Below are 57,671 nucleotides of genomic sequence, written 5' to 3'. Positions count from 1 at the left end.
GCCGACCTCCGGTTGATTGCCGGCGTGCGTCTGGTGCAACTAGAAGGGCTCCTCGGGAAGCCTGGACATGCTTTCAAATCGCGTGTACTCACTTATGAACGTGAGGCCTACGGTGCCTATCGGGCCGTTCCTCTGCTTGCCGATGATGAGCTCCGCTCTACCCCTGTTTTCGTCCGTACGCTCGTAGACCTCCGGTCTGTAGATAAAGATCACAACGTCCGCATCCTGTTCGATCGCACCCGATTCTCTCAAGTCGGAGAGCACGGGTCTTCTGTCTCCGCCTCTCGACTCGACTGCTCTCGAAAGCTGCGAAAGAGCAATCACCGGCACCTCCAACTCCTTGGCAAGAGCTTTCAGCGCCCTCGAAATCTGCGAGATCTCCTGTTGTCTATTCTCGGCGCCGCCGAAACCTCTGACGAGCTGGAGATAGTCGATGATTATGAGTCCCACGTCCGCTTCCGTCTTCAATCTGCGGGATTTAGAGCGCATCTCGAGCACGCTCATGGCGGGTGTATCGTCAATGTAAATGGGGGCTTTTGCAAGTTGGCCCGCGGCGGTAGTCAGAAGAGGCCACTCTGCTTCCTTGAGATATCCGGTTCTCAGTCTGTGCGCATCCACGCGCGCCTCGGAGCAGAGCATCCTCAAGACCACCTGCTCTCTGGACATTTCCAGACTGAATATTCCCACCGGCACCTTGGACCTGATCGCGGCGTGCTCGGCTATGTTCATGCAAAGGCTGGTCTTGCCCATTGAAGGCCGCCCCGCGACGACCACGAAATCACAGGACTGAAAGCCGGCCGTCATCGAATCGAGCTCGATGTAGCCTGACTCCACTCCTGTGACATGTTTCTTCTTGTCGTAAAGTTCCTGGATCACTTCGAAACTGTGTCCCAGGATGTCGCGAAGGGCCACGAAGCCGCGCCTCATCTTGGTATCGGATATCCCGAATATCAATTGCTCGGCTCTGTCGAGAATCGAAACCGACTCTTCTTTCGAGCTGTAAGCGTCGGTCGCGATTGTCGTTCCGGCGTCAATGAGTTTTCTGAGAGTGGCCTTTTCCAAGACTATGCGGCAGTAGTACTCGACGTTTGCGGCGGTGCCCACCTCTTCAAAGAGTGAGGCCAGATACGAAGCGCCGCCCACTTGCTCAAGCTCTCCCTTCTTCTTGAGCTCTTCCCCGAGCGTGATTAGGTCTACCGGTTCTCCCCTGTCATGGATGGTGGTGATGGCGCGGAAGATCCTTCTGTGGCTTTCGCGGTAGAAACAACCGTCTTCCTTGATGAGCTCGAGACACTTGCCCACGGCATTTGCATCGATGAGCATCGCACCGAGTACACTCTGCTCGGCCTCTATGGATTGCGGCGGCACCCTACCCAGCGTTGTGTCGAGTTCCTGAGCTTTCATCGTGCTTTCTCCGCTTGCGAATTCGTTTCGTGATCAGTGTTCAGAGCATGTTCCCTGTAACGCACGTTGCCCGAGGGTCACGGACCGTTCTCACGCGTTCTTACACACTTCCATGAGCTTCTGGACGTCCTCCCAAACAGGCCGTTTGAGAGAGGGGTTTCGCAGGCAGGCAGCCGGGTGATACGTTGCAATGACTCTAGTCCCCCCGTAAAAAAGACTCTCGTTCCTGTAATCTGCCATTGAGAGTTTGAGTCCGCTCATGGCCTGGGCGGCGAAGCGTCCCAGTGCGCAGATGGCCTTTGGCTTCAGGATTTCAAGCTGCTCCGCGAGGTAGACGGAGCAGAGTTCTATTTCCTGAGGCAAGGGGTCCCTGTTACCCTCCGGCCGGCACTTGATGACGTTCGTTATGTAGACGTCTTCGCGATCAAGCTTGACGGCTTCTATTATCCGCGTGAGAAGCTGCCCCGCTCTGCCGACGAAGGGTTTTCCTTGAAGATCTTCGTCCCTGCCGGGCGCCTCGCCCACAAATACGAGGCCCGTCTTCCCACTTCCCGTTCCAAAAACCACGTTTGTTCTTGTTCTGTGAAGCGGGCATTTCTTGCACGCCGCGACTTTTTTCTGAAGTTTAACCAACGCCTCTTCGGGCGATCTGACTGCGTTCCGCAGGCGTCCCTTCGCCAAGCTCAACACGATGGAGTCTTCTCCCGCGGCGAGACGCGTTTGGAAGTAGCTTCTTGCTGCAGAAACAACGTTTGTGAACCCATCAAGCTCCTTCACGCGACCGCCCCTTCTTCTCTCAGTGCAACCTCATCTCTTCTTTCTGAGCGCCAGCGCCTTCTTGAGAATCTCTCTCGCCACCTCGTACTTGGGGAGAAGAGGGAGTCTCTCTACGCTTCCCCTTCGATCGATCATCGTGACGATGTTTGTGTCTTCTTCGAAGCCCGCTCCCTTCAGGAGAGGATTATTGACGACTATGAGATCCAGATTCTTCTTCCTGAGTTTTGCTTTGCCCCTCTCGAGCTCATCCTTCACTTCGACCGCAAAACCTACTAGAACTTCCTTCCCCCTCTTCTGTCCCAACTCGCCGAGGATGTCTCTGGTCCCTCGAAGCTTGAGAGTGAAACCTTCGGCGCTTCGCGGTATCTTGCCTCTCTCCACACTCGCAGGAGCAAAATCACTCACCGCCGCCGCCATAATCACAAGGTCGGCATTGCGAACGCTCGACAGCACCGCCTTTCTCATTTCGGCGGAGGTTCTGACATTCACGAGCCTGACTCCGCGGGGAGATTCCACCGAGACACGGCCGCTTATCAAAGTTACCCTCGCTCCCATGTCTCTCGCTGCGGAGGCAATCGCGTGACCCATCTTTCCGCTCGATCTGTTTGAGATATACCTCACGTCGTCGATCGGCTCCTCGGTTCTTCCCGTCGTAACCAGCACGTTGACGTTGGAAAGAGGCTTCGTTCCTCCAAGGACAAGCTCGACCTCTCTAAGAATGGTCTCGACTGAAGCCAGCCTACCCTTCGCCTTCTCGCCGCACGCCAGAGCTCCGCTCTCGGGTTCCACAAACTTGTAACCGAGCGAGCGGAGCCTCGCTACGTTCTGCCGAACCACCTCGTTTTCCCACATGCGCACGTTCATCGCCGGGGCAAGAAGGACTTTGCCCCCGGCCGCCATGACAATAGAACTGAGAAGATCGTCCGCGATTCCGGCGGCAACCTTTCCGATGATGTTGGCCGTCGCGGGAGCCACGAGAATCAGGTCGGAGCCTGCGGCCGCTTCGATGTGCTGAACCGCCGAAGGCGCTCCCTCCGGGCCGAGGCCCGCGGTATTCTCCACGGAACCTCCGAAGAGGTCGGTAAGAACCCTCCCCCCGGAAAGAACCTCGAACGTGAGAGGGGTGACAAACTCCCTCGCCGCCCTGGTCATACACACGGTGACCGTCGCCCCGCGCTTGGTAAGCTCTCTCAGGAGCTCGACTCCCTTGTAAGCCGCAATGCTGCCGGTTATTCCGAGTAATACTCGTTTCCCCTTCAACACCGACTGGTCGGCCGGGCTCATTAGCGCCTTCCCTCCGGTTCTCCGTACGCGAACTTGACTTTTCCTTTCGCCACTCTGTCGATGGCCGTAAGTGTGACCTTTACCTTCGGGTCTTCTCCGGAGATCTTCATGATCTCATTTATGCGCTTGGCCTCTTTTGCCGCGATTATTGCCGCCTCGTACTTGTTCGGAAAGGAACTGACCGTGTTCCCGCCGGAAGCTTCCATCCGATCTTCCTCCTTCTTGCGTGCCTTATCCTTGCTTCTCTTGTCCTTCATAACGTCTCACTCCGAGAAACCATCCCGCCCTTCGACCAAACGTCTCTCACGCCACGCCTTCCCCGTCGCAAGGGAAAAGCCTCTGCATCGAGCACTTCTCTGCTGCGATGATGCTCTTCAGTCGGCTGAGCGCGTCATCGAGATCGTCATTCACTACCATGTAGTCATAATGCTTTCTGAACTTCATTTCCTCGCGCGCGTTTCGTAGCCTGGTTTCAAGCGCGTCCTCTGATTCCGTCCTCCTCGTCCTCAGCCTCTCCTCCAAAATTTCGAATGAGGGAGGCACAACGAACACGAACACACCGCCAGGGAACACTTTCCTCATACTGAGTCCTCCCTGAACGTCCAGGTCCATTATCACAAGTTTGCCCTGGGCAAGAAAGGGCAGCACGGAATGGCGAGGAGTTCCGTAAAGGTCGCCGTGCACTTCCGCCCATTCAAGGAGTTCGCCTGCCTGAGCCATTGCCCTGAAGCGATCGGGTTCGACGAAGTGATAGTCCCTGCCGTTCACTTCGTTGTCCCTTCTGTTCCTGGTCGTGGCAGAAACCGAGTACGCCACGTCGTCGCAATCCGCAAGGACCCCACGGCAAAGGCAGGTCTTGCCGACTCCCGAGGGACCGGAGACGACCACGGGAAACGCAACGTTCTTACTTTTCCCTTCAGGAAGGATAATACTTCTACCCACTTGACTCAAGCGTCCGGGAGGCCCGGGCTCCCGTTCCAACGGCCCTTGTTATGCCTGGGCTCTCACTCTACGTTCTGCACCTGTTCTCTGAGTTTCTCTATCTCGTCCTTGATGCTTACAATTTCGTTGACGATTTCGACGTCCGCCGCCTTGGCGCCGATGGTGTTGGCCTCACGGTTCATTTCCTGAAGCAGGAAATGTAGCTTGCGCCCCGCGAACTCGGGTCCATCGATCAGTGCGACGAACTGCTTCGCGTGCGCCCTGAGTCTGACGCATTCTTCGGTGCAATCCAGCTTGTCGGTGAAGATAACCACCTCGAGGGCCAACCGATCTTCCGGTATCTCTCCCCGACCTAGCAATTCGGAAAGCCTGGTTCGAAGTTTCTCCTTGGCCTCTCCGACGCGAACGGGTGCTCTCTTTTCTACCCTGGCCACGTACTCCAAAAGAACGTTCACCCGAGCCCTCAGGTCTTCGGACAGACTCTTCCCTTCCGCCTCTTTCATGGAGACGACGTCATCGATGGCTTTCGTCACTCCTTCTTCCACAAGCTTCCAGCCCATTTCGTCTGCGGCCGGTCCCTTTTCGGGGGACAAGAGGTCCGGAAAACTCATGAGCATCTGGAGGGTTATCTCTCCGGAAAGGTTATATCGTTCCTTGAGTGCTTTTAGCAGGCCAAAGTACCTGTCAGCCGCGTTAGCGTCGAGGCCGAGAGTAAGATCGCCGTCGTCTCCGTTCCAAGTGACGAAGACGGCAAGCTTTCCTCTCAGTATCCTCTGTTGAACGAGGGCGCGCACCTTGGGCTCAAAGTGCGCGAGCCACTTCGGCAACCTCAAGGAAACGTCGCAGAACTTGTTGTTCACGCTACGGATTTCGGTCACGAGAAGAACGCCTTGGCGTTGAATCTCGCTCCTGCCAAAACCAGTCATGCTTCTAATCACAGAAGCTTTCCTCCCCGGGCTCGTCGTGCTCCCTCAGACTGGAAGACTTGAGCCGAAGACTCCTGTACCGTCGCACCCGCAATCGGAGGTTAACTCCAAGGAGAGGCCTATGATAGCAGAAAACGTGGGCCTCACGAGGAGAGCCGGGAACGCACCCACTTCGCACGCGGCGGCAACTTCTCGCAAAGCGTCGACCTACTTACTGTAAGAGACGTGGAGCCACGTGTCAATCCGAAAGTTGGCCGTGGAGTTCCCGCGTGGTTTCGGAGTCCGTGTCAGACTGCCACGTGAACGGCTCGGCTCGCGCGCAATCTTGAGACAGGGACTAGTCACCGAACCGCGGCTTTGATAGACTGCTTTGGTAAACCAAGCGGCGGCGTACCCGGGTCGCTTGATTCCACGGCCTGAAGATTTGCGACATTGCTTCGCCGAGAAGAGAGACCGAATGGAAAACCTGATCCTGGCCTTGCTCGTGAAGGAACTCTCGAACGAATTGTTGGGCTCGACCGTGAAGGCCGTCACCGGTCTGGCGCCCATGAGTTTCGCCGTCGAGCTAGAAAAGAAGGGGCACGACACCTCTTCGTTGCTGGTGATTTGTCTCGCCTCGCGCTTTCCCGCACTGTTTTCCCTCGAGGCGCCGGCACTCGGACTCGTATTGAGTACGCCCGCCGAGACTCTGCCCGAGGGCTTCGTCCAGTCGGCGTCGGAGAGACTGCGCGGAACCGTTCTCCACGCCCTGGAGCAACACGACGCAGACAGAGTGGTGAAGATAGAGTTTGCCGCGGCTTCAAACAAGGACCGGCCCCTCTTCTCGCTCTGGCTTGAACTTTTCGGCCGAAGGCCCAGCGCAGTTCTTGTAAGGAGTGATGGAAATGCGATAGAAGCCTGTAGCCGCGAGGGGACAACGTCTTCGGCCGGCATTCTTCTACGGCCCGGAGAGAAGTACGCGCCTCCTTCGCAAGAACACAAACTTAGCATTGGAGAACTCTCACTCAACGCCCTGCACACACTGATGGAAGGAGCTGATTCGGAGGCGGGCCGCAGAGAGTTGTGTCTCGCCCTTTCGCGGCGACTCAAGGGGCTTAGTCCGCACGCTGCCGAGGGTGTCATCGAATATCTTCATTCATGCGGACGCCTCACGCCGGAAGACTTACGTAAAGGGCTCGGGGAAGCTCTTGCCGAACCAGACAGGCATTTCTGCCCCGCGGTCATGGAAACCGCTGCTCGGCCGGACGAACATTCTCGGCGCTCAGGCAAGATTGCCGCGTCAGGCCTGATTGAACCCCCTTCGTTGCTGCCCGTGTATGTCAAGACAAGACCCTCGCTCACAGAGACAGAACCGGGGAGCACTGACACAACGCCGGCAGCCACAAGTGTTCTCAAGTGCTTTCCGGCGGCGTCGGAGGCCGTGCGTTTCTCGTTCTTCGGGCTGTGCCGCTGGTACAGGGGCCTTTCTGCCGCGCGACTCAAGGAGCATGCAGCAGCTCTCTCAGACAAACTGGGCAGGCTGAGGGCCTCACTTCTGGAAGATCTCTCGTCAGCCGAGCAAGCTCACGAGTTCAGAAGGACGGGAGAACTGATCCTTGCCAATCTTGGAACCTTGAGACGAGGGAGCACTCTTGTCGAACTCAAGGACATTCACGTGGACGGACAGTCTCTGGTCAAGGTCAAGCTCGACCCCGCGCTTTCTCTCACGGATAACGCCGAGCGGTACTTCAAGAAGGCCAGAAAGGCAGAGAGGGCGCTCGCTCTCTTGAAGAAGAGAGCTGCCTCCGTGGAGCGCTCGCTCCAGGTAATTGAGGAATTCAGCGAAGACATTCCCGAACAGGTTGACGCAGAGGAGTCCGAAAGAGTCTCTCGCGAATTGGACCGACTCTCCGGGCGAGTGCGCGGTTCAACGGCTGCGCGAAAACCCGGAGCCGAGGTGAAATCCGGGGCCACGTTCAACCCTCGCACCTTCGAGACTTCAGACGGCATGACCATAATTGTTGGAAGGAACAACAAGGAAAACGACTACGTCACCCACCATCTGGCAAAGCCCGAAGACCTCTGGTTTCACGCATCGGCCATGCCGGGTTCGCACGTGGTGCTGAAGAAGAAGGGAAAGTCCGCGCCGTCGCGCAGGGCAATAGAAGAGGCCGCCTCCGTTGCGGCCTATTTCAGCAAGGGAAGGACCTCCTCGGGTGTGCCGGTCATCTACACCGAGAAGAAATATGTGCACAAGCCAAGAGGCGCGCGCCCGGGCCTCGCCACTTGTGCTCGCGAGAGGTTTCTGATGGTCACGCCGCGAAAACCGAAATCGACCCCACCCTGATGGCTCAACACTCCCGGACCTTTCCCGACAAGCCTTGCTCACCTGCCCACGCACTATTTCGTGCCGACCATTGTTATACCGAGCAAGGCCCTCAGAGGCAGCGTACTGGCTATCGTTCTTCGCAGTGAAGGCGGCAACCTCCGAAGAATCCTCTCGCACCGCAGAATCACGGATGGCGGGATCCTGACGTACGTGCCCTGCCCTCCGGCATAGGCGTCTATCCTGGAGAATCCAACCTTCCGGAAGAGCTCGTCGAGTTCGGTGAAAGTATATTCCTTGAGGTGAAATCCTGTCGCCACTTCATCGAAATACCTTGAAATATCGTACGGGCCCGAGAGCGAATTGGGCGTTATACAGATGTACTTCCCTCCCTCAGCCAGCGCCACGTAAACGTTCTTGAGTTGATCGACGGCGTCATCCGGATGCAAGTGCTCCATCAGCCTGCGACTGTAAGCGAGAGTCGCGCTACCCCGGGGGACAGGAATCGAGGAACCGTCGGATATGATCAGCTCGAAGTTCTGGGGAAAGCTCTCGCCCTTGGTGATTTCTTCTGAGACGTCAACTGCATAGGCTTTGCGCACACGCCTGGACACTTCGCGCGACAAACTGCAGTCGCCGGCTCCGATTTCAAGGAATATGGAATCGGGGTGCAGGTAACGTCCAAGCAGCCTCATCTGTGTCGATACTGCCTGGAGCCGAGACTGGGCGTCAGCTTTCTGAGTCAACTGAGGATGCAGCGGCACGCGCCGATAGAGCTCATCGTAGAGCGCGGTATATAGATGCTTCCTCTCCTCTTTCGCGGCGCTGCGCAGCCTACGTGCCAACTCCTTCTCTATTACATAATGCTCTCGGAGTTGCTCGGGTGTTCTTTTCTCGTCTCGCGGCACCTTCACAGGCATGGTTTATTCATTGGAACCGACCCGCAGTCGGGATCGACGCAGAAACCTTTACTTCACCAGCACGAGCTTCTTGGTCACCGCCCGTCCGCTCTGACTCAGTTCAACGAGATAAACGCCCGACGAGACCGACAGCCCTTCGGAGTTCTTCCCATCCCAGTAGTGACCGGACGCACCGGCAGAAAGGCCGTCCAGAGGCAGCGTGCGTACTAGTCTGCCCGAGCAGTTGAAAATTCTCAAGGTTGCTTTACCCGCGACGGGAACTTGGGCTTTCAAGAATACACTCGGTCCGGATGGGTTACAGAAACTGACAGCGAGTGGAACCGGGCTTGCATTCTGTCCGCCTTCAACACCTTCCGGCTGTTCGATCATGAATGCCACGTTGCCATCGCGGGCCAGACTCCACCGCGAGTAGTGTCCTTCGGAATCAATCGCCATCACTCTCCAATAGTAAGACCCAGGGGAGAGACTCTGCCACTCGGCCCCGCGATGATAGGTGCCGGTCGACTCGGACTGGCCCACTGCAAAGCCGAAGGTCCCTTGCGGGTCGAGTCCGCTCACGTAATCCACAACCATGCCAGTGTCGTAGTCATAGTCGGGAGCCTGCGATATCTGGATTCGATACTTCACCAACTCGAGAGAGTCAGGTTCGTAAATCCGAAAAGTGAACGACTCGCCGATCTGCTGGATGAGTTCGCCCGAGACAAGATCCGGCGGCCCCAGGAAATCTGGCGGCTCGAGAGGCAAAACCGAAAGCGCCTCCCTCACGTCGGCTAGTGTGACATATACTACGGCGCCCTTGTCGGCGGCGTAGAGGAAGCTATCAACATGAGCGAAGTACTGCTCGATCATCGCCCCCTCGGCCCCGGTGGCTGACGTGGCGTGACTGAGGAGCACTCCGACGCGCACGGAGGCAAGAGGGGCGCCGGAATAATTCGCGTTAAAGTACGGTCTTCGGTCCACTGTGCCGCTAGTTACGCCGAGATTGTTCGGTGTCTCCAAGAGCACAAGATTAGCGTCTTCCGGCTGGCAGCTTGACGTGTTCTTGTCTTCCGGGCAGGGATGGTACGGCTGGGACGTGACGCCAAGGCTCCATAAATTGGGAAGGCTGCCCGTCGTACTGGAAATACACCCGGAGGCATCTATGAGGAACTCCCGCTCGCAGAGCGCCTGCAGATTCTCTTCGTCGGCAAACCAGCCGCCGGCTCTGAAAGACGAAGGCGTACCAAGACCCTTTGCCTGAAACAGCGACACAGCCAAGTCAAGAAGAGCAAGGCTTTGCTCGTAATCGTAGGCGGCGAAAGGAACGTCGTACCCGTCAGAATGATTAGCCCAGTGAGGAGACATGATCGGTGTGATGCCCACGGCTTCCACGTAGTCGGCGTACATGTGCAGGTGGAGGCCGATCTCGTCTCCCCTGGTCTGCGCCCTCTGCAAGACCCACTGCGTCATCTGAGCCCTCTGCCACTCAGCCAGATATGGATACACATAGATGCGCGGATTGAAAAACTGACACACAGGCATCTCGTGCTCGTCCGCCAGCGCAGCCAGGCTGTCCAGATAGGGAAACGTGGGCACGTATCCCCCTTCCCAGTCAATCGTCCAGACGTGGTAGAAGGGATAGGAGATACGAAAAACGGCCGGGTCCGAGCTGGATTGTTGGGTCGCGTCGCCTATTGTGACCACCAGATGAAAAGTCCCCGTCTCCAGACCCGAAATGTCTGCCTGGCCTTCCCAGCTCGTTGGACCGGTGCGTGAGAGTGCGCCGCTCAGGTCTGCTTCGAGAATTTCGTAGCTTCCCTGCGCCTCTGTCATTCCTTCACCTTCGGGGAAGCTGACACTGAAACTGACGTATTGATCGGTGGGTGTGTGAAGATCGCCCTTCAGGCGCCATTTCTTGTTCAAGGAGACTATCGGTCTTGCCAAGCCCTCCTCTTCCGCGGCGGCCAAAACGCTTGGCTCGTCGGTCACGTATTTCCTCACCTTGAAGTCGTCGAAGTGCATCTTCCGGCTGGCAGACCCCACGGCAAAGATGGTGCCCGAAGTTAAAGTCGCGTCCTCCACATAACAGCCGTAGCTGACGCCATCGAAGTACAGATTGAGTTTTGTCCCGTCCAGCGTGAATCTAAGAGTGTGCCAATTGTTGCTCATACCCGACCGTGTCGTACCCGTAACCAAAGCGGTGGGTGACGACCAACTTGAGTACCGGAACATCTTGCTGTAAGTGGCATAGCTCCAAGCGGTGTAGTTGGCTCCAGTCAACGTATCAAGACGGGCGCCGAAGGGCCAATACCCGCCATTCTCCCCACTCTTAGTTCTCATCTTCACTTCGACCAGGACGTTGTCGTAGTTTTTGTTCAGCACGTAAGCGTAGTCGTAAAGCCCGGAGACACAATCGCTACTGAGGACTTTGCCCGTTGTCCCGTCAGCTTGCGCATCGTTCTCGATGTTCCAGGTCCCTGACTGAACCTTCCAAGCCTGTTCGTCTCCGTTTCCTATCACGTCGGTGGTTCCGGGCACCGAGGTGTCGTATTGTCTTGTGTCATAGTCTGAGAAATTGTCAAAGAACTCGTAGACGTTTTTCCTGTCCGCTGGCGGCGCACCTGCATCTCTGTTCCCGTAGTAGAGAAAATAGCCGTCATCCGTGCCACTTCCCACAATGTCGGCCTGGATCCTGAACCAGATTTGAGCATTGGTTCCTGCCGTGTTCCAGCCTAGCTCATTGACTCGGTCCAGCTCCGTATGAGTTGAGCCATTCCAATAGACTATTCTGACATCGTTACCATTGGCCAAGGACTTGCCTGCTTCGACCAGCGAGAAATGATCCAAAGACAAAGAAACCGAATAGCCGGCCGGCAGGACAGAGGTACTATTGTTGGAAATAGTCAGCTGCTGTCGGTACCCATACGAGTAGTTCCACCAGGTCGCGCTATCTGCCCTGACCTCCCTTGGCTGAGAGGCGACAAGGATGAGCAGGAGGAGGGAAATCCAGGACAAGACAAGAGGGGAAACGAGAGGAGAGAGAAGTCTCGCCAGCCGCGAGAACACAGGCGTACGCCTGCCACGCGCGCTTGAAAGACGCATCATGAACCTCCGGAGACCTGCCACCGTCAACGTCGCCTTACGCTGTTGTTACCCAGGCAGAGTAACAAAAATCGTCTTCGCATCAGAATGCGGTCAAGAAAAGTATACAGAATCACCCGTCGTGGGCGACCTTCTGGTTTTTCCGCCGGCGTCGTGAGTGAACTAATTAATAATACTATCCGCCGTCAACACGTACCGACCCCAAACCAACATAATGATATCACGTCTTTGGCCAAGAAGCAACACCAAATCAGGATGGAATTGTGTACGGTATTGTGGGGAAATCGGGGGCTTGAGCAGAAACAAGCTGGGTGTATCCTCATCTAACTATCATTCACTGTGAGAGGACGAGCCGTGTCTGGGCAGCAGGAGATGTCTTCTGATTTCAGTCCTCTCCCGTTCCTCGGTCCGACCAAGTCTCACAAGACTCCGGACTCCTTCCCAGATCGGCACAAGCAAGATCTTGGGCACTATCGCGGGGTTCTCGCCGCTGCCTGATATTGCGAACGCTGCTCGGGGTAGGGACATCGGATTGCTCTTCTTGCCAAAGAATTCCGTGTTGTACGCGAAGGTAAGCTTGATATCATTGCGTCCGAGAATAGCAATTTCTCTCTCTCCATAGTCCAGCTTCGAACCATTGGGGTAAGAGAAGTACCTGGTGCGCGAGGAGGTCATTCGAGAGAGTCCTTCGAGGGATTCGCGTATCTCCTTCTCCGCGGTTTCCTCGCTTTCGTTGCTCAATATGGCGTGGTTCATCGTGTGGCCGCCGACTGCAAACACGCCCGAATCAATCATCTCATGCAGTTCGGCCACGCTGATGTTGAACCGTTCCTTAATCCTAATGTCATGCCTTGCCTTGAGAGAGTCGATCGTGCTCGCTATATCAGCGAGCTTCATGCACTTCAGTATCGAAAGAACACGGTACTTCTGAATATCCGCGAGACTGCACCCTATCGAGTCACATATCGCCTCCTTGACTTCCGCATCTCCTATGATGGATCTGATTATCCTTAGTTCCTGAAACCAGTAGTTTCGACCCTCGGTAACGACCCTCGGTGAGACAAACACTGTCGCAGGGATGTTCATGTCCTTGAGTACTGGCAACGCATTCTCGTAGACAGTGCGCTTGCCGTCGTCAAAGGTGACGTGACACGAGTTGCCAAGGATCCCTCCACCGTAGTAATACAACTCGATGTCCTCAGCAGATACGAAGTTGTAGAACTGCCTGACGCGGCGAAGAGTGTCGGCAAACCAGTCCTTTGAAGGCACTGCGTGGAAGAGAAGTATCAGGTTGGTTGAGGCAAATAGACTCAGTGGATGCAAGTTCAGAACTCCTCGAAGTCACCTTCTATGAGCTCTAGATGCCATTGCGACTTCCTCAGCTTCTCCGCGAGACTTCGGTCAGGAGAGTGAAATACAAAATCGCTACGCTTCACTATGCCCCACAGTGACCGGCGCAAGTACTCCGTGACGCTTCTGCTGTTGGTATAATAGCGAAGGTACGAGTAGCCTTCTTTCATGCCCCAGATTGCGAGTGTTGAAATGAGAAGTCTTGTGTCGCGCCCGCTGCAGCCGGAGGGCACACACAGGAGGTCGATGTACTTGTGGCCACGCTTCTCGCACAGTTTCACCGCCATAGCAAGGTCACCGACGTTGAAGATCTTGTACCTGGAGGCCTCTGGCGATTCTATCAACCGCCATCTCAGATATTCTTCATCGTGAACCGACTGCAGAAGCCCGTTCGGGACGGGGGAATTCGTCACCAAGCGTGCCACGGAAGCGAGTGTTGGGTTCACAGGGCTTAAGCCCTTGACGGAGGAAGCGTACGGGCGATAGAGCAATCTTAAGAACTGTTTGCTCGGAGCATTAAGCATTCCGCGCAGCGCAGGGGAAATGGAACCGATGAATCTCGGATGGTCGAACGGCCTCAAGAGATAGAAATGCAGATATGAATCTCGCGATTCACTCCATTGTGTTTTCCAATATATGCCTATTGCTTTCTTGTTCGGCCACCCTACGTGCAAGGTCGGGATCTCCATCCGTTTCCTAAGGAGGCGAATCGCGAGGCCCTGTCCTCGCATTTCCGGTAACACAGCTAAATCACCGCCCCGGATCACAACGCGAAGCTGTCCATCAAAGGAAAGACGGAAAGGCACAAGCGCGAGGTGCGCCACTATCCGACCGTTCTGCAAGGCGACTATAGGCCCAGCCCAATCGCGAAATCCGGGCCGACTGAGCCACTTCCAGACGCGCGCAAGAGCACGACCTCGTTCGCCGTACATCCTGTCGTAGAAGTCGAGCAACAGCTTCTCGTCTAGGGAATGCGCTGAGACTAACGAAAGACCTGAGACATCGAAGTTTGTGTCCTGCAAAAAGCACCCCCGCAAAGAATACCATACGATCGTCTATAAATCCAGACTCGCCGGTTCGTAGTACTCCCTGGAATACCTGCAGCAGGAGCACTTCGTCGGTGTCCACGCCTGCGGTCGTGTGCGCACGCACAAGTCGGCTTGCCACAGCGCCCTGATCTTCACCAAACTACCCTGAATCATCAGACCCAACTCTCTTCCCAGGGTACCCATGAGCTGCTTCCTATTTCTACTTTGCTGTTCCACAATCCAGATGATAACAGAAACCAAGAGATGCAACGCCTAAAATGATGAGTTCGGCAACAGGCTGACTATTGACGCTAGTGTCATTGATTCCAACCCCTTGTCCCGCCAGGCGTTTCCTCCTCTACAAAAAGCCTCACGAGCGCAATGAGGGCCTCGACGACCCCCTTCTCTTTGACCTTGCCCACGATCACTCCCCTCCTGAAAAGAAGCCCCTCACCCTTTCCCCCTGCCACACCCACGTCGGCGTCCCTCGCTTCGCCGGGTCCGTTGACGGCACACCCCATCACGGCAATCCTGACCGGATGCTTGAGACCCTTCACTTTTCTCTCAACCGCCGCCGCGATTTTCTGTATGTCTATCTCGCATCTACCGCAAGTTGGACAGCATATCACCGTTGGGCCCGCCGCCCGCAACCCAAGGCCTTTCAACACGTGAAAGGCGACTTCGACCTCCCTACCGGGATTCGCCGCGAGTGACACTCTCACGGCATCGCCGATACCTTCCGAAAGAAGAATCGCGATCCCCGCCGCGGAGACGACGGAACCTCTAAGCATTGTGCCGGATTCCGTGATACCGATGTGAAGAGGGTAATCGACACGAGATGCCAGTTCCCTGTTAGCCAGTATCGTGGTGGCAACGTCGGCCGATTTGACCGACACAATGATGCTTCTGAAACCAACGTCCTCCAAGATGCCGATGTGCTCCACGGCGCTCTCTACCATGGCCTCGTGGACGGCGTCACCACCGGGGCGGGCGATGAGCCTCCTCGGAAGTGAGCCGGCATTCACGCCAATCCTGATGGAGACTCTCTTGGAAGCGGCGGAACGGACCACTTCTTCGATTCGTTTTCGATTCGTGATATTGCCCGGATTCAATCTTATTCCCGCCACGCCTTCCTCAAGCGAAATGAGCGCCAGCCTGTGATCAAAATGAATATCTGCGACTATTGGTATTCTCGAGCGCGACACTATCTTCCCCAGACTGCTCGCGGCTCTCCGGTCGGGCACCGCCACCCTCACGAGCTCGCAACCTGCCCGCTCAAGCGCGCGAATCTGTCTTACCGTTGCGGCAACGTCGCGCGTGTCCGTCTTTGTCATTGATTCAACAACAATGGGGGCGCCCCCACCAACGATGACGTTGCCGACTCTCACGGGCAACGATTTTCTGCGCTCCAGGAGTGGTTTCCCGCCGCGGAGCGGCCTCCCACCACGGTGCGTTGACCCTTCTTTCTTCACGACCATCTACCCTCGACCCGTCGCTCTAGCATCCGCGGCGACCCTCACGTCTCCCTGTCTCCTCGTTATGCCCTTCCTGTCAAAATGTTCGAGAATCGGGACCGCGAACTTCCTCGTCACGCCTATCAAATCCTTGAAGTCGGCGACCTGGAGTTTTTCGTTCTTCGAGAGGAATTCTCTGACGCGCTTTTCCGCTTCCGTCAGCGCCGCCGAATGGAAAAACAGCTCCGCCGTCACCTTGACGACCTTCCCCTCCTCGACGAGAATCTGCAGGAGATCGCCGGCCTCACGCTGCCTCTCGGGAGGCGCGAGTTCCTTCACGGAAGGTACGTTGAAGCCGGCTTGCGCGAGCCTCTGTTCGATCTGGTTCTTGAGCCGAGTCTCTTCCTCGGAAAGACTGAAGCCGGGGGAGTCCATTCTGAATTTGTCTTCCTTGACGAAGAGCTTCCTCTCTGCCACCAGGCCATCAAGAACGCTCGAAAAAACGTCGCCGGAGATTCTTCCGAATCTGTTCCTGAGCTCTCCCTTCGTCATTCCCCACCTGGACCTATGTTGTTCTTGATATTCCCTGAGGCAGCCGGCGACCTCATCCATGAGCGCGTGGAGAGAATCACGATGCAGAAAGACGTTTCCGGCCGCGTGCAGTCTCCCTTCTTCGCTCAGCATCCGCAGGGCTTCGTCCACTCGCGAAGCCTCGACGCCGGCCAGGCGTGGAAGTGCAGAAATGTCCACTCCCTTCTCTGCCGAAACCCTGACCGCGTGCTCCACTCTTTCCAGAGGAGAACCGCGCTCGATGAGCGTGAGGGTATCGACCGCGCCCGTGTCGCCACTCTTGTGCTTCGAACTGTGAGAGACAAGGACATTGCCTCCGCCGATGGTGATCTGTGGAGAGTAGGAACGAATCACAAATCGGTCGCTTTCCGCCGTCAGAACTGGAGATTCGAGTCTCAACTGCGCAAACGAACTCTCTCCGGATCTCAGCTCTTCCCTATCGAGAAAATAGATTCTGCCGATGACTTCGCTCGCCCCCAGATGAAACCTGAGTCTGCTCTTGGTCCTGAGGGGCCTGGGAGCATCTTTGAGAAACTCGAATCTCACGTCAACCATAGACGTGGGACTCGCGGCCCCCGGTGTCACAAGCCAGTCTCCGCGTACCAGCTCTTCACGAGAGATCGGATGCAGGGCGAGCGCCACTCTCTGACCCGCGAGCACGTCTGGTACGTCTCTTCCAAAAACCTGAACGTTTCTGACTCTGACCTTCTTGTCCCGGGGAATTACTTCCAGATTGTCTCCGACCTTGATTCGACCGCTCCAGAGCGTGCCGGTGACCACCGTCCCGAACCCCTCGACGGTGAAGACCCTATCAATCGGCAGCCGAACAAAGTCGGCAGTCGAAACTTCCGGGACCTTGCCGGCAGCCGCATCGAGAGCCTTCACAATCTGCTCTTTTCCCTCTCCCGAGGTGGAAGAGACGGAAACAATGGGTGCATTTTCGAGCACCGTGCCTGCGACAAGCGACGCCACGTCCGCACGAACCATCTCCACCCAGGCGGCGTCGACGAGGTCAATCTTGGTGAGGGCAACTACGCCGCCGTGGACGCGAAGTATATTGACTATGTTGAGATGCTCTAGAGTCTGCGGCATCACGCCTTCGTCCGCAGCCACGATGAATAGAACGATGTCGATGCCGCCGGCTCCGGCCAGCATGTTTCGCACGAAACGTTCATGCCCCGGCACGTCCACTATCCCGGCCTCTATGCCGGAGGGAAGGGAAAGATGCGCAAAACCGAGGTCGATTGAAATGCCTCTTTCTTTCTCTTCTTTCAATCGGTCCGTATCAATACCGGTGAGCAGCCTCACGAGGGCCGTTTTCCCGTGATCGATGTGACCTGCAGTCCCTATGACTACGCTTTTTCTGGACATCAAGTGTTACCAGGCGGAGGCGCACGATCGGCCGTCGGCCCCCGTCATTCCTCCTCGCGCCAGATCTTGGCACCCAGGCTGGAAAGCTTCTTTTCGACTGCCTCGTAGCCTCTGTCGATATGGTAGATCCTGGAGATTTCCGTTCTTCCTTCCGCCACGAGCCCCGTAAGCACGAGCGCGGCGCTGGCCCTCAGGTCAGTGGCCATGACCTGTGCGGCGCTCAATTTGCGCATTCCCTTCACGGTGGCCACGTTTCCTTCGACCTCTATAACGGCGCTCATTCTCCTCAACTCGGGCACGTGAGTGAAGCGATCCTTGTAGATGCTGTCGACAAAGACGCTGGTCCCCCGAGCCACGCACATGAGCGCCATCATCTGAGCCTGCATGTCGGTAGGGAATCCAGGGTAAGGCGCCGTCGTTACCGACAGGCACTCGGGCCTTCTGCTTGCGGACACGACTAGCTCCGAATCCTCGTGCATGACAGCGGCGCCGCATTCGGTCAACTTGGAAATCACAGACGCACAGTGAGCGGGATTGCAGTTTTCGATGCGCACGGTACCTTTCGTGATCGCCGCCGCAACCATGTAGGTCCCCGCCTCAATCCTGTCGGGAATAATCGCCGCCTGGGCGGGCCTCAGGGATTTGACTCCCTCGATTTCGACTATCTTGGTCCCCGCCCCCGAAATCTCCGCACCCATCTTGCTGAGAAAAAGACCCAGGGCCTCTATCTCGGGCTCACACGCCGCGTTGTGAAGGACCGTTTTGCCCTTGGCGAGGCACGCCGCCATCATGGCGTTGCCGGTCGCGCCCACGCTGGAAATCTCGAAGTGAATCTCTTTTCCTTTCAATTGCTTCGCTTCAGCCACGATGTAGCCGTGCTCTATGCTTATGCGCGCGCCAAGCTCTTGCATCGCCTTTATGTGAAGATCCACGGGTCTCGGGCCCCACGCGCATCCGCCCGGCAACGAGACTCGGGCTCTCTTGAAACGCGCAAGCAACGGGCCGAGAACGTAGATGGAGGCGCGCATCGTCTTCACGAGTTCGTACGGCGCGTCGTACGAATCGCATCCGCTGGAGTCGATCGCGAGCCTCTTGTCCTTGAGAGACACCTTACTCCCGAGTGTTTCCAGCATTTCTTTCATCGTCGTCACGTCTTTGAGCGAGGGAACGTTAGTGAGGACGCTTGTTCCAGAAGCCAGAAGGGTGGCGGCCATGATGGGCAGAGTGGCGTTCTTCGATCCTGCTATTTCGACCTTTCCTCTGAGTCTGTTGCCTCCCTCGACGACTATTTTCTGCATTTCAATTTCTCCGCGGATTGAGAACGAAATCCTAACGGGGCATTCAGGCTGTCATAGGCTCACGATGTTAGCACAACGCTTGTGGGGCCGCAATTGCGGGCTTCGACCTACACCCTTCGTGCGACAAGCACCCTATCGATTCCCGCCAGATCCCTGACTGTTCGCACGTTTGCGAGACCCACTGAAGTGGCGATTTCTCTTGCAGCTTCCGCTTGGCCCGCCCCCATCTCGAGTAATACCCAACGTCCCGGCTTCAGCAAAGTCGCGGCCCACCCGAGGATTGCGCGGACAAACAAGAGCCCGTCCGGTCCCCCGTCGAGTGCCTCGATCGGTTCGTGCTTACTGATCTCCGGGGCGAGGGAGGGAATCTGAGAACTCGGTACGTAGGGAGGGTTTGACACTATGAGGTCCGCGGTACCCGGAGTAAATTCCGGCCCGATTACGGAAGAGAAATCCCCGAGGCGAAGAGAGACCCTGTCGGCCACACCGTGCTTGACGGCGTTGGTCCCGGCAACCTCGATTGCCCTGGCCGAAACGTCGAGGGCATGAACTTGCGCCGTCGGACTGCCGACCGCAAGAGCGATCGCGATCACTCCGCTCCCAGTGCCCACGTCCAAAACGACGGGTGAAACAAGTCCGGACAGGAGCGCCCCGGCCTCGACTACGAGAAGCTCCGTCTCGGGCCGCGGAATAAAGACACCGGGCCTCACCGAAAACTCAAGGCCGAGGAACTCGATTTTCCCGGTTATGTATTGCAGAGGAAAACGCGCGGCTCTGAGCTCGACGAGTTCGTTCGCTTTTGTGACCTCGGCGTTTGTGAGCAGAGCGTTCGCCTCAAGAAAAAGTCTCTTCCTCTCGATACCAAGCGCCGTCGCAAGGAGAAGCTCTGCTTCCAATCGGGGGCTGTCGACGCCGGCTTGCCGAAGGATCTGCGCTGCGGTGGATAGGAATTCGGATATTCGCAAGCTTCGTTGGCCTCGAAGGTGATCTTAGAGACGCGCAGTCGCGGAAGATGGATTCCAGCGCTTGCTCTGCGAGACTACCTTGGGTCTTGCGCTACGCCGCCGGCTGGAGTTTGTCCCTCGCCGCCCTGAGGGCTTCCATGAGCTCATCCAGGTGGCCTTCCAACATGTCGGCCAACCTGTAGAGAGTCAGACCTATCCTGTGGTCGGTCACCCGTCCCTGAGGGAAATTGTAAGTCCGTATCTTGGCACTTCGATCTCCGGAAGAGACCTGAGCTCGCCTGGATTTCGCGATTTCCAGTTCCTGTTCCTGCTGTTTCATCGCAAGGAGTCTTGCTCTCAAGACTTTCAGCGCTTTGGCTTTGTTCTTGAGTTGAGATCTCTCGTCCTGGCACTGAACGACAAGGCCTGTCGGTAGGTGTCGTATCCTCACGGCCGAATCGGCCGTATTCACGCTCTGTCCGCCGGGCCCGGAGGAACGAAAGACGTCGGTCTCGAGATCCTTCGGGTCTATTTCCACTTCTACCTCCTTGGCTTCAGGCAATATGGCCACGGTAACCGCAGAGGTATGGATACGCCCGCTCGCCTCGGTGGCGGGCACGCGCTGGACCCTGTGAACGCCGCTCTCGTATTTTAGGTGGCTGAAGGCTCCCTTGCCTTCCACGAGGAATATGATCTCCTTGAGACCGCCCACGCCGGTAGGGCTCGTGTCCATTATCTCAATCTTCCAACCCTTTGACTCGGCGTATTTCATGTACATTCTGGAGAGGTCTGCGGCAAAAAGGGCCGCTTCTTCTCCTCCCGTACCGGCTCTTATCTCAACAATCACGTTGCGTTCGTCGTTGGGATCCTTCGGCACAAGAAGTTCTCTGAGCTCCCTGTCGAGAGCTTCGAGCCTCGCCCGAAGCTCTTCCACTTCTCCCCTTGCTATCGCGACCAGCTCTTGGTCCTTCGAGCTCTCTATGATTTGCTTGTCGTCCGCGATGCTCTGCGCCAGCGCGCTGTACTCGTTCCATTTTTGCACAATCGGCTCCAGTCCACCCCGTTCCTTCGCCACCTCTCTGAGCCGATTGGAATCGGAAAGCACGGCAGGGTCGGCAAGCTTATGCGTGAGCTCATCGAACCTGGCTTTTATGTTTTGAATGTCTTCAAAGATGGCCATCAGAGAACCTCTCGAAGCGCCCTGAGAGCTACTTCGATTTGCTCTGGTGCAGGCTCTCTGGTAGTCATTTTCTGCAGCCACAATCCCGGCTTGATCAGCACGGAAGCCACTGGATTATCTGCGTACTTCCCGGAAAGCTTGGTGAACTCAAAGGCCACGCCCGCTATGACGGGCACGAAAAGAAAGCGCACGGCTCGCTCGCCCCAGCTCTCCGGCTTGCCAAGCGCGATGAACACGACAAGACTTACGACCACAACGACGAGAAGAAAGCTGGTCCCACACCTGGGGTGGAGAGTACTGTGCTTCATCGCGTTCTCCACGGTCAGTTCCTCTCCGGCCTCGAAGGTGTATATGGACTTGTGCTCTGCTCCATGATATTGATAGAGCTTTCTCATTTCCCCCCAGAGCCCGACGAGCGCGATGTAAAGGACGAACACCACCAGCCTCACTGCACCGTCGACGAGATTGAACCAAAAACCGCTCTTCACACCCAATCTTTCGGCGATGAAAAGGGGCAGGTAGAAAAAGAGGAGAAAGCCTAGCCCGAGGGAGATGATGACCGTCACGACTATACCGGCGTTCGTCATCACGCTTGCCCTTTTTTCGTTCGCCGGCTTCTTTTCTGCGGCCCCCCCCTTGCCGTCGCTCCCTTCCTTGTCCACGACGCCCTCATCTCTACCGGCCGCCTTCCTGCCACCCGTCCCCTCTTCTCGCATGGCCTCCTCGGCCGAGTACGTGAGCGCACTTATCCCGAGGGACAAGGTTTCGATCAGGACGACGGCTCCCCTGATCACAGGAAATCCCAGTAGCTTTCTTCTCTTGGAAATGGAAACAAAGCCTGTCTTTCTGACTGCTATTTCCCCGTCGGGTCGGCGCACCGCCGTTGCCACGACAGTCGGCGAGCGCATCATCACGCCCTCTATGACTGCCTGGCCACCAACGGCTGTTTTCTCACGAGCTAAAGCTGGCAGGAAAGGGCACGGCAGGGATAACGGAATGGACTTTTTTTCAGGCCGGCGAGCTCTCGGACTAACTAGCCTTGCTGCTCTCCCCTGACTTGGCACCTCGGGCATATTTCTTCCTGAATCTCTCAACCCTGCCGGCAGTGTCAACAAGCTTCTGCTTGCCCGTAAAGAATGGGTGGCAGTTTGAGCAGATTTCTATGCGGATGTCCTTTACCGTTGAGCGGGTTTCTATGACGTTCCCGCAAACGCAGACGATCTTCGTGTCATGATACGGTGGGTGAATTCCCTTTTTCATTCAGCGTCTCCCTAGTGAAACTCTCTCTTCCGCGGTCTCAATAGGCCGCGCGCAAGAACCATCTATCTTGAAGCTAAGTGTTCATGGATTCAAGGAATTTCTTGTTGGTTTTTGTCTGGCCCATCTTGTCCACGAGGAATTCCATCGCTTCAACGGAGTTAAGCTCGTTGAGGAACTTCCTCAATATCCAGATCTTGTTCAGTTCCTCCGGTGACAGCAGCAACTCTTCGTGCCTCGTCCCGGACTTGTTGATATCCAGGGCGGGGAATATTCTCTTGTCGCTCAGACGCCTGTCGAGCACGAGTTCCATGTTGCCCGTGCCCTTGAATTCTTCGAAGATGACCTCGTCCATGCGGCTTCCCGTTTCGACCAGGGCCGTGGCGACAATTGTGAGGCTCCCTCCGTCTTCTATGTTGCGCGCGGCGCCGAAAAATCTCTTGGGTTTTTGCAGAGCGTTTGCATCGACTCCACCGGACAAGATCTTTCCGCTGTGAGGAACCACGGTGTTGTGCGCCCTGGCCAGTCTGGTTATGCTGTCCAGAAGAACGACGACGTCTCTCTTGTGTTCGACGAGACGCTTCGCCTTCTCGAGAACCATCTCCGCAACTTGAACGTGACGTTCCGCCGGTTCGTCAAACGTCGAACTGACGACCTCTCCGTTCACCGAACGTTCCATGTCGGTGACTTCCTCGGGCCGCTCGTCTATCAACAGGACGATGAGAATAATCTCGGGATGATTCTCGGTAACGCTGTTGGCGATTTTTTGAAGAAGGATGGTCTTCCCGGCTCTGGGCGGGGAAACGATTAGACCTCTCTGCCCTTTGCCTATCGGCGCCAAGAGGTCCATTATCCTGGTTGAAATGTCCCGGCTCTTGTTCTCAAGCCGGATTTTCTCCTGAGGATAAAGAGGGGTCAGGTTGTCAAAGAGAATCTTCTCCTTTGCAACTTCGGGGCTCTCGAAATTCACCGCCTCTACGCGCAGCAACGCAAAGTACCTCTCCCCATCCTTGGGAGGTCTGACCTGACCGGAGACGGTGTCACCCGTCCTCAAGTCAAACCTCTTTATCTGTGAGGGTGAGACATAAATGTCATCCGGTCCAGGCAGGTAGTTGTAGTCTGGCGACCTAAGGAAGCCGTATCCTTCTGACAGAATCTCAAGCACGCCTTCGGCAAAAATCAAGCCGTTCTTCTGGGTCTGAGCCTCCAGAATCTTGAACATGAGTTCCTGCTTGCGCATTCCGCTGGCGCCAGCGATGTTTAGCTCCTGTGCTGCTTGGACCAGCTCAGGAACCGTTTTGCCCTTCATTTCCGCGATGCCCATACGTCATACTCCTCACTTTCGGACCGCACAAGACAAGATGGAAAAAGTAATTGGTGTCACATACTGATGGGTCTAAGAAACCTTCTGGTGAAGAAAATAATGAGTTATCTCGAAGGGGTTCATTGCACTAAGAGTAAGCCATGAGGATCTTGGAACTGGGACACAGCCCCCACCACAAATTAAGCACAAATGATGCCACTCACGAGAGACAGTAACGAGGCCGACAGGCAAGAAAAACTCCGGACAGGTTTATTGCCAGATCGTCGCCGACTATATTAAGGCGAAAACATGGACTTGTCAAGATACTATTTTTGGCCACGGCGCATGCCTTGCCTGAGCATGTTCGCTCGCGAACATGCCGCACTGTCGGCTTCAGAGTCTCGTAAACTTTCTGAGATTGCGACCCACCTCGTGCATCTTGAGAGATTTCCATCCCTCGATCAACTTCAGAATTCCGGGATTGTCTCTCGTTCCTTCTCTCATCCATTCCCTGACAAACTGTCCCGATTGAATCTCGCGCAGCAACTCCCCCATTGCCTGCTTTGCCTCTTCCCCTATGACGCGCTTTCCTCGGGTCAGCATACCGTAGAGTGCGGGGCTGCTTATGCTGTCAGGGAGACCTTCCAGCCCCACAAGGCTCATCAAGTCCGCCGAAGCCTTAAGCTGGTTGATGCACTCCAGGTATGCCACTTCAGGCTGATAACCGGCGTGCACCAGGGTGTCAAATGCGCGAAGCAACAGGAAGCTCAACCCACCGCAGAGAACCGCCTGCTCGCCAAAAAGATCCACCTCGGTTTCTTCCTTGAAGGTCGTCTCGATCATCCCCGGTCTTGCACAACCCGCCAAGGATGCATAAGCGAGGGCAATCTTGAGAGCTTCTCCGCTGCGGTCCTGGTGTACAGCGACGTAGCTGGGGAGACCCTTGTTTTCTTGGTAAAGGCGCCTGAGGAGATTTCCTGCTCCCAAAGGCGCAACCATGATTACGTCTATGTTCTTCGTGGGTTCGAAAAGCCCGAAGTGAACGCTGAGCCCGTGGGCCAGACACAGGGCGGCGCCTTCCTTCATGTGCGGCGCTATGCGCTCTTTAAAAGACGGTCCGTGCACCTCATCCGGGATGAGGAGGGAGACCACATCCGCGTCCCTGACGGCCTCTTCGATAGTCGCTACATCGACACTCTCGCTTCTTGCTTTCGCGCGAGAAGCGCTCCCTTCTCTCAGCCCCACTCTCACCGTCTGCCCGCTGTCACGAAGATTCAGCGTCTGAGCGCGCCCCTGGCTGCCGTAACCGACAACCGCGACCGTCTTGCCCTCGAGCAGGGATCTATCGCAGTCAGCGTCTAGGTAGAACTTGGCCACGTCACTTCTCTACAATGGGAAAGAAAGTGAACTCGCTCTTGGGAGGAATCCTGCCGTTCACAAAATACATGGCCTTCCCCTGTGACCAATAGAACCAGGTTTCCACCAGGCTGCCCGACTCCTCGTAAACATAAACCTCTTGGGGAACACCTCTCTCCTGAATGACTTTCGCGACCTCTGAGGTGTCGCCATACCTCGCCTTCAAACCATCCGGAGAAAGCCAGCTGTCCAAATCGCTCGTGCGCTTTCCCCTGTTGGGATCAAGGGCTTTCGAGAAGACAATCTCGGTCACCGCCATTTCCTTCTCTCCGGTCCTGGCGTAGGCGCCCCCCAGTATCTTGTGGACTTCGTGAGCCTTTGGGTCTCGCTCTTCAACGTTGCGCAACAACTGAATCGCCTCAGCCATTCTGTCAAGTCTGAATTCGACCATGCCCAGATTGGTCATGGCGTCGATGTCATCGGGTGACTTTCTCAGCACGTTCTCGTAGAAGCTCCCGGATTTCTCAAACAGGGCATTTGCGGTAGCCGCGCTCGTCTCTGCAGCAGCTTGCTGGAAATAGCAGTTCCCGAGCTGGAACATGACGTTGACGCTGTCACTTCCGAGTCCCAGGGCCTTCTCGTAGGACTTGATAGCCTCCGCGTAGTTCTCCTTCTTGAAGTTGTCGTTGCCGCGCTCTATGTAGACTGTCGCGAGGTTCTTCTTCACTTTTTCGTCTGTCGGTGCAAGGGCGGCGGCCTTCTCGAACATGGCACTGGCTTCATCGTGCCGGCCGAGTTGTGCATATGCCAGACCCAGATTCTTGTAAGCGATCGGATCGGCGGCGTTCAGTTGTATCACCTTCTCGTACAGCACGATGGCCTTCTCGTACGCAGCATGAGCGTCCTCGCGCCTGCCAATTTGACCGTAAGCGAAACCCAGATTCATGTAAGTGCCCGCATCGCTTGCGTCAAGATCTATCGCCTTTTCGAACTCCACCGCGGCCTCGTCGAACTTCTGTTCCTGTTGGGACAGCCTCAAGCCTTCATTGAAATGCAGAATCGCGTAGTGCTTCCTGTTGATGTCTGAGTCCTTCTTGCGCTTGGGCTCAACTTGAGCGGCTTCGTCGAAGTGCAGTCCGGCCTTCTTTGTCGAGTCGAGCTCGGCGTAGGCCCTTGCCAACTCGAGATGAGCAAGTCCGTTCTTCGGTTCTTCCTGCACCGCCAGTTCCAGCTCTCTTACGGCCTTCGGGTAAATCTTTTGACTCAGGTAAAGCCTGCCTCCCGAGAGATGAGGATTCTGCCCACACCCGCTCAGGATCAGAGTCCCGGTCGCCGCAAGAGAAAAGGCAATTACCGCCACGATGGATTTGAGAATCGCTTTCATCCTTCTCCTCCAAGATAGGGTTAAGGTCTATGTCAGGAGGCTTCGCAAACGCCTCGAAGCCTCTTCAACGCTGATGCCGCTCCAACAAGGAATCAAGAAGGCCGAGACCGGCGCCTACAACATCTTGTTGTCGTTAATGATGAGCTCGAAAGAGCAAGAGAGAAAATTGGCGGCTTTTCGAGACACCAACATACGGGAAAGGAAAATTTCGAAATACTCCATCACCTGGGAAATCGAGGTGTCAATCGTGACCTCGAGAGAAATCAGCTTCTTGTTTTCATGAACCCTCAAAAAAGAGTTCTTCGCGGCGTAATTCACCCTGTCGTGGATATCAAGTAGGATCGTTCCGGGGGCTCGCACCCGCGTCCGGTGGACGTCGCTCTTGTCTGCGAGGATGATCGCGGCACTTATGTCGCTGACCGATTCGCCCTGCTCCTCGTGGTGGTTGCCTATCGCCGCGATGATCTCCGCCACTTCGTCGATGGGCATGTCGAGTTCTCTCAGGACAGTAAACGCTATGACTGCACCTGATTGGGCGTGATATTGCCGATTGATGACGTTGCCGATGTCGTGCAGATAACCGGCGACGGAAGCGAGTTCTGCCACGCGCTCAGGCCGTCCCAGTCGCTTGAGAATGTTGGACGAGATATTGGCAACGAGGCCTGCATGCCGTTCGCCGTGCTCGGTGTAACCTATTACACCCAGTTGCTTGTCGGCCTTCTCGATCAAGGCCCTCACTGTGGGATATAGCCTGACTTGTTCAAGCGTAACCAATTTTCTTGACCACCTGACCCAGGGAAGCCACTCTCTAAAGCTCATCCGGCGGCGCCAGCCGCAAGGGTGATGCACGAAAAGAAATCGCTATAGCCTACACCCGGCCGGGCAGACTGTCAAGCGGACTAACTCCCCACCGGGTCCACGTCTACACTTATGGTAACTCCTGCTACCTCATGCTTTCCACCGAACTCCGACAGGATTTCCTTCGCCGCATCGACGACGTCATCCCGCGCTTGGCCCCTCATACTCATGTGCCAGCGGAAGCGTCCCTTGAGCCTGGCGGGAACTGCAGGAGACGGCCCCAAGACGTGAATCGCCTCCCCGGCCTTGTCGCAGACAGACGCGACGCGAGTGCTCATCTGCTTCACTACTTTCACGACTTGCGGCTCCTTGGGACCACTCACGTGGAAATCAATCAACGTGGAGAAGGGGGGGTAGCCAAGCTCTTCTCGCTCTTTCAACTCTTGTTCGTAGAAAAGGCCGGGCTCGTGCTGCGATATCGCCCGCACACTGTGATGGTCGGGGTTGAAAGTCTGGATGATGACCTCGCCGGATGTGTCTCCTACCAAAGACACAACGTCCGAGAGAAGCTGAAAGGCCCTTTCTCCCGACCTGAAATCGGGCAAGTTGAGCTGCGCCTCCGCGTGAATCACCCCCGCAAGAGAGATCTCGCCCAGATCCAGCCCCTTGGTCACCATCGTCGTTCCGATGAGAATGTCGAGCTCGCCTCCCGAGAAATTCCCGGCGATCCGAACTGCTTCGGCTCTGGTTCTTGCAGAGTCAAGATCGATCCTCGCCACTTTGGCGTCGGGGAAGAATCTCTTGAGTCTGGTCTGCACTTTTTCCACGCCTGCCCCGACGTATCGAAAGCGGGTGCCGCCGCATTTTCCGCAAGAGGACGGTGCTTCCATCTCGTGGGAGCAGTGGTGGCAAGCCATCTTCTTGGTGTCAGAGTGAAAGATGAGAGGAAGCTCGCAACGCGGACAGACTTCCAGGAATCCGCATTCCTGGCACTGCACCCACCTGTGGAACCCCCGCCGATTCAAGAAAAGCAGGACTCGCTTGCGGGCTTCGAGCGCTTTCTCCATTGCCGAAATGAGAGGCACGGAAAGCTCCTCCGATTGGGGAATCACGTTCTCCCTGTTCCTCATGTCAACGACGTTGATTCCTGGCTGGGTCGCCTTGAGAGGTGCACCGCCGAGAAGCTCAAACTCGCCTTGCCTGACGGCCCAGAAACTCTCAACGGAAGGCGTGGCGGAAGCCAGCAACAGAGGTATTCCGGCGAGGCGGCTTCTCATAATGGCCACGTCTCTCGCGTTGTAGCGCGGCGTTTCTTCCTGCTTGAACGGCTCAGCATGCTCGTCTTCAACAACAATAAGCCTGAGGTCTTGAGCGGGAAGAAAGACTGCCGAGCGTGTTCCGATTAGAACTCTCAGCATGCCGGAGCGAGTATTCTCCCAGATTGCCTTTCTCTCCGAGATTTTGAGCCTACTGTGGAAGAGCGCCACTTCGTCCCCGAAGCGCTCTTTCAAGAGCTCCACCAGGTCACCGGAGGCAGAGATCTCCGGTACCAGAAAGATCACACTTCCACCGGCCTGTCTGACCTGACTGACTAAGAAGGGATACATTCTCTCTCGAACTCGGTCTGGCAAAGTGAGGAGAAAGACGCGATGTGCTCCTCGTCCGGAGGCGTCGAGGAGTGGCTTAAAATATGTCGCCAAATCCGATTCCATATCGTGGTCGCGCGGGAAGTCTTTGGAGGAAACCGCGACCCTACGCCCGACTGTCGTCCCGCTGACTGTCCCCATCCTGCGCCCCACCTCGATCCCGCTGATCGCCCCGGCGACAGTCTCGTCGCCAGGCGCTCCTTCCCCTTTGGCCTGAGTACGCAAACCCTTGTCGGCGTGGGCGGGATACGCGGCGGCCAGAATCTCTCCCAACGGGCACAGATAGTAGTCCGCAACCTTTCCTGCAAGCTCGAGCGTGGTAGCGTCGATGGCGGGCTCCGGCCTTACGAGCGATTCGATCGGTCTCACGCTTTTGAGCTCACTGCGCGGTTCGGTGCCGACGACAAATCCGGAGAGCCTGCGCCTGCCGAGAAAGGCTGTGATGTGAGAACCCGGCACAACCTTGCCCCTAAGGTGCTCAGGCACGATGTAAGTGAAGGTGTCGAGAATTGGTATTGGAAAGGCTACTTGTACGTACTCGTTTTCTGCCACGGAGTCGAGTTTATCGTTGAGTCTCACCAAACACAAGGAAGTTGTGTACAGGGAGGATAGAGAGGAGAGCGGCTTCGAAAGACTGGGTGAGGGATGATCGCAGGTGTCCCTGCGATTCTCAGCGTAGAGTACTGGGTTCTGGATGGTCGCGAGTATCTATGCGACCCTCGGGCGGAAGGAAATGACAGACGGAAACCGGACAGAGGACCAAGTTTGGGATTCTTGCAGTAGCGAGATCCGCAATGAAGTGCTTGATGGCCGGGCCGACTCTTTCAGGCCAAACAGCCGCGGTTCTCGTTCGCAGTCCCTGCATAATGCCCCCTGTCCGGCTAACTCGCAGCCTGTTGCGCGGTGGGTTGACCGAGGATCAGACTTATTCTCTCGACAAGCTTCCTCGGGCTGAATGGCTTGGTGATGTAGTCGTCAGCCCCGACCTGGAAGCCCATCTGTTGGTCAACATTTCTTCCCTTCGCAGATAGAAGAATCACCGGAATGTGCTTTGTCTCGGGGTCAGCCTTGAGTATCTTGCACGTTTCGTATCCGTCTAGCTTAGGCATCATGATGTCTAGAACTATGAGGTCGGGTCTTTCTGCCTTGACCTTGCCGAGCGCTTGCTCGCCGTCCAGCGCAGTTACAACCTCATAACCTTCCATGCCTAGGCTGAAGTCCAGTATGTGGACGATATAGACTTCATCATCCACTACTAGAATCTTCCCCTTTGACATATTCTCAACCTCCTTCCGTCAAGCTTTCAACCGTCTTGCGGTCATGCGAACCCTCTTGATGCCTTGCAACTTTGATGCCCACGGCACCCGCAATCTTCTCTTCTTCCACAGCCTGTGCCAGAGTCTCCACCACTTCCTCATCAAACTGGGTGCCCGCGCACTTGCGGAGTTCTTCGATGGCGGTCAGCTCATCAAGCGGCTCGCGATATGGTCTACCTATGCGCATGGATTCAAAAGCATCCACGACGGCCATGATTCTCGAGCCGAGTGGAATCTGATAGGCGCGCAGCCCTCTTGGATAGCCGGTACCGTCCACCCTCTCATGGTGGCAAAGGATGAGCTCGCTCACCTGTCCCATGAATTCTATGGGCTTCATGATTTCAATGCCTTCTTCCGGATGTTTCCGAAGCAATTCCAGCTCCTTCTCACCGAACCGAGACGAGCTTTCGACGAGTCGCCGCCCAATCTTGACCATTCCCACGTCGTGTATGCTCGCAACGTAAGCCATCACACCCAGCTCTTGCCCGCGCATCCCCATGCGCCTCGCTACTTCCACCGCGTAGTTCACGAAAGCGCCGGAGCACAGCTTCAGGCGGTTCCTGCGCATGTTGACTATGAGAGCCTTGAGGGCGTGGCCCGTGTTCTCTGCGAGCTGCTTGATCGCCTTGTACGACTCGATGTTACTGCAAACGAGTCCGACCCTCTCGGCCAAACAAGAGAGCAAAACCGAGTCGTCGGTTGTGAATGGCGCGCACGATACCTTGTTGTTTATGTTGAGTACTCCGATCACTTTGCCGTCGTGGCTAACCGGTACACTCAGAAGCGACTTCGTCTCGTACTGCGGATGATTGGCCTTGCCGAACCTCCGGTCTTCCTCGATATTTGTGATAAGGAGCGGTTTCCCGTTCTTGGCAACCCAACCCGATATGCTTTCCCCGATCTTTATCCTCGCGTTCTTGACTACGTGGTCGTCCAGACCGAGGGCGGCCTTTATCGTGAGCTCCTGCAGGTCCTCGTCGACCAGCATCAGAGATGCCGTCTTGGCGTTCATGACCTCCGCAATCATCTCGACCGTGAGTTTCACTATGCTTTCCGAGGTACGGTCTTCATCGTCGGTAACGTTGGCTACCGCTTTTGATTCGGAAGCCTTTTGCGGGAAGACGGCGATGAATTTCGAGCCTTGTCCCTCTTGACTTTCAACCTCTATCGAGCCTCCGTGCCATTCCATGATGCTCTTGCAGATCGTGAGGCCCAACCCCGCCCCGCCGTATTCCCTCGCCATGGAGCTGTCGACTTGATAGAAACGGTCGAATATCTTGCCCAGATGCTCCACCGGTATGCCCACGCCGGTGTCCTGCACGACGACGCGCACCATCGGACCTTCCGAATGCACTGCCAGATACACGTTGCCACCTTCGGGCGTGAACTTGGTCGCGTTTCCAGAGAGGTTGATGATCACCTGTTTCACCAGGTCTCTGTCGGCTTCCAGCAGAACCGCCTTCTCGGGCAACTCGACGTTCAGTGTGATGTTTCTCTTCTGAACGATCGAATGAAGTATGTCTGCCACTTCCTTTACGACTTTGTTGACGTCAAACACTTCTTTGCGAATCCGGAACGTGCCGGATTCCAGTTGCGAAAGATCCAGAATCGCGTCGATCAGCCTCGCCAGCCTCTCAGTCTCTTCGTTGATTATCCCCAAGAATTCGCGCTGCATCGTTGCGTTCTTGGCACCAACGTTCTCGATGAGAGTCTCAACGTATGCCTTTATCGACGTGAGCGGCGTCCTCAGCTCATGCGAGACCGTTGAAACGAAATTGGATTTGAGCTCGTTGAGCTCTTTCATCCTCTGAGCCGCCTCTTCCACGCGCTTCGCGTGTTCCTCGAGCTCTCTGTAGAGTCTGGCGTTTTCAATCGCTGTGACCGCCTGAGAACCGAAGATCTCCAGCATTTCGATCGTCTCTATGGACGGAATCCTTCGGTCGGCCGGGTCGTCAACGGAAAGATAGGCGATGAGGTGATCGTCTCTCGTGACGAGGGGGACGAAGAGAACGTCCTCTTCGTGCCATTCACCTTCTTCTCTCGGGCCCAGGTCCGGTACGTACCCGCCCGTGTCGTTCTTGCCGTCCCAGAAATTGCACTTGTGGCTGATGAAGTAGGAGTGACTTATTCTGAACTCGGGCCTTAGCCAACTTTCGAACTCCTCAGTCTTGACGGGATGGCTCTCGAGCTTTCTCATCGCGTCCAACCCAAGTCCCGCGAACGCCTTTGCCTCAAGGCAATTCTCCTGCGGGTTCAGTGTTCGAAGGAGCACTATCTTGAAGCCAAGTGTCTCGCGCACGGCGGACACGATTGCCTGAAGCACGGTCTCGAGATCCAGGTTGGAATTTATTGTCGAGGCCACCTCTATGATGCCCGTCAGCTTCTCGGCCCGTTTCCTGCTCCCGCTCAGTTGGTACTTGTAAAGCTCCGCGATTCTTTCTCTCGCAAGCTCGAGCTCGTCAGTGAGGTGCAGAAGCTTCATACATCTCTCGTCAAGCCCGGACTTCGTGACGATGAGCCTTCTGTTCTTGCCCTGCACTATCGCGACCCAGACGGCGAGCATGACGACTATCGGAACAAGAGCAACACCCGCTAATGTAGTAGACGCCAGGGGAGAGCGACCGCCCGGGACTATATCGAACAGCAATAGCAGCGAAGGGACCAGTCCTGATGTAAGACCGAAGGGCGCGTGCGCGAACATCTCGTTACCTTCCTATGTTCCAGTCTTCGAGGCAGGTGCCTTCTGTTGTTCGGTTCTTCTCTCGCTTACGACTACACTACCGGGCAGAGACTTCCCGTAGGTCTTGAGTTCCGAGGCAATGTCGCTGAGCTTTGCAACGTGCTCTATGACGTAGCGATCACTCTTGACCACGGCGATTGTTATCGAAATGATCGGAAAGCGTTCTATTTCACCGCGACGGTTTCTGACTTCGAGGTAACCTTTCCTACGATCCTCGCTGTTGTACAGGAACTGAACCCTCTGGTCGAATTCAGCCGTTACTTGCTCACCTATCAGTTCGGCGTTGTGCGGCGACGTTATGTAAACAAAATCGTCACCGCCGATTTGACCGACAAAATCCTTGCCGGTGCCCTTTTCCTCCACGGCCTTCAGCAAGATGGCGGCCGTCATCTTCAGGGCATCGTCGCCCCTGTGGTAGCCGTAGAAGTCGTTGAAGGCCTTGAAGGAATCTATGTCACAGACTGCGAACGCAAAAGGTGCTCCGGAATTGATTCTCGCGTTGGCCTCGTTCTCAATCGAGAAGTTTCCCGGAAGACCGGTGAGCGGATTCGCCTCGCGCTGTAATTTGCTCCAGTGTAGTACGGCCTTGACGCGAGCCAGCAGTTCCTTCACGGCGTACGGTTTGGTCACGTAGTCGTTGGCTCCGGACTCAAAGCCTTCTACCTTCTCGATCGGTGTAGACTTGGCCGTGAGCATTATGACCGGAATACGGCTCGTCTCGAACTTGGCCTTGAGCCTCCTGCACACCTCGTAGCCGTCCATCTTGGGCATCATGACGTCCAGCAGTATCAATTCGGGAACGAGGCGTGAGACTTCTTCGATGGCCTTCAGGCCGTCCTCAACGGCTCCGACATCGTAGCCCGCGCCTTCGAGCTGTAGCTTTAGCACTTGGCGGATGTTCGGGTCATCCTCGACCACAAGTATTCTCTGGGCCACAACGTATCCTCCAAAAACGGAAGTCCCCATATGATCGCTGTATAGATTTTGTCTTAGCGCCGTAGTTTTGGGAACGCAATATCCGTGCCAGCCGCAGTCTCCGGTGTCTTTGCTGGCGACCCGACGTATCTATTTCATTAACAACGAATTATAAGATACTAGAACGGGATTTGTGAGAACCGGAAGGCCGTTTTGGCGAGGTAGGTGTTGCAGGTTGCAAGTCACATCGCATGACGCAACGCGGGAGGCTAACTTCGTTCTATTTCAAGAAGTTCCTCGAAGGTGGAAGAGGCTGCGAGAGCAAGAGAGGAGGTTTCTCCCCGACACAGTCTGAGAGTGCCGGCGACTGCCACCATGACGCCGTTGTCAGAGCAAAGCTCGCGCGAAGGCACTATCAATCGCACGCCGAGGGCCGCGCAGGCCCTCTGTGCCGCCTCTCTGAGAGCACGGTTGCGGGCCACACCTCCGGCGACCACTGCTCGTGTCGCGTTTCTTGAACGACACGCTTCGACGAGCTTCTCGACGAGAGCACCAACTATGGCTTTCTCAAACGAGGCGGCCACGTCCGCCTTCAGTTTTTCGTCAAGCGGCGCCTCACGCTCGATGAAGTACTTGACGGCGGTCTTGATGCCGCTGAAACTCATGTCGAATCCCTTGCGCTTGAGCCTGGCTTTGGGAAAAGCTATCCGGTCGGGATCGCCACAAGACGAAAGAGCCTCAATCTCGGGCCCTCCGGGAAAACCGAGTCCGAGCATCTTGGCGACCTTGTCTATTGCCTCACCGGCAGCATCGTCCACGGTGGAACCGAGTAGTTCATAGTCGCCGAATCCTCTGACGTACATGAGCTCTGTGTGACCACCTGAAACGCAAAGACCGACGAAAGGCGGCTCAAGCTGATCTGTTTCCACCAACGGAGCAAAGAGATGAGCTTCAATGTGATTGATACCAATGTAGGGTTTCCCCTGTGCAAAGGACAGGGTTTTTGCAAAACAAAGTCCCACCAAGAGGGAACCAATGAGGCCGGGACCCTTGGTGACGGCGATGGCATCGACGTTCTCAAGCTCCACACCTGCTTCGGCAAGAGCCGTCCTCACCGTGGGAACAATGAGTCTCACGTGCTGTCTCGAGGCAATCTCCGGGACAACTCCACCGTAGAGCCTGTGTATCGACTGCGAGGAAACCACGCTTGAAAGTACGTGTCGGGCGTCGCGCACTACAGCCGCAGCGGTATCGTCACACGAGGTTTCGATTCCCAGGACGAGCAAGGGTGACCCACACTTTCGGAACGTGCTCAGATGTCACGAATTTCTTCAATCGCATCGGCGAGCAGGACGGCCGAGTTTGCCGACACTTCGACAAAACCGCCGCTCACGGCGTAGACTCTTTCGGCGCTTCGTTCGTCGGCCTTCAGGCTTAGCTTGCCTGGTTTGAGGGCCGCGATAAGAGGGGCATGATGCGCCAGGACTCCGAAGTAGCCATCCAAGCCAGGCGCGACAAGAGAAATGATGTTGCCTTCGTAGATCACTTTTTCGAGCGTGAGCATTCTTAGGTGAAAAACATCACTCATCGTGTGTCTCGTGCCGCCGGCCCAAAAACTAGCGTTCCCGTCCGACCGATCATCCTGCGGCCTTTTTCACTTGCTCGGCTTGCACCAAGGCTTCCTCAATCGTGCCCGCCATGAAGAACGCAGACTCGGGAACGTCGTCGTGTTTTCCGTCCACTATCTCTTCAAAACCCCGAACCGTGTCTTCGATCTTTACGTATCTCCCGGGTCTGCCCGTGAATGCTTCGGCGACGAGGAATGGCTGCGAGAGGAATCTCTGAATTCTCCTCGCCCTTGCGACGATGGTCTTGTCTTCTTCGGAAAGCTCGTCGATTCCCAGAATCGCTATGATGTCTTGAAGGTCCTTGTATCTCTGCAGCACCTTTTGAACGGCGCGAGCGACGTTGTAATGCCTCTCGCCCACGACTCTGGGGTCGAGAATCCTGGAGGTGGAATCGAGGGGGTCAACGGCAGGATAAATGCCCAATTGTGAGATCTTCCTGGAGAGCACCGTCGTTGCGTCAAGGTGAGAGAAGGTGGTGGCGGGGGCGGGGTCCGTCAAATCGTCCGCGGGAACGTAGATGGCCTGGACTGAAGTAATGGATCCGGTCTTGGTTGAAGTGATTCTCTCTTGCAGCTCACCCATCTCCGTGCCGAGAGTGGGTTGGTAGCCGACAGCCGAAGGCATCCTTCCCAAGAGAGCCGAAACCTCCGAGCCCGCCTGAACAAAACGGAAGATGTTGTCTATGAAAAGCAAGACGTCCTGGTTCTCCTCGTCACGGAAATACTCGGCCATGGTTACTGCGCTCAAGCCTACTCTCAGTCGTGCGCCCGGAGGCTCATTCATCTGGCCAAAAACAAGCACGGTCTTCGAAAGAACTCCCGACCCCCGCATTTCAAGCCAGAGGTCGTTTCCCTCCCTGGTCCTCTCACCCACTCCTCCAAACACGGAATAGCCGCCGTGCTCCGTCGCAATGCTTCTGATGAGTTCCATGAGAATAACGGTCTTGCCCAACCCGGCTCCGCCAAAAAGGCCTATCTTGCCACCCTTGGGATAAGGCGCGAGCAGATCAATGACCTTTATGCCCGTCTCGAACACGGCCGTCTTGGTTTCCTGGTCTTCAAACGACGGAGGCGTTCTATGAATGGGGTATCTTTTCTCGGGATGGGGGACCGGCCCGAGGTTATCTATCGGGTCGCCGGTAAGGTTGAAGATCCTGCCGAGAGTCTGCTCGCCGACCGGAACCGTGATGGGACCACCGGTGTCAATGACTTTCATGCCTCTCACGAGGCCGTCAGTCGTGGCCATGGCGATGCAGCGGATGATGTTGTCCCCCAGATGCAGCGCCACCTCCAGCGTCAGATCTATGCCGCGTTTCTCGTCCACCACTCTGAGCGCATTGTAAATCTCGGGTAGATCTTCTCCATCAAATTGCACGTCAACGGTCGGTCCGATTACTTGAACAACCTTCCCGAATTTCGTGCCCTTCGGAACGTCAGCCGCAGTTCGTTCCATCAACTCCTCCAGAACCACTCACAATGAGTTCTTTTTACGTTGTCAGTCTATCTCAGCAGTTCCGCCCCTCCGACGATGTCTGCTATCTCTCTCGTGATCGAACTCTGTCGAGCTCTGTTGGCAAGAAGCGTCAGAGTGTCGACCATGTCGTCGGCGTTCTTGGTCGCAAAGCTCATCGCCACCATGCGCGCCGAATGCTCGGAAGCACAAGACTCGGCAAACGTCGTAAACACTTTCGTTGTTACGTACTTCGGCAGAAGCGCTTGCAGAAGCATCCGGGCGTCCGGCTCGTAGATATATTCATACCCGCCGCCGGCGGTTTCGCTGCCTGCGAGGTCGAGAGGAAGGAGCCGGGACGTAATGACCTGCCTCGAACCGGAGGAAATGAAATGTGTGAACACAAGCCATATTTCGTCGAGCATTCCTCCCACGTAGAAGTCGATCAACTTGCTCGTGAACGTGGTCGCCAGACTTCCATCCGCGAAAGCACCGATCTCTGGGACGGAGTGCAACAGTCTCGCTTCCTTTCGTCTGAAATGCAGCAGGGCCTTCCTCCCAACCGGCAGGAAGCGAACTTGCGTGGGCTGCTTGTCTCCTGCGTTAGTTCCCTCCCGGACCGCATCTCTCACGATCTGGCGCGCGAGCCGCTCCGCCTCGCGAATCACATTTACATTGAACGCGCCACACAGCCCTCTGTCCGAGGCGACGACGCAAATCCCGACAGATTTCTTGTCTCTCCGGACAAGAAGCGGATGAGTCGCGTCGGCAGACTTCGCGCACACTCGTTTCACCATGGCCTCCAGACCTTCCGCGTAGGGTCGCGCCGAGAGAAGGCGTTCCTGCGCGCGTCTGAACCTTGCCGCGGAAACCATCTCCATGGCCCTGGCGATCTGGCGCGTACTACTTATGCTCTTGATGCGTCTTCGTATGTCGCGCAGAGACTGCACGTTTTCTGCCCGTCCTCTTTGTTGAAACTCGGAATCTGGAGTCGTCTATCTATCAGGCACGTACCGTACCTTCTTCAGACGCCTTTTCCGCCTGGGCCGCGAATTGGAGGTTCGCCTTGAATTTCGCAGTGAATTCGACGAGAGCCTTCTTGAGTTTTGTCTCCACTTCCTCGGTCAGATCCTTCGATCTTCTTATTTCGTGTGGTACGTCGGGAAATTCGTTGTCCAGAAAGGCCAGGAACTCTTTCTCGAATTGCCTCACGGAATCAACCGGCAGTTCATCGAGGTGCCCCCCCGCGACGGCGTAAATTATCGCCACCTGCCTCTCGAGCGACATTAGTTCGTACTGCGGCTGCTTCAGTATTTCGACCACTCGCTGCCCTCTCCCAAGCTGCGAAAGCGTCACTCTGTCCAGGTCTGCGCCGAATTGCGCGAAGGCTGCGAGTTCGTAGTATTGGGCGAGGTCGAGCTTCAACCTGCCGGCCACCTTTCTCATGGCCTTGGTCTGAGCCTTGCCTCCGACTCTCGATACGGATATTCCGACGTTGATGGCAGGTCTTACACCAGAATAGAAAAGGTCGTTCTCAAGATATATTTGTCCATCGGTTATCGAGATGACATTGGTGGGAATGTATGCAGAGATATCACCCGCCTGGGTTTCGATAAAGGGAATGGCGGTCAGGGAACCTCCTCCAAGTTCGTCGCTCAGTTTCGCAGAACGTTCAAGGAGTCTCGCGTGCAGATTGAAAATGTCACCGGGGTATGCCTCTCTTCCCGGCGGCCTTCTCAAGAGCAGGGAGAGTTGTCTGTAGGCCTGTGCGTGCTTGGAGAGGTCGTCGTATATGATCAAGGCATCCCTGCCGGTGTAAAGAAATTCTTCTCCCATCGCGCAACCGGCGTAAGGCGCAATGTAAAGCATCGGAGCGGGTTCACTGGCCGTGGCCACGACCACGATCGTGTACTCCATCGCCCCGCGGTCTTCCAAAATCTTGACTATTCGGGCGACGTTGGATTCTTTCTGGCCGATGGCCACATAGATGCAATAGAGATTCTGCCCTTTTTGATTGATGATGGCGTCTATGGCGATCGCGCTCTTCCCGGTCTGCCTGTCACCTATCATAAGCTCCCTCTGCCCCCGTCCGATCGGAATCATAGAGTCTATTGCTTTGATTCCCGTCTGGACCGGCTGCTGGACGGGTCTTCGTTCGATCACGTTGGGAGCCCTGAATTCGAGCGGCCGGAATTTCTTGGTCGCCAGGGGTCGCTTTCCGTCGATCGGCTGGCCGAGCGCGTTCACGACCCTTCCCAACAGTTCTTCACCGACGGGAACCTGAGCGACGGTGCCGGTCCTTGTGGCGATGTCGCCTTCCCTGATCTTCTCGTTCGAGCCGAACAGGATGAGCCCGACGGTGTCTATTTCAAGGTTGAGCACCATCCCCATCGTGCCATCCGAGAACTTGACAAGCTCTCCCATCATGACGTCGTCCAAGCCCCAGACTCTGGCTATGCCGTCGCCCACCTGAACGACGGTGCCGACGCTTTTCATTTCGAGCTTGCCTCTGTACTTGTCGAGCTCCTGCCGGATGACCGTGCTTACCTCTTCGGGTCTAAACGCCATGGACTCTCCTTGGAGTTATCTTCTTCAACTCGTCTGCAACTGTAAGCTCGGGGTACCCACGCAATTGTAATTTCACTGTGTCCGCGCAACCGCAATCTCTCTCCCCGCGTCGGTCCCTTCAGTTCATTGACGCGGCAAGAAGCTTACCCTTCAACTCTTCCAGTTCTGTGCGCATGCTTCCGTCTATGACTTTTCCGTCCAGATAAACAACGATGCCACCGATTATGGAGCGATCCACCTTTGTGTCGATCAGTATGGTCTGGCCGGTCAAGGTCTGTAGCCTCGAGGTCAGAAGCTCCGTCTCCTTCTTTTCCAGAGGCACGGCGGACACAATCAAGACTTTCTTGATGCCCTTTCTTTCTTCGTCCATCCGCGTGTACTCTGAAAGAATCTCGGGAAGCAAGGCAATCCTCTTTCGCCTGAGGAGCAGCAGCAAAAATAGCCACGTCGAGTTCTTCACTCTCCCCTGGAATGTGCTCTCAAAGAGGGCCACCTTCTCCGCGTCCTTAACGTCCGGAGACTCGACGAACAAGTGCAGCGCGGGCGTGCGACGGAGCAGGCCGGCAAGACTCTCCAGGTCCGCTCGCACCGCGTCGATGTCGTCTGTATCGTCGGCGAAGCGAAACAGTGCCTCCGCGTATTTCCTAGAAGCGCTTCGACTTTGCATCTACTTGTTCCAGATTCTCTATGAAATCAGCAATCATCTTTCTGTGTTTCTCGACATCCAGAGTCTCTCGCAGAATCTTCTCGGAGGCTCTGACGGCCATGTTCACGACTTCGTTTCTCAACTCCGCGAGCGCCTGGGCACGGTCTCGTTCGATTTCATCGCGCGCGCGACCAAGCATCTCCTTGACGTCGGCGCGTGCTTCCTCCTTTATCTCGGAAGCGACCTTCTGCGCATTCTTCACGGCTTCCTGGAGTCTTGCCCTGGCTTCCGCATCGATTGACTTGAGCTTGTCCTCGTATTGCTGCCGGAGTTTTCCCGCGTCCTCCTTTCGCCGTTCCGCCTCTTCCAGCTCCGAGCGAATCCTTTCTTTCCTATCTTCAAGCATTCGCAGCAGAGGTTTCCAGGCGAATCGCTTCATTATCCAGAGGACAATCAAGAAGCCGAGGATCTGGGTCACTATCTGACCATACTCAAGTTGCATGAATCACTTCAACAGGGCAAGCCCTGCCGCCTTTCTGTTAGAATGGCGCCAACGTCGCCGAACATCGCGTAGGAAGCACGTCCAGACGCGTCGATCGAAATGCTCTAACCGATCCTGCCTTGAAGAACGAACATCGTCACAAGCGCGTAGATCGTGAGAGCCTCGATGAAGGCGAAACCGATGATCATGCCGAGCTGGATCTTCCCGGCAGCCTCGGGTTGCCTTCCTATGGCTTCCATCGCCGCCGCACCCATCTTCCCGAGCGCCAGTCCGGAACCCAACGCGGCTATAGAGACAGCCAGCGGAACTGAAAAGCCGAGCGCACTCTGAAAAGTCATTTTCCAACCTCCCTTCGCTAGTGCTCGTCGTGAGGAAACATCATGAGGAAGTATATAGTGCTCAAAACAGAAAACACAAGCGCTTGGATGGCGCCCGTCAACATGGCAAGAAACACGAACGGCAAATGAAGCGGGATTCCGACGGGCAGATTCAGAAATGCCATGATACTGATTCCCAACCCCACGAAAACGGCGATGAGAACGTCTTCTCCCAGAATGTTGCCGAAAAGTCGCACCGAAAGGCTGAGCGGCTTCGCCAGCTCCGTGATTACGTGCATAGGCAACATCAGCGGAACAAGCAAGATGCCGGCAACGTCGCGCGGACGTCCCGCAAAATGATCGATGTACCCCAGAACGCCAAGATTCCTTATTCCCGTGTACTGAACGTAGATGAAAACTGTGATGGCCAGCGCCGCGGTCGTGTTGATGCTCGAAGAGGGCGATTTCATTCCCGGGATGAGTCCAAACATGTTCATGCAGAAAATGTAAATGAACAAGGTCCCCAGGAAGGGAACGTACTTTTTCCCTTCCTCTCCGAGTATGCCACACACAAAATTGCTGATCCCTTCGACGATCATTTCCAGGAGGTTTTGGAGACCCCCGGGGACAACTCGAGGCCTTCTGGAAGCAAGAAAGCACAGCACGCCGAGAAAAACGGCGATGAGAAACGAAAAGACCACGTTTTCCCAGTGGTGAAGGAACTGGGCAAAGGGCGCGGAACCGAACTTGTCGTAGATGATTGTGACTATGTTCGGAAGCTCCGGCGGACCCTGGGGACCCGCTCCCGTTTTCTCTGAAGCCGCGACTATGTCGAGAAGAGGCACCGTTCCTCCGTCACAGAGCAGGACCATGCCTGAACATTCAGGCGTACGTTCGCCGTCTCCTCGCGCCAACTCGCTCGGCTGCAAGAGTGCCTAAAGCCTTGAGGAGAATAATCGACAACACCAGAGAAAAGCCCGAGACGAGGCTCCCGACCGGGAAAACCCCGACTCTCATGAGGAGAAAACCTGAAGAATAGAGGACCGGAAACTTGACAAGCGCGATCCCTGCGACCCTGGCCGTGCCGGGGTTCTCGCTGCCAAACAGGGTTTCGACCAGAGAGACGGTGACGAGAAGATTGAGCATGCCCCAGAGCGCCCCCAGGAGAAAACCTGATCCGCTTGCTGGAGAAACGTAGGTCGCAAGGAAAAGAGCAACCAGGGGTGCAACCAGCGCGCTTGTTCTGACGACCCTTGTCAAAAACTCAGAATCCAAATCGGGAAGCTCCGCGATCCACGGGCAGGTTCATTGATCACCGGACTCGGTTTCTCTGCCGACCCTCACAATGACTCTGTAAACCTCCCTCGCGCCGGCGACAAAGCCCAGCACGAGGAACGCAATCCACAGAAAAGAGGTGTGGAATCTCTTGTCGAGAAACCGCCCTATGTAGTAGCCCACAACAGGAGAGACCAGGAGAAGAAAGGGTATCAGCGTGACTAGCCCTGCCTGCCGAAGCATGGCATATCGCTCGTCTGGCTTCTTCCCCATAACTGTTTGCATCCCCGCATGTTAGCGTTGGCGTGAGATTTTCTTGGAGTACGGCAACAGGGATGAAATGGGTTCCATTCCAAAGAAGTCATTGATACACGCCAAGAGTCTCAAAGTCAATATGTTTTTGGGAGAAATCCGCCACTTGCTTGGCCCCAGCTTCTGAGAGTGGGGGCGCAGGCCGTCCCGTGCCTGAAGCACTACCCAACCACGTTCACAGCAACCACCCTGCCAGAGGATAACCTGGCCCCCTCAAGAACAAATACCCTTAAGGCAACAAACGTGCCTTTCTCCGGCGCAAATTAACGGCGCGGCGCGATTGTGGAGGGTCGGACGTGGATTCTCTAGTTAATGCAGTTGCAGCGGATTACGGTTGAGAAGAGAGACCTTGGGTGGGAACTCGTCTGATCGGGGCGGGCGGGTCGAGAATCTGAACGGTGAACGGAGTTCACAAAGAGTATCAACGCTGTTCTCGATTCGGGATCCTGGCGCAGGCGGACGCTCCCGAATGGAGGCCATCGGACACGTGAGCGCTATCCGATCTTGACGCTGCCTGCCTTGATGAGTTTAGCGAAAGCCTTGGTCACTGTTGGATCGAACTGAGTGCCGGATTTCTCCACCATCTGAGCAAGAGCTTCCTCAACGGAAAGCGCGTCCCTGTACGCTCTATCGCTCGTCATGGCATCGAAGCTGTCCGCCACGCATGCTATGCGCGCGTACAGAGAAAGCGCGTCCCCTTTCAACCCATCAGGATAACCTTTTCCGTCCAGACGTTCGTGGTGGTGCCTCACTATGTCGATTGCTTTCTCAAGGAACCTGATACCGGTCAGGATGGAGGCGCCCGTCTCCGGGTGACTCTTCACGATCTTCCACTCCTCTTCATCCAGAGCCGTGGGCTTCCAGAGAATCTGTTCGTAGACTCCGAGTTTGCCGATGTCGTGGAGAATCGCACCGAACCTTATGTTCTCTATTTCGTCGGGGCCAAGACCCATGCCTTCCGCGATCGCCGTTGCATATTCGGCAACCCGTTCCGTATGGCCGCGGGTGTAGGGGTCCTTCGCCTCGATCGTGTTCACGAAGGCTTTGATTGTGGCGACGTAAGTTTCCTGGAGCTCGTTGTAGAGTCGCGCGTTCTCGATGGCGATGCCGGCGGAACTGGAAAGGCTTGCCAGCATCTCCATGTCAAGCTCGGTGAAACCATTCCCGTGCACCCTTTCACCGAGCAGAAGGGCTCCAATCAAGCGTCCTCTCACGTGGATGGGATGGCACAGTATGAAGCCCGCCGCGGCAATCGCTTTCACCTGATCGCCGGCGCCTGGACAGCTCTCCAGCTCGTCGATGCCGAGCGGCTTCTCGTGCGAGGCGAGTATGGAACCGAGGGAACTGTCAAAGAGAATCTGGAGATGCTCGACGAGCCCGGGCCTCACACCCTTGGAGAGAGAATGGACCAACACCCTGGAATCCCAACCCTTTGCTATGAAAAAACACGCGCTTTCCACGCGCAACTGACCGACGACGGTGAGAAGAAAAGTGTCAAGAAGGGCCTCGAGTCTGAGGCAACTGTTGAGTTGCTGGCTGAGACCTATGAGAGTGTCCTTGCTGTAAAGCAGCCTCTTGAGCTCGTTGTTGACCTTTTCGAGTTCCTGTTCGCCGCGCTTGATTTCCTTTTCCAGCTTGACGCTGACGTCCGTAAGGATTTTGCTGTCTTCGAAGCCTTTCAAGGCCTTGTCTATTTTTGCAATAAGCTCTCTCGGCGAGAAGGGTTTCATCAGAAAATCGTCGGCACCTTTCAAGAGGCCCTCGAGCCTCGAGGTGGCGTCGCACTGACCCGAGATCAGTATCACGGGCGGGCGGCACCCGGTGCTGCTTGCTTTGAGCGCCGCGCAGACTTCATACCCGTCTGCCTTGGGCATCTTCACGTCAAGAATGACCACGTCCGGCCTGTGTTTGTCTGCGACTTCCAGGGCCTCTCGCCCATCAACCGCGGACAGGACATCGTATCCGTTCTGGGAAAGGGTGATGTGAAGAAGCTCGACCACCCTGGGGTCGTCGTCGGCCACGAGCACCTTTTTCTTCTTGGAGCGCTCGCCGGTGGAAACTGCCATGTTATCCTTCACGTCTGTCATTGGTTATGAACTACGCTCCGTTGTGCACGCTGCCTTCTCGCACACAGAATTGTTTCCAATTGGTCCCAGTACGATGACGACAACGCCGCTCCCAAGCACTATCGCTCCCACGACGATGGGGGCTCTGTCCAGCCACTGCGGCAGTTCCTGAAGGGTTGCTTCCTGTTTCCAAAGGATTCTTTCTGGAACAAGAACTGCCCGCCGGTCTTCCTCTTCGAGAAAGACCGCGGGAATCTCCATCGCTTTCTCCACCGGCGGCTTCAGTCCCACGAGCTCCCACAGATAGTAGACCGGAAGCGCGAGGCCATCCCTCTGAACCTGTGACGGCACCTGCGAAGCATCAATCTCGGTCTGTAGCAGCATACCTACTTGCCTCACGAGTGCCCACCTCACTGCATAAAGCTCTCCATGAGTCTCGAGAACGAGATACGTTTCATTCTCTCTCTTGGCGTCGTCACCGTCGTGCCGGAGAGACTCACGATCGTTCACAATTACTCTCCTTCCGGTTCTTCTGCTGCTCAATCTCCGATGAGGAAATCATCATTGGAGAGCGTTTCAATGCGAGACGGCTCCGCCATCGTGGAGGGGCTCTTCCAACTTTCCCCTTCCGCGAGAGCCTTCGTCTGATCGTGTACGGCCACGGCCTTACGACTCACGCGCTCGGCCTCGCGCGAAGCCTTTTCGGTGAGCCTCGAGAGCTCCTGCACTTTGGAAAGAAGCTTTCCCACCGTATCGTCGAGCCTCGACGTTATCCGTTCGAGCTCGGCGTCGGCTTCCCCGCTCTCCTGTGCCTGCTCGTCTGGTCCGAAGCCGAGGGTACGCGTCTTGATTCTCACTTCTTCTTGAGAGATGTGGATGGCGCGGACCACGGCGTCAACCTTCGTTTCTATCTCCTTGACAATAACCGCGCTGTCGTCGCTACAACCTCTTGCGAACTCCGCCAGCCTACGTATTTCTTCGGCCAGAACATTCATACCCGGCAACGACGCCCTCGCCGCCTCAACTGCAACGTTGAGTGCAAGAACCGAGGCCCTGTTCGCTATTCGCTCCGAGCTTCTCGAGAGGGCACTCGCCTTCATGAGTCCCTTGCTGAGTTCCTCGATGCCCCTCGCGGCGGTTTCGACGACTCTTGTCACTGCATCGCGAATGCTCTCCTTCTGCAGCTTCGCCCCCGGTTTCTCTTCGGACTTGCCTGCGATTGCGTGGAGCTTCTCCCTGGCCTCGGCAACGAGTCTCGATACTTCTCTGGCCGCAACGAGAACTTCCGTCGATTCGAGAAAACTTCTTTCGGCGTGAGCCGCCAGTTGTTGACTGGCTTCTCTGGTTTCGCCCAGGTCTTTCTCGACGGTGCGCATCTCTTTCACGGACGCCTTGCGAAGTTCGGAGAACTCGGGTAGCATCCTGTTGATGAGAGACACAAGCCTTTCCGTGGCACCTTCCGATTCGGGAAGGGGCACAAACGGCGAACCTATCAAGACCTCTTCGACTGAGTTGCCTATCCTCGCAAGCTCTTCCTCGAGATGGGAGAGTCTGCGTGAGACGGCGGCCTGATCCTTGTTGCCTCTGCTGAGCTGTTCAACTCGCCTTGCAAGCACGTTGAACTCGACGTCTTCCTTGAGTGGGCCGGGCAGACCGCTCTCGGGCAGTTTCGTACTTTCCGCCACCTTCAGAAGACACCTCACTCCTCTGCCTGCGACGCGCGCAACGTAAAGGAGCACCAGGAGCTCGACCACGATAAACGCCACGGCAACGGCAAGCGCTCCGAGCACCACTTTTGTCTCCCACCCCTTGGACGCAACCCACAACGAGGAAGGGTACCACCCGGTGGCGAACCACAGAGTGCCAACCAAGACGAGGGGCACAATCACAAGCGGTACGAACGCAAACAGAATCAGTCTCTTCTTCAGTGCCTCTTCCATTTTATCACTCCTCAAGTAGCGCAGCAGAGATCGGTGATTGACTTCGCCGCCGTTTGTTCCGTCTGTTCTATCCCGTGAGAGTCGCTTTTGGCTTCGGGGTTGTTTCCGGTGCGAGAGTCGCTCTCGGCAGGAGCCATGTTCTTCACTCGAGCAAGGCGGAGATCAAACAGGCGCTCGAGATGCCGTGTTCGCATATGGCAGACGTTGCCTCCGGCAATCTCAAACGCACTCATGTCCGTGCACATTTGGGGAGGCTCATCTACTCTAACGGCGAACCTGATTCCTCTTATTGAAAAGATCACAACGTACTCGTCCGCCTTTCTCCGTTGCGTCAATCCGCCGGGAGTCGAGCACACGGTCGATCCTCCAAAGAGATCAATAAGGGGGACGGCCTCACCCATGAAAAGAATCAAGCCCGTCACGCTCTTGGGAGCGCCGGGGATTCTGCTCAACCTCTCGATTTCAGTGCAACCGTGGACTGATTGTACGTCGACGAAGATACGATTGACTCGAATTCTGAGTGCTATTGTAGTGCGAGCAGGAGCGTGGCCGCCCCGCCCACCCGAGTTTGTCCCGGAGCTTACGTCGTTAGCGTCAGTTGCCATCGCTAAGAAACCCCTCTTAAGCCTCGCTCGATCAGCTGGACACAATGGTACGCTCTAACCAGTAGCAGATAGTATGCCACCAACCGCGACGCCGACCGACAAAGCTAGTGCATTGATCTGCAACACACTACGCGCACGTGACTGAGCGGCAGTCTATGGGGACCGCATCGCGGAGAGAGTCGTCCGTTGCACTTCGCAAGCCTGATTGCATAAAACGCTACGGCCCGGCGGCGGCCTAGCGTGGCGGGCGAGAAGCCCTTTGCTCGTGCCGGACCGCCGTCGAGTTTCGAACCGAGCAACTTCCTCGACACACGTGGCGGGACGAATCACAACCAAGCCGGCCTGAACCCCATTGCGGGATTTTTCCAAGTGAATTGATGAAAGTTCCGCTCTGCTCCTCTCTTTCGAGCGCGCACCCGATTCCGTCCAAATACAGACGTCTTAACTCGCTGCAACACAAGGAAGTAGAAAGCGGAGGGGCAGGGCGCGTGGCATGCTAGTTGCTCTACCTACCATTTGGAATCTGGAATTCTGCAGGTTGACTGCAGCAGAGCCCGGAGGAACCAGATGGAACCCAGAAGAACACGTTACACAGAACTCACAACCAGGAACAGGAAACTGCAGCCGACTTACCTTTTCATGATGCACTGCCTCCTCTACTCGAAAGTACAGACAGGCCCTCTTCCCAACCGTGATTGCTACGATGAAGACGTCAGCGGTTATCTCGCGCAGCTATTGAACTCGTTCATCAATCCACAGTACGTTGAGAGAGCGAAGAGTTCTCTCCTCAAGTACGACACCGAGGTGTTTCAGCGCCTGGCAAACTCGACGGACGCGAGACTGAAATACACGATCTACAAGACCAACGCAGATTTTCTTCTCGTCTCGGTCGGAATTTTCGACAATCCGGCACTGATACTGGGCAAAACACGAGACAAGGCCCGACCGTCTGAAGAGGCCTCCATTGGCAGAGGAAAGGCCTACTACCATTTCGCGTACACCTACAGTCAGCAAGTACACAAGAAAAACCCGCCAATCTCCGAAGTGCTGGAGAAACTTTCGGTGGGCTTTGACAGATACGCAAGAATCCTCTCGCACTTGAGGGGCGAATACTCCTCCATCATGAACAAACTTTCCAAGGGAGAGGTCTACCACCTTGAGAGGACCGTAGACACAGAGGGAAAGAAGGAACTAATAAAGCAAAAGCAGAACTTGCTTCTCGACGTTTACTCGGAATGGAAGAAAACCGGGGCTGAGCACCTCCAGAAGAAGCTCGATCAGATTGCAGGGGAGATCAGGACGCTGGATCCAAGCTTTGACTTCACCATCAACAAGAGCGACTAGCTGACCTCACGGCCCTTCACCCCCGGCCGAGGTCCCCCCACCCCTTCCAACTTCGGTTAGCACCGTAGCTGGAAGGGGTGTTCCTTTTTGTTGCACAGATTGGGGGCATCGCCCTACGAGGCAGACTGACCTTGCACCTTTTCCGACGGTAAAGAGAACCCTGCACATCAATTCGAAGTCTATGATATGATGCGCCCTATGCGTGGTGCCGATTAGAGACTGCCAAATCCCAGCGTTTATCAAGACGAATGGCGCATTGATGAGAACGAAAGCACAACTCTATGCTTTGTTGGCGGCGGCGCTCTTCGGTGCCAGTGCCCCGTTTGCCAAACTACTGCTAAGAAGCCTTCAGCCTCTGCAGTTGTCAGGATTGCTGTATCTTGGCAGCGGTCTTGGCTTGCTCCTTTTCAGACTGTCACAACGGTTTCTTGCCGGACCGGACCGCAGACAAGCGGCTCTCAGAAGAGATGATGTTGGTTGGCTGGTCGGAGCTGTGATATGCGGGGGCTTGCTGGCACCTGCCGTCTTGATGTATTCACTATCAAGCACGCCCGCCGCTGTGGCCTCTCTCCTTCTAAACTTTGAAGCTGTGAGCACAACGTTTATTGCTGCTGTTTTCTTCAAGGAGCAGGCAGGCCGACGTCTGTGGTTGGCCGTTGCAGTAATTACAATCGGAAGTTTGATCTTGACGGTTGATAGAGGTGCAGCATTGGGACTGTCGTTTGGTTCATTGGGGGTGCTCACCGCGTGCTTTCTCTGGGGCATCGACAACAATTTGACAAGACATATATCGGGAAAAGACCCGGTCATGATCGTTGTCATCAAGGGGTTAGGAGCTGGGAGCTTTGCGTTGGCGTTGTCCTTCTGGACTGGCTCCTCGTTAACGTCGTACTCAACTGCTTTTCTCGCCATGTTACTAGGTTGTCTCAGCTACGGTGTAAGCCTTCTCCTCTTCATCCTCGCTCTCAGAGACCTTGGTTCATCGCGCGCAAGCGCACTGTTCGGTACGGCCCCTTTTCTGGGTGCACTTGTGTCCTTCATCACTTTCCGCTACCTGCCCTCTGTGCAGTTTCTTATTTCGGTTCCAGTGATGCTCCTGGGGGCATTCTTGCTTCTCAGGGAAAGCCACGGTCATCTGCATCTTCATACCAATGTTCTGCATGAGCATCCGCATACCCACGATGAACATCATGGTCATACACATGACGACAGCGTTGAGCGCTCCTCCGAGAGACATTCGCACGCTCACAAACATGAAACATTGCAACATGAGCATGCGCATGTGCCGGACATTCATCACCGACACGAGCACCATTGAGGTTTCAATGGTCCTTTGTGGATTTGTGGACTAACTACTGTAATATCAACATATTACGGCAAATGGATGCAGCGACATCCGTCGCCGCGGCAGGCTCCCCAGATGTGCCAGTATTCGAACCGCAGAAAAGAGTCGGGAAACCACCTCTTGCTTCCGCGTCGTCTACACACAGAGGGCACCAGCCGTGGCCACATCACATATCAGCGGCAGCATGACAGTCAGACGGGTTTACCTCTACAGTGGCTTCGTGAGTGGAAGGCAGACACCGTCTTCCCTTGATACTAATTACGCCGAGAGATCTCATTGACATTCAAATATCACCATTGTACCCTTAGCCTTGTTCTTCACGCTAGATGTCTTGGTCGGTTGAGCGAGGTGAACGCATCATGAAAGTCGTGCTCTTTCTGGGCGCGGGCTTCTCGGCGGCCTTCGGGTTGCCGGTTATGAACGAGTTCCTCAGCTTTGCCAACGCCAGTCCACGACTCACACCAGAGCAGAAGAAGTTTCTAGATGCCCTCACCCTGGAAGCCCGAGGCGCGAACAGTTTTCTCCAAAGCAGGCCCACTAATCTTGAGGATATTCTCTCCTTCGCTCTGATGAAGGAGCGCCTAACCCCTGCTCAGGGGAGTCCAGAGAGCCCAGGCGAGCTCATGAAGATGATTCTGCATAGGATTTACACCCAAATTCCATTAGGCTCCAAGTACTGGTCTGGATACGAAGTCTTCAAGAAGTTCCTTAACTTAGACCTCCAGCAGTCGCCTCATAGCCTATGCTTCGTGACCACTAACTACGATTTGAATATAGAGTGTGCCCTAAGTCAGATGTTTGTCTTCGCCAATCCAGGCTTCAACTTCGCGGCTGGCAGAGCGCAACGTTCCGGGAACTTCTATACTCCAAAGGGGATACCGGTCTTCAAGCTGCATGGGTCGGTCAATTGGTTTGAACGAGCAGGCGAGCCAGACACCGTCGATGTGGAGGAGGGCATGACCAGCATTCGGTGGATGGTAGGCAACACAGCGGAGACTGGACCCATCCCAGTCGTGTGCTCACAGAATTATGTCGTCCCAGGCTCTCCAGTGATAGTTGCGCCTTCGTTTCTAAAACCTAATTTGCGAGGCCCGATGGGCCAAGTCTGGACGGGTGCCAGGAAAGTACTGGGAGAGGCGGATATGCTTGTGTTTGTCGGATACAGTTTTCCACAGTCTGACACGGAAATGAAGTACTTCCTTGCCACGGCGTTGGTCGATAACCCTCGCCTTAGCAGAATAGTGATAGTGGACCCTGAAGCTGATGCCATAGCTCGCAGGCTGAGGGATGAAAACAGCAAGTATGGGTCGCATTTCCGCGAACTACTCTTTGAGTCTAAGTTCGGCTGGACAGACGGCGTGATTTCCCATGACACTCGTTCTGTCGTTAAGATGTAGCCCGCCTTGCACCGGACGGAGCCTCCTCAAGTTGTACGATTTGCGAACCATTAGGGTCGAGATAGCAAGAAGTATTGCAGGATAGTTGTCGGATAGAGCCTCAGTTCGTCGATGCCCCGATTTCCAGCCTTGCAAGCCAAAACAGCACCAGTTAATGGAACGCCACCAGAGGTTTTCCCTTGTGTTGGTGGTATTTTGGTGATATAATTCCCTCCGTAGCACGCGAACTTAACTAATACCGGTTTTCCGATTCCTTGGTTTCCACATAGTATCGCACTAGACGGGGGTTGGTGGGCCTGCCAACACGCGGATCATCCCGACCAGCAGCTGCTGGTGCCGACGATAGTTGGACGTTTCAATCTTAACCACGAGGTTGCCATGAGAAAGTGCGCCGTGATTCCGCTCGTCGTCATCTGCGCTCTGCTCCCTGCCGCAGCATGGAGCCAATTGCCACCCGCCTGCTGCACCCAGTGGGGCAGCGAGGGGACGGGGCGCGGGCAATTCGACTGGCCTGAAGGTGTCGCGCTTGATGCTGATGGCTACACCTACGTTGCGGACACTTACAACCACCGCATCCAGCTGTTCAGAAGCGATGGCGGGTACATCCTTCAGTGGGGCAGCGAGGGCACCGGGCCTGGGCAATTCTATGAGCCCTGTGCTATCACGCTTGACACCGATGGCAACGTCTACGTCGCCGACCTAGGCAACCATCGCATCCAGAAATTCACTAACATTGGTGGCTACATCACCAAGTGGGGAGGCTGGGGCACCGGACCTGGGCAGTTCTACGGGCCCCTCGGTGTCGCGGTTGATGCCAGTAGCAACGTCTACGTCTCAGACCCAGACAACGATCGCATACAGAAGTTCACCAGTAGCGGCGGTTACATCACCGAGTGGGGCAGCTATGGCACGGGGCCGGGGCAGTTCGGCTGCCCCCATGGTGTCGCGGTTGATGCCAGTGGCAATGTCTACGTCGTGGACGAAGGCAATGATCGCATCCAAGTTTTCACAAGCAGCGGCGGGTACATCACCGAGTGGGGCAGTTCCACTACCCTCGCGGTATCGCGGTAGATGCCAGTGGCAACGTCTACGTCGGGGATACCTGCAACCATCGCATCCAGGTTTTCACAAGCAGCGGGACCTATATCACCGAATGGGGCGGCTTGGGTACTGGGCCGGGGCAGTTCCAGGGGCCCCACGGTATCGCGTTTGATGCGAGCGGCAACGTATACGTCGCGGACAAAGGCAACTACCGCATCCAGGTGTTCTGCTACGGGCAGACAGCTGTTGAGAGCACGACCTGGGGCAGGATCAAGAACATGTTCAGGTAACCGCCTGCCTTAGATAAGGGGTACAACCGAGGGGCTGGCCACACGCCGGCCCCTCCTGCTTGTACGCCCAGCATGATGTTCACCTTGGAGGTGCAAGTCCTCCCGAGAGCTGGCCATAGCGATCGAAGCGAAGCGCAACTGCGGAAGGGTAACTGACCGTGGGAAGGAAGCGTGGAGCGAAGCCGCGGGCCGACGTACAGAAACCGGATTGGAGGCGACGCCGATCAGGGCGAGCGGGCAAGTGACCGCGAAGCTCTCATGGTCAAAGATCAGGCGGCGTAAATCCGGCGGTCGTGCGGCGAAGGGTGCATGTCTTATCTGGGGAGATCTTGCCTTACGTCTGAAAGGGCGACCCTGCTGAAAAGTGGGAGGCAAGAAGTCAGCAGAGGCCATAGTATCTGCCTCAGGCGGAGAAGGGCCGAACAGAAAGAAGAGCAGAGGGAACGATGGGCCTCAAAGGTACACGGCCTCAGATGTCCGGGCAACTGGAGCTCCCGCTAGGTGGCAGGGGTGAACCCCCGAACTACCAGCGGAGCGAGGAAGTACCGATGGCGGCACACGAGACCGGAAGCTCAGGGAGGAGACCAGCTTGGAGTACCTCGGCTGGTCACCTCACGATTCACTTTCTGAACCGCCCGGTGCGGACCCGCATGCCGGGTGGTGTGGCAGGGGATGTCGGGGAATACCCGACACCCCTATGCCGATTGGTGGCCGCATGCGATACTCACAGGAGCAAGCGCTGATGCAGCAACCCCCGTCGCCACCGCGGGCTCCCCAGGTAGGACTCGAACCGACACTCTGCCTTTGAGCTACCAAATGCGATATTCCACTCCGCGCTACCCTTCTGTGGGGACTTCGCTCAGGGAGATACCCAGTGCCTTGGCCACCCCTTTGCCGTAGGCCGGATCGGCCTTCAGGCAGTTGCCGATGTGGCGGTCCTTCACCTCACGCGGCGCGTCTCCAAGGGCGCGGCCGGTGTTGGCAAAGAGCACTGCTTGCTGCTCGGCGCTCATCAGCCGGAATAGCAGACCGGGCTGGGAGTAATAGTCTTTGTCCTCGCGGTGATTCCAATGGTCCGCGGCCCCTTCCAGGCTGAGCGGTGGTTCAGCAAAATCCGGCTGCTCTTGCCACTCGCCGTAACTATTGGGTTCGTAGCCGAGGGTGCTGCCGTGGTTGCCGTCAACCCGCATGGCGCCGTCGCGATGGTAACTATGAAATGGGCAGCGGGAAGCATTGACCGGGATCAGATGGTGATTTACGCCGAGTCGGTAACGCTGGGCGTCGCCGTAGGAAAACAGTCGCCCCTGCAGCATCTTGTCAGGTGAAAAGCCGATGCCGGGCACGACGTTGGCCGGGTTGAAGGCCGACTGTTCGACCTCCGCAAAATAGTTTTCCGGGTTACGGTTCAGCTCGAGGACACCCACCTCGATCAGCGGATAATCCTTGTGGAACCAGACCTTGGTAAGGTCAAAGGGGTTGTAGGGGCATTTCGCCGCATCCTTCTCCGGCATCACCTGAATAGACAGAGTCCAACGGGGAAACTCGCCCTTCTCGATGCTTTCGTACAAGTCGCGCTGGTGGCTTTCCCTGTCTTTGCCGATGATCGCCGTGGCCTCGTCGTCGGTCAGGTTGCGGATTCCCTGTTGCGTGCGGAAGTGAAACTTGACCCAGTACCGTTCATTCTTCGCGTTGATAAGACTGAAGGTGTGGCTGCCAAAGCCGTGCATGTGGCGGTAGGAACAGGGAATGCCCCGGTCGCTCATGACGATGGTGACTTGATGTAGCGCCTCCGGCAGCGAGGTCCAGAAGTCCCAGTTATTGCGGGCGCTGCGCATGTTAGTGCGAGGATCCCGCTTGACGGCGTGGTTGAGGTCGGGGAACTTGAGTGGATCACGCAAAAAGAATACGGGCGTGTTGTTACCCACCAAGTCCCAGTTTCCTTCCTCGGTGTAAAACTTCATCGCGAAGCCTCGGATGTCACGCTCGGCGTCAGCCGCGCCGCGTTCACCGGCCACCGTAGAAAAACGGATGAAGAGTTCGGTCTTCTTTCCCACTTGGGAGAATATCTTGGCCTTGGTATAGCGGGTTATATCGTGGGTGACGGTAAAGGTGCCGTACGCGCCTGAACCCTTGGCGTGCATGCGGCGCTCCGGGATTACCTCTCGATCAAACTGGGCGAGCTTCTCCAGGAACCAGACATTCTGCAACAGCATCGGCCCGCGCCGCCCGGCGGTCATTACGTTTTGGTTGTCAACGACGGGGGCGCCGGCGTTGGTAGTGAGTTTCTTCTTCATTTTTCCTCCTTCTTGCGCCAAGCGCAATGCGTCAATTTCACGCCGGAGCGCCTGAGCCCATCCTTGCAGTGGGTCATTCGCCTCTTCAGCACTTCCGGCTCAGACTTCATGTCGTATCTCTTCGATATCGTTTTCATTCGTAGGTAGTAATGTACCTCAAACTAGTCCTCTTGTCAGGTCCGATTCTTAGCGGACTACTCATAGGCTGTGCATGGCACGCCCGGAACAGCGGGGACGCTACATGCTTCCAGATGCCGAAGTGACTGTACATCATGGACTCGCGCAGGCAGGAAAAGCCGTCCCCAAGGGCGTGATATGCCTTCGGTTCGCAAGAGCGGGCTTGAACAGGGCGTTCCGGGGCTCCCTGAAGTTCTCTCTTGTCTGCGGGAGTTCCTGCTCCCGCCGCTGAAGGCGGCTTCCGGGCAAGCGTTGATTACCAAGGATTGGAGCGCGGGCGGCCCATGGGTACCCGCCGGTCGGCATAGGTAGGCGTGAACGCGACGGAATCGACAGGAGCTCGAGGAAATCTACTCGCGGGATCTCGCGTTAGAACGGAACCGCTGAAAAAGACGCGCTGAATCTTGCCTCCTCAAGTTGTACGATTTGCGAACCATTAGGGTTGACGTACCAAGACGTGTATAACTTGTTCGTTCCTCGAATATTAGGGTGTGGGGAGGTAGAACATTGTCCTGCCAAGGGGCAATGAGTACCCAAATATGCTTTCCTCACCACAACCACAGATGGTGAAGGCCGGTGCACGCCAAGCGCTCATGTGGGTCCAAGCTTGCGTCACGTGCTATCGGAGTGTTATGCTTAGGCTGTGGCTGGGCAGGTTGAATGTTGATCGGTAGCGCCTGGGAAATCTCCGGGCTGTGCTATTGGGTCAAGAACATGTTGTCAGCAGCGAACCCAGCCTTCTAAAGGGATCGGAGAGGTGTCCAGGACATTGCCTGCAATGGGAGGCGACACCATGAAAGCGTTCGCGATCTCGATTGCCTTGATTTGCCTTTGTTATCCTACGTTGGTTATTGCCGAGGGAAACCTGCACCCGCAGCCCGTGCTCATAATGCGAAATAGCGAAGTCAACGAGGCACCGGCAGATGTATGCACGTTTCGCGGTGAGAACCCTGAAGCACCGATGCAATGCTATGCCGAAAAGCTGACCGCAGGGAATTTCGGTTTCCTCAGTGTTCACGTTGGTTTGGCACCGAACGGTTTCACTGGAGTTGCGTTCGGTATTCGTGCAAACGGGTCTCCCGTGACATTTCTTGGATTTGTTCCATGTCCCGGTTTCTCGATAGTTGTGTCTAATCCGGGGATACCTTCAGCCATTATGGTCACGTCCTCTACTGGATGCCGGGCGTCTTGGGAGGCTGTGGGCTATCTTGAATATGTGTGTTCAGGCACAGGTCCTACTTACTTTGATATTGTTCCGAATGCTGACTTCCCTGACTTCAAAGTGGTCAACTGCGACTACACATTTGACCTGTCGATACTTGGAGTGGGGGCTCAATGGGGTGGCATGCAGGAGTTGGAGTGTGTTTATGGCTGGGACAGCATTGAATCCACCACCTGGGGCAAGGTCAAAGCGATGTTTAGATAACCCACTGCCTCCCCAGGGTGGACGATGTTAGAACTTTTTGCTTGGTGGCGAGCTCGGGCGTTTCGAATTAGGGCAGCGCAGGAGGCCGTATCATGTGACGGCGTTTTCTCTTGTATTATTAACGAGTTAGTGATATGATATGAGTTGTGTTAACTCAGGGGGCGGGAGATTAGATTTGTGTAAACGACCTTGACGTGGGAGACACGGGTGCAGCTCAGGTTTTGGCCCATTCGAGTGCCCTCCCCAGCGAAGAAGTTTGAGCCTCATCGGTGAGAGATGAGGCTTTTTTGTTGTGATGAGGCGAGCCAGACGGGGCAGTGTGCTCTTTGCAGGGTAGGTAGCTTGAGATACAGCAAGTAGCGGTCAGGCCTTGCGAATCAAGCTCGCATGCGTTAGGCCAGGAGTTTTGCCGAGGAGAAGTAAGAGTAGCCTTTTGCCAGAGGTGTTCACGCTTCAGTGTACACGTCACGTTTGGCAAGGAGGAAGAGCCATGTCAGTTCGCGTGTGTGTAGTGTCGCTGCTCAGCGTTCTTGTTTTGGTCTTGTTTGGGTTCTTGATTGTGGGTGGAGGTACAGCACGTGTGGATGGGGTCAGGGTATCTGGAGCGATGGGGAGTGTGGGATGTGCTGGTGGCGATGATTTGGCCAATGGTATCGGCGGCTTTGCGAAGGACGCGACCTTTGTTCTGCCTGGCGTTGGGAGCCAGGCGCAGCCCGCTGGGCCAAATGCTTCAGCGCCTTCAGTGGCTTCAGGTGCTCCTGTTATTGATGTGGGAGCGCGGAGAGCTGGTGTGAGTGAGGATTGGTTGGGGAAGGTGAAGGCGCAGATTGAACGTGAGGAGTACAAGGCGTCGGTCAATGAGCGTGGGTTACAGGCGCCGAACCGTGCGCACAACTTGCGGACGTATTTTGTGGATGGTGGGATTGAGGTCGTTCCGCGTAAGGGCGAGGATGGGGATTCGTGGAGTTTCAGCTGGCGTACGTTGGCATGGGGGCGTGAAGGACGGCTGGTGGATGTTACGGGGGTATCCGTTGAGCCTGTGGCAGACGGGTCGCGTGTGACATATAGCCGTGAGGGTTTGGATGAGTGGTACGAGAACAAGAAGGAAGGGTTGGAGCAGGGGTTTAGGGTGATGGAGAGGCCTGAGGCTGAAGGGCTCCTCTGTATAGAGGGGAGCGTTGGGAGTGGGCTTCGGGCTGAGTTTCGTGCGGAGGATGGAGCTATCGATTTCATGGATGGGTATAGTGTGCGTGTGCTTCGTTACGCTGAGCTTCACGTTCGTGACGCAGGTGGTCGTGAAGTTCCTTCGCATCTCAAGCTAGAAGGTGACAGGGTTGCGATTGTTATTGATGATGCTGGTGCGGTAGTATGGATCTGGCTGGAGTCAAGTATGTTTTTTGTGTGAGAGGAGAGCGATTTACCGACGATCATCAGGCTAGTATTCGTGTGTTGGTTACCACATCTTCTTCAGTTCGTCCGGAGCTGCCTCTGTCTGAGCAC

50 protein-coding genes are annotated in these 57,671 nt (G+C 55.9%); 8 read left to right on the top strand and 42 right to left on the bottom strand.

Annotated features, from left to right (window positions below; genetic code table 11):
• Positions 1-39: 39 nt before the first annotated feature.
• From dnaB to NTX17_01710, 6 genes are all read right to left on the bottom strand, one after another.
• Positions 40-1,404: a replicative DNA helicase gene (gene dnaB / locus NTX17_01735; GenBank protein MCX5800102.1), complete on the bottom strand. Its 1,365-nt coding sequence runs from the start codon at positions 1,402-1,404 to the stop codon at positions 40-42.
• Between the two features lie 90 nt (positions 1,405-1,494).
• Complete coding sequence (locus NTX17_01730; GenBank protein ID MCX5800101.1) at positions 1,495-2,181, bottom strand: uracil-DNA glycosylase; 687 nt, start codon at positions 2,179-2,181, stop codon at positions 1,495-1,497.
• Positions 2,182-2,211: 30 nt separating this feature from the next.
• A complete protein-coding gene (gene coaBC / locus NTX17_01725) occupies positions 2,212-3,465 on the bottom strand; it encodes a bifunctional phosphopantothenoylcysteine decarboxylase/phosphopantothenate--cysteine ligase CoaBC (GenBank protein MCX5800100.1) in 1,254 nt (417 codons plus the stop codon).
• The gene (locus NTX17_01720) at positions 3,465-3,722 is read right to left on the bottom strand and encodes a DNA-directed RNA polymerase subunit omega (GenBank protein MCX5800099.1); all 258 of its coding nucleotides are present in this window, start codon (positions 3,720-3,722) and stop codon (positions 3,465-3,467) included. The genes coaBC and NTX17_01720 overlap by 1 nt, the downstream gene beginning before the upstream one ends.
• A 46-nt stretch (positions 3,723-3,768) precedes the next feature.
• Positions 3,769-4,407, bottom strand: a complete 639-nt coding sequence (gene gmk / locus NTX17_01715; protein MCX5800098.1) for a guanylate kinase — start codon at positions 4,405-4,407, stop codon at positions 3,769-3,771.
• A 62-nt stretch (positions 4,408-4,469) separates the two neighbouring features.
• Entirely contained in the window at positions 4,470-5,345 is an 876-nt protein-coding gene (locus NTX17_01710) for a YicC family protein (GenBank protein MCX5800097.1), read from the bottom strand.
• A gap of 445 nt (positions 5,346-5,790) precedes the next feature.
• Here NTX17_01710 and NTX17_01705 point away from each other — a divergent pair, with 445 nt between their 5' ends.
• Positions 5,791-7,659, top strand: a complete 1,869-nt coding sequence (locus tag NTX17_01705) for an NFACT family protein (protein ID MCX5800096.1) — start codon at positions 5,791-5,793, stop codon at positions 7,657-7,659.
• A 53-nt stretch (positions 7,660-7,712) separates the two neighbouring features.
• Here the strand turns inward: NTX17_01705 and NTX17_01700 are convergent, their stop codons facing one another.
• From NTX17_01700 to NTX17_01530, 35 genes are all read right to left on the bottom strand, one after another.
• Positions 7,713-8,483: a methyltransferase domain-containing protein gene (locus tag NTX17_01700; GenBank protein ID MCX5800095.1), complete on the bottom strand. Its 771-nt coding sequence runs from the start codon at positions 8,481-8,483 to the stop codon at positions 7,713-7,715.
• A 123-nt stretch (positions 8,484-8,606) separates the two neighbouring features.
• On the bottom strand, positions 8,607-11,639 hold the full coding sequence (locus NTX17_01695) for a hypothetical protein (protein MCX5800094.1): 3,033 nt from the start codon (positions 11,637-11,639) through the stop codon (positions 8,607-8,609).
• A 330-nt stretch (positions 11,640-11,969) separates the two neighbouring features.
• Complete coding sequence (locus tag NTX17_01690) at positions 11,970-12,962, bottom strand: polysaccharide deacetylase family protein (protein MCX5800093.1); 993 nt, start codon at positions 12,960-12,962, stop codon at positions 11,970-11,972.
• A gap of 2 nt (positions 12,963-12,964) precedes the next feature.
• Complete coding sequence (locus NTX17_01685; protein MCX5800092.1) at positions 12,965-13,921, bottom strand: GNAT family N-acetyltransferase; 957 nt, start codon at positions 13,919-13,921, stop codon at positions 12,965-12,967.
• A 123-nt stretch (positions 13,922-14,044) separates the two neighbouring features.
• Complete coding sequence (locus NTX17_01680) at positions 14,045-14,221, bottom strand: hypothetical protein (protein MCX5800091.1); 177 nt, start codon at positions 14,219-14,221, stop codon at positions 14,045-14,047.
• 113 nt (positions 14,222-14,334) lie between these two features.
• Entirely contained in the window at positions 14,335-15,429 is a 1,095-nt protein-coding gene (gene ispG / locus NTX17_01675) for a flavodoxin-dependent (E)-4-hydroxy-3-methylbut-2-enyl-diphosphate synthase (GenBank protein ID MCX5800090.1), read from the bottom strand.
• 66 nt (positions 15,430-15,495) lie between these two features.
• Positions 15,496-17,412, bottom strand: a complete 1,917-nt coding sequence (selB, locus tag NTX17_01670) for a selenocysteine-specific translation elongation factor (protein ID MCX5800089.1) — start codon at positions 17,410-17,412, stop codon at positions 15,496-15,498.
• 44 nt (positions 17,413-17,456) lie between these two features.
• Positions 17,457-18,710, bottom strand: a complete 1,254-nt coding sequence (gene murA, locus NTX17_01665; GenBank protein ID MCX5800088.1) for a UDP-N-acetylglucosamine 1-carboxyvinyltransferase — start codon at positions 18,708-18,710, stop codon at positions 17,457-17,459.
• 107 nt (positions 18,711-18,817) lie between these two features.
• The gene (gene prmC / locus NTX17_01660; GenBank protein ID MCX5800087.1) at positions 18,818-19,675 is read right to left on the bottom strand and encodes a peptide chain release factor N(5)-glutamine methyltransferase; all 858 of its coding nucleotides are present in this window, start codon (positions 19,673-19,675) and stop codon (positions 18,818-18,820) included.
• Positions 19,676-19,766: 91 nt separating this feature from the next.
• Positions 19,767-20,828, bottom strand: a complete 1,062-nt coding sequence (gene prfA, locus NTX17_01655; protein ID MCX5800086.1) for a peptide chain release factor 1 — start codon at positions 20,826-20,828, stop codon at positions 19,767-19,769.
• A 5-nt stretch (positions 20,829-20,833) separates the two neighbouring features.
• Positions 20,834-21,745, bottom strand: coding sequence for a DUF1385 domain-containing protein (locus NTX17_01650; protein MCX5800085.1), 912 nt, complete (start codon positions 21,743-21,745; stop codon positions 20,834-20,836).
• Positions 21,746-21,863: 118 nt separating this feature from the next.
• Entirely contained in the window at positions 21,864-22,094 is a 231-nt protein-coding gene (gene rpmE / locus NTX17_01645; GenBank protein ID MCX5800084.1) for a 50S ribosomal protein L31, read from the bottom strand.
• Between the two features lie 73 nt (positions 22,095-22,167).
• A complete protein-coding gene (gene rho / locus NTX17_01640) occupies positions 22,168-23,415 on the bottom strand; it encodes a transcription termination factor Rho (GenBank protein MCX5800083.1) in 1,248 nt (415 codons plus the stop codon).
• A gap of 372 nt (positions 23,416-23,787) precedes the next feature.
• Positions 23,788-24,771, bottom strand: a complete 984-nt coding sequence (gene ilvC, locus NTX17_01635) for a ketol-acid reductoisomerase (protein MCX5800082.1) — start codon at positions 24,769-24,771, stop codon at positions 23,788-23,790.
• Position 24,772: 1 nt separating this feature from the next.
• Positions 24,773-26,134, bottom strand: coding sequence for a tetratricopeptide repeat protein (locus tag NTX17_01630; GenBank protein ID MCX5800081.1), 1,362 nt, complete (start codon positions 26,132-26,134; stop codon positions 24,773-24,775).
• A 114-nt stretch (positions 26,135-26,248) separates the two neighbouring features.
• Complete coding sequence (locus tag NTX17_01625; GenBank protein MCX5800080.1) at positions 26,249-26,908, bottom strand: HD domain-containing protein; 660 nt, start codon at positions 26,906-26,908, stop codon at positions 26,249-26,251.
• A gap of 125 nt (positions 26,909-27,033) precedes the next feature.
• Entirely contained in the window at positions 27,034-29,157 is a 2,124-nt protein-coding gene (priA, locus tag NTX17_01620) for a primosomal protein N' (protein MCX5800079.1), read from the bottom strand.
• Positions 29,158-29,459: 302 nt separating this feature from the next.
• Complete coding sequence (locus NTX17_01615) at positions 29,460-29,855, bottom strand: response regulator (GenBank protein MCX5800078.1); 396 nt, start codon at positions 29,853-29,855, stop codon at positions 29,460-29,462.
• A gap of 4 nt (positions 29,856-29,859) precedes the next feature.
• On the bottom strand, positions 29,860-32,595 hold the full coding sequence (locus tag NTX17_01610; GenBank protein MCX5800077.1) for an ATP-binding protein: 2,736 nt from the start codon (positions 32,593-32,595) through the stop codon (positions 29,860-29,862).
• A 12-nt stretch (positions 32,596-32,607) separates the two neighbouring features.
• Entirely contained in the window at positions 32,608-33,570 is a 963-nt protein-coding gene (locus NTX17_01605) for a response regulator (GenBank protein MCX5800076.1), read from the bottom strand.
• 248 nt (positions 33,571-33,818) lie between these two features.
• On the bottom strand, positions 33,819-34,835 hold the full coding sequence (gene tsaD, locus NTX17_01600) for a tRNA (adenosine(37)-N6)-threonylcarbamoyltransferase complex transferase subunit TsaD (GenBank protein ID MCX5800075.1): 1,017 nt from the start codon (positions 34,833-34,835) through the stop codon (positions 33,819-33,821).
• A gap of 26 nt (positions 34,836-34,861) precedes the next feature.
• Entirely contained in the window at positions 34,862-35,137 is a 276-nt protein-coding gene (gene atpC, locus NTX17_01595) for an ATP synthase F1 subunit epsilon (GenBank protein MCX5800074.1), read from the bottom strand.
• Positions 35,138-35,186: 49 nt separating this feature from the next.
• Positions 35,187-36,629, bottom strand: a complete 1,443-nt coding sequence (atpD, locus tag NTX17_01590) for a F0F1 ATP synthase subunit beta (GenBank protein MCX5800073.1) — start codon at positions 36,627-36,629, stop codon at positions 35,187-35,189.
• 47 nt (positions 36,630-36,676) lie between these two features.
• The gene (atpG, locus tag NTX17_01585; protein MCX5800072.1) at positions 36,677-37,576 is read right to left on the bottom strand and encodes an ATP synthase F1 subunit gamma; all 900 of its coding nucleotides are present in this window, start codon (positions 37,574-37,576) and stop codon (positions 36,677-36,679) included.
• Between the two features lie 52 nt (positions 37,577-37,628).
• Positions 37,629-39,194, bottom strand: coding sequence for a F0F1 ATP synthase subunit alpha (gene atpA / locus NTX17_01580; GenBank protein ID MCX5800071.1), 1,566 nt, complete (start codon positions 39,192-39,194; stop codon positions 37,629-37,631).
• Between the two features lie 118 nt (positions 39,195-39,312).
• A complete protein-coding gene (gene atpH, locus NTX17_01575; protein MCX5800070.1) occupies positions 39,313-39,861 on the bottom strand; it encodes an ATP synthase F1 subunit delta in 549 nt (182 codons plus the stop codon).
• A complete protein-coding gene (gene atpF / locus NTX17_01570) occupies positions 39,839-40,342 on the bottom strand; it encodes a F0F1 ATP synthase subunit B (protein ID MCX5800069.1) in 504 nt (167 codons plus the stop codon). Before atpF ends, atpH begins: the two co-directional genes overlap by 23 nt.
• A 104-nt stretch (positions 40,343-40,446) precedes the next feature.
• Positions 40,447-40,680 (bottom strand): ATP synthase F0 subunit C, encoded by a 234-nt coding sequence (locus NTX17_01565; protein ID MCX5800068.1) that lies wholly within the window; start codon positions 40,678-40,680, stop codon positions 40,447-40,449.
• 17 nt (positions 40,681-40,697) lie between these two features.
• Positions 40,698-41,504 (bottom strand): F0F1 ATP synthase subunit A, encoded by an 807-nt coding sequence (atpB, locus tag NTX17_01560; protein ID MCX5800067.1) that lies wholly within the window; start codon positions 41,502-41,504, stop codon positions 40,698-40,700.
• 37 nt (positions 41,505-41,541) lie between these two features.
• A complete protein-coding gene (locus tag NTX17_01555) occupies positions 41,542-41,934 on the bottom strand; it encodes a hypothetical protein (GenBank protein MCX5800066.1) in 393 nt (130 codons plus the stop codon).
• Positions 41,935-41,964: 30 nt separating this feature from the next.
• Positions 41,965-42,207, bottom strand: coding sequence for an AtpZ/AtpI family protein (locus tag NTX17_01550; GenBank protein MCX5800065.1), 243 nt, complete (start codon positions 42,205-42,207; stop codon positions 41,965-41,967).
• A gap of 533 nt (positions 42,208-42,740) precedes the next feature.
• Complete coding sequence (locus tag NTX17_01545; GenBank protein ID MCX5800064.1) at positions 42,741-44,312, bottom strand: response regulator; 1,572 nt, start codon at positions 44,310-44,312, stop codon at positions 42,741-42,743.
• Between the two features lie 24 nt (positions 44,313-44,336).
• Positions 44,337-44,822, bottom strand: a complete 486-nt coding sequence (locus tag NTX17_01540; GenBank protein MCX5800063.1) for a hypothetical protein — start codon at positions 44,820-44,822, stop codon at positions 44,337-44,339.
• Positions 44,823-44,851: 29 nt separating this feature from the next.
• Positions 44,852-46,252, bottom strand: a complete 1,401-nt coding sequence (locus NTX17_01535; GenBank protein ID MCX5800062.1) for a methyl-accepting chemotaxis protein — start codon at positions 46,250-46,252, stop codon at positions 44,852-44,854.
• Between the two features lie 11 nt (positions 46,253-46,263).
• Positions 46,264-46,857 carry a chemotaxis protein CheW gene (locus NTX17_01530; GenBank protein ID MCX5800061.1) on the bottom strand — a complete coding sequence of 198 codons (594 nt, stop codon included), beginning with the start codon at positions 46,855-46,857 and terminating at the stop codon, positions 46,264-46,266.
• A 567-nt stretch (positions 46,858-47,424) separates the two neighbouring features.
• Between NTX17_01530 and NTX17_01525 the strand changes: the two genes are divergently transcribed.
• From NTX17_01525 to NTX17_01505, 5 genes are all read left to right on the top strand, one after another.
• Positions 47,425-48,201: a hypothetical protein gene (locus NTX17_01525; GenBank protein ID MCX5800060.1), complete on the top strand. Its 777-nt coding sequence runs from the start codon at positions 47,425-47,427 to the stop codon at positions 48,199-48,201.
• 259 nt (positions 48,202-48,460) lie between these two features.
• Positions 48,461-49,519 (top strand): EamA family transporter, encoded by a 1,059-nt coding sequence (locus tag NTX17_01520; GenBank protein MCX5800059.1) that lies wholly within the window; start codon positions 48,461-48,463, stop codon positions 49,517-49,519.
• Positions 49,520-49,905: 386 nt separating this feature from the next.
• A complete protein-coding gene (locus NTX17_01515) occupies positions 49,906-50,943 on the top strand; it encodes an SIR2 family protein (protein ID MCX5800058.1) in 1,038 nt (345 codons plus the stop codon).
• Between the two features lie 333 nt (positions 50,944-51,276).
• A complete protein-coding gene (locus NTX17_01510; GenBank protein MCX5800057.1) occupies positions 51,277-52,014 on the top strand; it encodes a 6-bladed beta-propeller in 738 nt (245 codons plus the stop codon).
• A complete protein-coding gene (locus tag NTX17_01505; GenBank protein MCX5800056.1) occupies positions 51,978-52,274 on the top strand; it encodes a 6-bladed beta-propeller in 297 nt (98 codons plus the stop codon). The genes NTX17_01510 and NTX17_01505 overlap by 37 nt, the downstream gene beginning before the upstream one ends.
• 836 nt (positions 52,275-53,110) lie before the next feature.
• Here the strand turns inward: NTX17_01505 and NTX17_01500 are convergent.
• Positions 53,111-54,568 carry a catalase gene (locus NTX17_01500; GenBank protein MCX5800055.1) on the bottom strand — a complete coding sequence of 486 codons (1,458 nt, stop codon included), beginning with the start codon at positions 54,566-54,568 and terminating at the stop codon, positions 53,111-53,113.
• Positions 54,569-55,538: 970 nt separating this feature from the next.
• On the opposite strand from NTX17_01500, the gene NTX17_01495 reads away from it, so the two are divergent.
• Both NTX17_01495 and NTX17_01490 read left to right on the top strand, forming a co-directional pair.
• Positions 55,539-56,171, top strand: a complete 633-nt coding sequence (locus NTX17_01495) for a hypothetical protein (protein MCX5800054.1) — start codon at positions 55,539-55,541, stop codon at positions 56,169-56,171.
• Positions 56,172-56,661: 490 nt separating this feature from the next.
• Positions 56,662-57,576, top strand: a complete 915-nt coding sequence (locus NTX17_01490; protein MCX5800053.1) for a hypothetical protein — start codon at positions 56,662-56,664, stop codon at positions 57,574-57,576.
• Positions 57,577-57,671 lie beyond the last annotated feature (95 nt).

The organism is Candidatus Eisenbacteria bacterium (assembly GCA_026388185.1).
In the GTDB taxonomy this organism is placed as follows: domain Bacteria; phylum Eisenbacteria; class RBG-16-71-46; order JAFGJU01; family JAFGJU01; genus JAPLKG01.
This window is presented reverse-complemented; position numbering and strand designations above follow the sequence as displayed.

Coding starts and splice junctions, on each gene's coding strand:
- dnaB (MCX5800102.1), bottom strand. CDS start 1,404: ATGAAAGCTCAGGAACTCGACACAACGCTGGGTAGGGTGCCGCCGCAA.
- coaBC (MCX5800100.1), bottom strand. CDS start 3,465: ATGAGCCCGGCCGACCAGTCGGTGTTGAAGGGGAAACGAGTATTACTC.
- NTX17_01720 (MCX5800099.1), bottom strand. CDS start 3,722: ATGAAGGACAAGAGAAGCAAGGATAAGGCACGCAAGAAGGAGGAAGAT.
- NTX17_01705 (MCX5800096.1), top strand. CDS start 5,791: ATGGAAAACCTGATCCTGGCCTTGCTCGTGAAGGAACTCTCGAACGAA.
- NTX17_01695 (MCX5800094.1), bottom strand. CDS start 11,639: ATGCGTCTTTCAAGCGCGCGTGGCAGGCGTACGCCTGTGTTCTCGCGG.
- NTX17_01685 (MCX5800092.1), bottom strand. CDS start 13,921: ATGTACGGCGAACGAGGTCGTGCTCTTGCGCGCGTCTGGAAGTGGCTC.
- NTX17_01680 (MCX5800091.1), bottom strand. CDS start 14,221: ATGGGTACCCTGGGAAGAGAGTTGGGTCTGATGATTCAGGGTAGTTTG.
- selB (MCX5800089.1), bottom strand. CDS start 17,412: ATGTCCAGAAAAAGCGTAGTCATAGGGACTGCAGGTCACATCGATCAC.
- murA (MCX5800088.1), bottom strand. CDS start 18,710: ATGCAGAAAATAGTCGTCGAGGGAGGCAACAGACTCAGAGGAAAGGTC.
- NTX17_01650 (MCX5800085.1), bottom strand. CDS start 21,745: ATGATGCGCTCGCCGACTGTCGTGGCAACGGCGGTGCGCCGACCCGAC.
- rpmE (MCX5800084.1), bottom strand. CDS start 22,094: ATGAAAAAGGGAATTCACCCACCGTATCATGACACGAAGATCGTCTGC.
- rho (MCX5800083.1), bottom strand. CDS start 23,415: ATGGGCATCGCGGAAATGAAGGGCAAAACGGTTCCTGAGCTGGTCCAA.
- NTX17_01630 (MCX5800081.1), bottom strand. CDS start 26,134: ATGAAAGCGATTCTCAAATCCATCGTGGCGGTAATTGCCTTTTCTCTT.
- NTX17_01615 (MCX5800078.1), bottom strand. CDS start 29,855: ATGTCAAAGGGGAAGATTCTAGTAGTGGATGATGAAGTCTATATCGTC.
- NTX17_01610 (MCX5800077.1), bottom strand. CDS start 32,595: ATGTTCGCGCACGCGCCCTTCGGTCTTACATCAGGACTGGTCCCTTCG.
- atpC (MCX5800074.1), bottom strand. CDS start 35,137: ATGAGTGATGTTTTTCACCTAAGAATGCTCACGCTCGAAAAAGTGATC.
- atpD (MCX5800073.1), bottom strand. CDS start 36,629: ATGGAACGAACTGCGGCTGACGTTCCGAAGGGCACGAAATTCGGGAAG.
- atpA (MCX5800071.1), bottom strand. CDS start 39,194: ATGGCGTTTAGACCCGAAGAGGTAAGCACGGTCATCCGGCAGGAGCTC.
- atpH (MCX5800070.1), bottom strand. CDS start 39,861: ATGCAAAGTCGAAGCGCTTCTAGGAAATACGCGGAGGCACTGTTTCGC.
- atpF (MCX5800069.1), bottom strand. CDS start 40,342: ATGCAACTTGAGTATGGTCAGATAGTGACCCAGATCCTCGGCTTCTTG.
- NTX17_01565 (MCX5800068.1), bottom strand. CDS start 40,680: ATGACTTTTCAGAGTGCGCTCGGCTTTTCAGTTCCGCTGGCTGTCTCT.
- NTX17_01550 (MCX5800065.1), bottom strand. CDS start 42,207: ATGGGGAAGAAGCCAGACGAGCGATATGCCATGCTTCGGCAGGCAGGG.
- NTX17_01545 (MCX5800064.1), bottom strand. CDS start 44,312: ATGGCAGTTTCCACCGGCGAGCGCTCCAAGAAGAAAAAGGTGCTCGTG.
- NTX17_01535 (MCX5800062.1), bottom strand. CDS start 46,252: ATGGAAGAGGCACTGAAGAAGAGACTGATTCTGTTTGCGTTCGTACCG.
- NTX17_01530 (MCX5800061.1), bottom strand. CDS start 46,857: ATGGCAACTGACGCTAACGACGTAAGCTCCGGGACAAACTCGGGTGGG.
- NTX17_01525 (MCX5800060.1), top strand. CDS start 47,425: ATGGAACCCAGAAGAACACGTTACACAGAACTCACAACCAGGAACAGG.
- NTX17_01520 (MCX5800059.1), top strand. CDS start 48,461: ATGAGAACGAAAGCACAACTCTATGCTTTGTTGGCGGCGGCGCTCTTC.
- NTX17_01515 (MCX5800058.1), top strand. CDS start 49,906: ATGAAAGTCGTGCTCTTTCTGGGCGCGGGCTTCTCGGCGGCCTTCGGG.
- NTX17_01500 (MCX5800055.1), bottom strand. CDS start 54,568: ATGAAGAAGAAACTCACTACCAACGCCGGCGCCCCCGTCGTTGACAAC.
- NTX17_01495 (MCX5800054.1), top strand. CDS start 55,539: ATGAAAGCGTTCGCGATCTCGATTGCCTTGATTTGCCTTTGTTATCCT.
- NTX17_01490 (MCX5800053.1), top strand. CDS start 56,662: ATGTCAGTTCGCGTGTGTGTAGTGTCGCTGCTCAGCGTTCTTGTTTTG.